55 protein-coding genes, 1 tRNA gene and 3 pseudogenes (1 of these 59 only partly in view) are annotated in these 55,404 nt (G+C 62.8%); 29 read left to right on the forward strand and 30 right to left on the reverse strand.

Annotated features, from left to right (window positions below; genetic code table 11):
* The first annotated feature begins 88 nt into the window (after positions 1-88).
* The 3 genes from NKH63_RS17150 (at position 89) to NKH63_RS17160 (ending at position 2,439) form a co-directional block, all read left to right on the forward strand.
* Complete coding sequence (locus tag NKH63_RS17150) at positions 89-898, forward strand: transglutaminase-like domain-containing protein (RefSeq protein ID WP_023718185.1); 810 nt, start codon at positions 89-91, stop codon at positions 896-898.
* Between the two features lie 106 nt (positions 899-1,004).
* Entirely contained in the window at positions 1,005-1,967 is a 963-nt protein-coding gene (locus NKH63_RS17155) for a cation diffusion facilitator family transporter (protein WP_352484329.1), read from the forward strand.
* A 67-nt stretch (positions 1,968-2,034) separates the two neighbouring features.
* A complete protein-coding gene (locus NKH63_RS17160; protein ID WP_352484328.1) occupies positions 2,035-2,439 on the forward strand; it encodes a GFA family protein in 405 nt (134 codons plus the stop codon).
* Positions 2,440-2,482: 43 nt separating this feature from the next.
* Here the strand turns inward: NKH63_RS17160 and NKH63_RS17165 are convergent, their stop codons facing one another.
* Entirely contained in the window at positions 2,483-3,745 is a 1,263-nt protein-coding gene (locus NKH63_RS17165; protein ID WP_023718188.1) for a DNA recombination protein RmuC, read from the reverse strand.
* A gap of 103 nt (positions 3,746-3,848) precedes the next feature.
* On the opposite strand from NKH63_RS17165, the gene def reads away from it, so the two are divergent.
* From def to truA, 4 genes are read left to right on the forward strand one after another with little or no spacing between them, the layout of a single operon-like run.
* Positions 3,849-4,379: a peptide deformylase gene (def, locus tag NKH63_RS17170; protein ID WP_023718189.1), complete on the forward strand. Its 531-nt coding sequence runs from the start codon at positions 3,849-3,851 to the stop codon at positions 4,377-4,379.
* A 16-nt stretch (positions 4,380-4,395) separates the two neighbouring features.
* Positions 4,396-5,325 carry a methionyl-tRNA formyltransferase gene (fmt, locus tag NKH63_RS17175; protein ID WP_352548109.1) on the forward strand — a complete coding sequence of 310 codons (930 nt, stop codon included), beginning with the start codon at positions 4,396-4,398 and terminating at the stop codon, positions 5,323-5,325.
* Complete coding sequence (locus NKH63_RS17180; RefSeq protein WP_292662840.1) at positions 5,322-5,831, forward strand: GNAT family N-acetyltransferase; 510 nt, start codon at positions 5,322-5,324, stop codon at positions 5,829-5,831. Before fmt ends, NKH63_RS17180 begins: the two co-directional genes overlap by 4 nt.
* A gap of 18 nt (positions 5,832-5,849) precedes the next feature.
* Positions 5,850-6,605: a tRNA pseudouridine(38-40) synthase TruA gene (gene truA, locus NKH63_RS17185; protein WP_352640283.1), complete on the forward strand. Its 756-nt coding sequence runs from the start codon at positions 5,850-5,852 to the stop codon at positions 6,603-6,605.
* Here truA and NKH63_RS17190 read toward each other — a convergent pair.
* Entirely contained in the window at positions 6,587-7,195 is a 609-nt protein-coding gene (locus NKH63_RS17190) for a hypothetical protein (protein WP_023718193.1), read from the reverse strand. The two genes, truA and NKH63_RS17190, sit on opposite strands and share 19 nt — an antisense overlap.
* A gap of 2 nt (positions 7,196-7,197) precedes the next feature.
* Complete coding sequence (gene dapE / locus NKH63_RS17195; RefSeq protein ID WP_352484327.1) at positions 7,198-8,397, reverse strand: succinyl-diaminopimelate desuccinylase; 1,200 nt, start codon at positions 8,395-8,397, stop codon at positions 7,198-7,200.
* Between the two features lie 129 nt (positions 8,398-8,526).
* Between dapE and NKH63_RS17200 the strand changes: the two are divergent.
* Positions 8,527-9,557: pseudogene (locus NKH63_RS17200) on the forward strand (2-dehydropantoate 2-reductase).
* On the opposite strand, the gene NKH63_RS17205 reads toward NKH63_RS17200, so the two are convergent.
* The 4 genes from NKH63_RS17205 to dapD form a co-directional block, all read right to left on the reverse strand.
* On the reverse strand, positions 9,547-10,647 hold the full coding sequence (locus NKH63_RS17205; protein ID WP_023718195.1) for a GGDEF domain-containing protein: 1,101 nt from the start codon (positions 10,645-10,647) through the stop codon (positions 9,547-9,549). The pseudogene NKH63_RS17200 and the gene NKH63_RS17205 overlap by 11 nt on opposite strands.
* Positions 10,648-10,872: 225 nt before the next feature.
* A complete protein-coding gene (locus NKH63_RS17210) occupies positions 10,873-11,661 on the reverse strand; it encodes a hypothetical protein (protein ID WP_352484325.1) in 789 nt (262 codons plus the stop codon).
* Between the two features lie 21 nt (positions 11,662-11,682).
* Positions 11,683-12,054, reverse strand: coding sequence for a DUF805 domain-containing protein (locus tag NKH63_RS17215; RefSeq protein ID WP_031193743.1), 372 nt, complete (start codon positions 12,052-12,054; stop codon positions 11,683-11,685).
* Between the two features lie 24 nt (positions 12,055-12,078).
* Positions 12,079-12,933, reverse strand: coding sequence for a 2,3,4,5-tetrahydropyridine-2,6-dicarboxylate N-succinyltransferase (gene dapD / locus NKH63_RS17220; RefSeq protein WP_352918201.1), 855 nt, complete (start codon positions 12,931-12,933; stop codon positions 12,079-12,081).
* Positions 12,934-13,078: 145 nt separating this feature from the next.
* On the opposite strand from dapD, the gene NKH63_RS17225 reads away from it, so the two are divergent.
* A complete protein-coding gene (locus NKH63_RS17225; RefSeq protein WP_023718198.1) occupies positions 13,079-13,918 on the forward strand; it encodes an LOG family protein in 840 nt (279 codons plus the stop codon).
* 34 nt (positions 13,919-13,952) lie between these two features.
* On the opposite strand, the gene NKH63_RS17230 is transcribed toward NKH63_RS17225, so the two are convergent.
* Complete coding sequence (locus tag NKH63_RS17230; protein WP_023677476.1) at positions 13,953-14,660, reverse strand: pyrimidine 5'-nucleotidase; 708 nt, start codon at positions 14,658-14,660, stop codon at positions 13,953-13,955.
* 161 nt (positions 14,661-14,821) lie between these two features.
* Here NKH63_RS17230 and NKH63_RS17235 point away from each other — a divergent pair, with 161 nt between their 5' ends.
* Positions 14,822-15,583: a GGDEF domain-containing protein gene (locus NKH63_RS17235; protein ID WP_023718199.1), complete on the forward strand. Its 762-nt coding sequence runs from the start codon at positions 14,822-14,824 to the stop codon at positions 15,581-15,583.
* A gap of 70 nt (positions 15,584-15,653) precedes the next feature.
* Here the strand turns inward: NKH63_RS17235 and NKH63_RS17240 are convergent, their stop codons facing one another.
* Positions 15,654-15,821, reverse strand: a complete 168-nt coding sequence (locus NKH63_RS17240) for a hypothetical protein (protein WP_352640282.1) — start codon at positions 15,819-15,821, stop codon at positions 15,654-15,656.
* Between the two features lie 93 nt (positions 15,822-15,914).
* Here NKH63_RS17240 and NKH63_RS17245 point away from each other — a divergent pair, with 93 nt between their 5' ends.
* Positions 15,915-16,415, forward strand: a complete 501-nt coding sequence (locus tag NKH63_RS17245) for a MarR family winged helix-turn-helix transcriptional regulator (RefSeq protein WP_352918203.1) — start codon at positions 15,915-15,917, stop codon at positions 16,413-16,415.
* Here NKH63_RS17245 and phhA read toward each other — a convergent pair.
* Complete coding sequence (gene phhA / locus NKH63_RS17250) at positions 16,410-17,243, reverse strand: phenylalanine 4-monooxygenase (RefSeq protein ID WP_352918205.1); 834 nt, start codon at positions 17,241-17,243, stop codon at positions 16,410-16,412. The genes NKH63_RS17245 and phhA overlap by 6 nt on opposite strands.
* Before the next feature lie 140 nt (positions 17,244-17,383).
* Here phhA and NKH63_RS17255 point away from each other — a divergent pair, with 140 nt between their 5' ends.
* The 3 genes from NKH63_RS17255 (at position 17,384) to NKH63_RS17265 (ending at position 20,130) form a co-directional block, all read left to right on the forward strand.
* The gene (locus NKH63_RS17255; RefSeq protein ID WP_023718203.1) at positions 17,384-17,860 is read left to right on the forward strand and encodes an Lrp/AsnC family transcriptional regulator; all 477 of its coding nucleotides are present in this window, start codon (positions 17,384-17,386) and stop codon (positions 17,858-17,860) included.
* A 102-nt stretch (positions 17,861-17,962) separates the two neighbouring features.
* Entirely contained in the window at positions 17,963-19,510 is a 1,548-nt protein-coding gene (gene bchE / locus NKH63_RS17260; RefSeq protein WP_352495033.1) for a magnesium-protoporphyrin IX monomethyl ester anaerobic oxidative cyclase, read from the forward strand.
* Between the two features lie 221 nt (positions 19,511-19,731).
* Complete coding sequence (locus NKH63_RS17265; RefSeq protein ID WP_352495032.1) at positions 19,732-20,130, forward strand: RidA family protein; 399 nt, start codon at positions 19,732-19,734, stop codon at positions 20,128-20,130.
* Between the two features lie 132 nt (positions 20,131-20,262).
* On the opposite strand, the gene argB is transcribed toward NKH63_RS17265, so the two are convergent.
* Together argB and NKH63_RS17275 are read right to left on the reverse strand one after the other, a co-directional pair.
* Entirely contained in the window at positions 20,263-21,156 is an 894-nt protein-coding gene (gene argB / locus NKH63_RS17270; protein ID WP_023677482.1) for an acetylglutamate kinase, read from the reverse strand.
* A gap of 96 nt (positions 21,157-21,252) precedes the next feature.
* On the reverse strand, positions 21,253-22,749 hold the full coding sequence (locus NKH63_RS17275; RefSeq protein ID WP_023718206.1) for an amidase: 1,497 nt from the start codon (positions 22,747-22,749) through the stop codon (positions 21,253-21,255).
* Between the two features lie 127 nt (positions 22,750-22,876).
* Here NKH63_RS17275 and NKH63_RS17280 point away from each other — a divergent pair, with 127 nt between their 5' ends.
* The 4 genes from NKH63_RS17280 to msrB all read left to right on the forward strand — a co-directional run bounded on the left by NKH63_RS17280 (position 22,877) and on the right by msrB (position 25,549).
* Positions 22,877-23,416: a sigma-70 family RNA polymerase sigma factor gene (locus NKH63_RS17280; protein WP_352918207.1), complete on the forward strand. Its 540-nt coding sequence runs from the start codon at positions 22,877-22,879 to the stop codon at positions 23,414-23,416.
* Positions 23,413-24,117, forward strand: a complete 705-nt coding sequence (locus NKH63_RS17285; protein ID WP_352918246.1) for an anti-sigma factor — start codon at positions 23,413-23,415, stop codon at positions 24,115-24,117. Before NKH63_RS17280 ends, NKH63_RS17285 begins: the two co-directional genes overlap by 4 nt.
* Positions 24,118-24,319: 202 nt before the next feature.
* Positions 24,320-24,877, forward strand: coding sequence for a fasciclin domain-containing protein (locus NKH63_RS17290; RefSeq protein WP_352918209.1), 558 nt, complete (start codon positions 24,320-24,322; stop codon positions 24,875-24,877).
* A gap of 171 nt (positions 24,878-25,048) precedes the next feature.
* Complete coding sequence (msrB, locus tag NKH63_RS17295; protein WP_352918211.1) at positions 25,049-25,549, forward strand: peptide-methionine (R)-S-oxide reductase MsrB; 501 nt, start codon at positions 25,049-25,051, stop codon at positions 25,547-25,549.
* Between the two features lie 212 nt (positions 25,550-25,761).
* Here msrB and NKH63_RS17300 read toward each other — a convergent pair whose 3' ends face one another.
* Together NKH63_RS17300 and NKH63_RS17305 are read right to left on the reverse strand one after the other, a co-directional pair.
* Entirely contained in the window at positions 25,762-27,315 is a 1,554-nt protein-coding gene (locus NKH63_RS17300) for a DHA2 family efflux MFS transporter permease subunit (RefSeq protein WP_352588947.1), read from the reverse strand.
* A gap of 67 nt (positions 27,316-27,382) precedes the next feature.
* On the reverse strand, positions 27,383-28,561 hold the full coding sequence (locus tag NKH63_RS17305) for an HlyD family secretion protein (protein WP_352539957.1): 1,179 nt from the start codon (positions 28,559-28,561) through the stop codon (positions 27,383-27,385).
* A gap of 143 nt (positions 28,562-28,704) precedes the next feature.
* Between NKH63_RS17305 and NKH63_RS17310 the strand changes: the two genes are divergently transcribed.
* Entirely contained in the window at positions 28,705-29,454 is a 750-nt protein-coding gene (locus tag NKH63_RS17310) for a TetR/AcrR family transcriptional regulator (protein WP_352640278.1), read from the forward strand.
* A 21-nt stretch (positions 29,455-29,475) separates the two neighbouring features.
* On the opposite strand, the gene yihA is transcribed toward NKH63_RS17310, so the two are convergent.
* From yihA to rpmH, 5 genes are all read right to left on the reverse strand, one after another.
* The gene (yihA, locus tag NKH63_RS17315) at positions 29,476-30,135 is read right to left on the reverse strand and encodes a ribosome biogenesis GTP-binding protein YihA/YsxC (RefSeq protein WP_352472343.1); all 660 of its coding nucleotides are present in this window, start codon (positions 30,133-30,135) and stop codon (positions 29,476-29,478) included.
* Positions 30,132-30,770, reverse strand: coding sequence for a CatB-related O-acetyltransferase (locus tag NKH63_RS17320; protein WP_352591267.1), 639 nt, complete (start codon positions 30,768-30,770; stop codon positions 30,132-30,134). Before NKH63_RS17320 ends, yihA begins: the two co-directional genes overlap by 4 nt.
* Before the next feature lie 144 nt (positions 30,771-30,914).
* Entirely contained in the window at positions 30,915-32,738 is a 1,824-nt protein-coding gene (gene yidC / locus NKH63_RS17325; protein ID WP_023718215.1) for a membrane protein insertase YidC, read from the reverse strand.
* A gap of 13 nt (positions 32,739-32,751) precedes the next feature.
* Positions 32,752-33,105, reverse strand: a complete 354-nt coding sequence (rnpA, locus tag NKH63_RS17330; protein ID WP_023718216.1) for a ribonuclease P protein component — start codon at positions 33,103-33,105, stop codon at positions 32,752-32,754.
* A 23-nt stretch (positions 33,106-33,128) separates the two neighbouring features.
* Positions 33,129-33,263, reverse strand: coding sequence for a 50S ribosomal protein L34 (rpmH, locus tag NKH63_RS17335; protein WP_008833937.1), 135 nt, complete (start codon positions 33,261-33,263; stop codon positions 33,129-33,131).
* A 334-nt stretch (positions 33,264-33,597) separates the two neighbouring features.
* Between rpmH and NKH63_RS17340 the strand changes: the two genes are divergently transcribed.
* From NKH63_RS17340 to NKH63_RS17360, 5 genes and pseudogenes are all read left to right on the forward strand, one after another.
* Complete coding sequence (locus tag NKH63_RS17340) at positions 33,598-35,085, forward strand: ATP-binding protein (protein ID WP_352918213.1); 1,488 nt, start codon at positions 33,598-33,600, stop codon at positions 35,083-35,085.
* 325 nt (positions 35,086-35,410) lie between these two features.
* Positions 35,411-35,487 (forward strand) — tRNA-Arg (locus tag NKH63_RS17345).
* Positions 35,488-35,891: 404 nt separating this feature from the next.
* A pseudogene (locus NKH63_RS17350) lies at positions 35,892-36,296 on the forward strand (ankyrin repeat domain-containing protein); the annotation flags it as partial.
* Positions 36,297-36,385: 89 nt separating this feature from the next.
* The gene (locus NKH63_RS17355; protein ID WP_352918215.1) at positions 36,386-36,679 is read left to right on the forward strand and encodes a c-type cytochrome; all 294 of its coding nucleotides are present in this window, start codon (positions 36,386-36,388) and stop codon (positions 36,677-36,679) included.
* A 929-nt stretch (positions 36,680-37,608) separates the two neighbouring features.
* Positions 37,609-37,923 carry an antibiotic biosynthesis monooxygenase gene (locus NKH63_RS17360; RefSeq protein WP_023718222.1) on the forward strand — a complete coding sequence of 105 codons (315 nt, stop codon included), beginning with the start codon at positions 37,609-37,611 and terminating at the stop codon, positions 37,921-37,923.
* 45 nt (positions 37,924-37,968) lie between these two features.
* Here NKH63_RS17360 and NKH63_RS17365 read toward each other — a convergent pair whose 3' ends face one another.
* Together NKH63_RS17365 and NKH63_RS17370 are read right to left on the reverse strand one after the other, a co-directional pair.
* Positions 37,969-39,111 carry an alpha-hydroxy acid oxidase gene (locus tag NKH63_RS17365; protein ID WP_352918217.1) on the reverse strand — a complete coding sequence of 381 codons (1,143 nt, stop codon included), beginning with the start codon at positions 39,109-39,111 and terminating at the stop codon, positions 37,969-37,971.
* A 78-nt stretch (positions 39,112-39,189) separates the two neighbouring features.
* On the reverse strand, positions 39,190-40,212 hold the full coding sequence (locus tag NKH63_RS17370) for a LacI family DNA-binding transcriptional regulator (protein ID WP_352918219.1): 1,023 nt from the start codon (positions 40,210-40,212) through the stop codon (positions 39,190-39,192).
* 537 nt (positions 40,213-40,749) lie between these two features.
* Between NKH63_RS17370 and NKH63_RS17375 the strand changes: the two genes are divergently transcribed.
* From NKH63_RS17375 to NKH63_RS17390, 4 genes are all read left to right on the forward strand, one after another.
* Positions 40,750-41,712, forward strand: coding sequence for a sugar-binding protein (locus NKH63_RS17375; RefSeq protein WP_352484310.1), 963 nt, complete (start codon positions 40,750-40,752; stop codon positions 41,710-41,712).
* 113 nt (positions 41,713-41,825) lie between these two features.
* Positions 41,826-43,370: a sugar ABC transporter ATP-binding protein gene (locus tag NKH63_RS17380; protein WP_023718225.1), complete on the forward strand. Its 1,545-nt coding sequence runs from the start codon at positions 41,826-41,828 to the stop codon at positions 43,368-43,370.
* A gap of 23 nt (positions 43,371-43,393) precedes the next feature.
* The gene (locus NKH63_RS17385; protein WP_352918221.1) at positions 43,394-44,389 is read left to right on the forward strand and encodes an ABC transporter permease; all 996 of its coding nucleotides are present in this window, start codon (positions 43,394-43,396) and stop codon (positions 44,387-44,389) included.
* A 151-nt stretch (positions 44,390-44,540) separates the two neighbouring features.
* The gene (locus NKH63_RS17390) at positions 44,541-45,071 is read left to right on the forward strand and encodes a DUF2231 domain-containing protein (RefSeq protein ID WP_023718227.1); all 531 of its coding nucleotides are present in this window, start codon (positions 44,541-44,543) and stop codon (positions 45,069-45,071) included.
* Between the two features lie 90 nt (positions 45,072-45,161).
* Here the strand turns inward: NKH63_RS17390 and phnN are convergent, their stop codons facing one another.
* From phnN to NKH63_RS17435, 9 genes and pseudogenes are all read right to left on the reverse strand, one after another.
* Entirely contained in the window at positions 45,162-45,791 is a 630-nt protein-coding gene (phnN, locus tag NKH63_RS17395; protein WP_352918223.1) for a phosphonate metabolism protein/1,5-bisphosphokinase (PRPP-forming) PhnN, read from the reverse strand.
* Positions 45,788-46,927 (reverse strand): alpha-D-ribose 1-methylphosphonate 5-triphosphate diphosphatase, encoded by a 1,140-nt coding sequence (locus tag NKH63_RS17400; protein WP_352918229.1) that lies wholly within the window; start codon positions 46,925-46,927, stop codon positions 45,788-45,790. The genes phnN and NKH63_RS17400 overlap by 4 nt, the downstream gene beginning before the upstream one ends.
* An 80-nt stretch (positions 46,928-47,007) precedes the next feature.
* Entirely contained in the window at positions 47,008-47,715 is a 708-nt protein-coding gene (locus NKH63_RS17405) for a DUF1045 domain-containing protein (RefSeq protein ID WP_023718230.1), read from the reverse strand.
* Between the two features lie 152 nt (positions 47,716-47,867).
* Entirely contained in the window at positions 47,868-48,677 is an 810-nt protein-coding gene (gene iolB, locus NKH63_RS17410) for a 5-deoxy-glucuronate isomerase (RefSeq protein ID WP_352484309.1), read from the reverse strand.
* A gap of 2 nt (positions 48,678-48,679) precedes the next feature.
* Positions 48,680-48,898 (reverse strand): DUF3329 domain-containing protein, encoded by a 219-nt coding sequence (locus tag NKH63_RS17415; RefSeq protein WP_352918232.1) that lies wholly within the window; start codon positions 48,896-48,898, stop codon positions 48,680-48,682.
* A 42-nt stretch (positions 48,899-48,940) separates the two neighbouring features.
* Complete coding sequence (gene iolE, locus NKH63_RS17420) at positions 48,941-49,858, reverse strand: myo-inosose-2 dehydratase (RefSeq protein ID WP_352918234.1); 918 nt, start codon at positions 49,856-49,858, stop codon at positions 48,941-48,943.
* A 46-nt stretch (positions 49,859-49,904) separates the two neighbouring features.
* The gene (gene iolD / locus NKH63_RS17425; RefSeq protein ID WP_352918236.1) at positions 49,905-51,749 is read right to left on the reverse strand and encodes a 3D-(3,5/4)-trihydroxycyclohexane-1,2-dione acylhydrolase (decyclizing); all 1,845 of its coding nucleotides are present in this window, start codon (positions 51,747-51,749) and stop codon (positions 49,905-49,907) included.
* A 35-nt stretch (positions 51,750-51,784) separates the two neighbouring features.
* Positions 51,785-53,719, reverse strand: coding sequence for a bifunctional 5-dehydro-2-deoxygluconokinase/5-dehydro-2-deoxyphosphogluconate aldolase (locus NKH63_RS17430; protein WP_352716528.1), 1,935 nt, complete (start codon positions 53,717-53,719; stop codon positions 51,785-51,787).
* Between the two features lie 201 nt (positions 53,720-53,920).
* Positions 53,921-54,647: pseudogene (locus NKH63_RS17435) on the reverse strand (SDR family NAD(P)-dependent oxidoreductase).
* 137 nt (positions 54,648-54,784) lie between these two features.
* On the opposite strand from NKH63_RS17435, the gene NKH63_RS17440 reads away from it, so the two are divergent.
* Positions 54,785-55,404 carry the 5' portion of an AraC family transcriptional regulator gene (locus NKH63_RS17440; protein WP_023718237.1) on the forward strand. 274 nt of this gene lie beyond the right edge of the window, so only the first 620 of its 894 coding nucleotides appear in the window; it begins with the start codon at positions 54,785-54,787; its stop codon lies off the right edge, out of view.

A 55,404-nucleotide genomic window follows, 5' to 3' on the forward strand; every position in this document is an offset into this window, starting at 1 on the left:
AGCGGTCCGTGCGATGGTCCTCTTCGCACTGCAGCATCAGCCCTTGCGTTTCGCCGGCTGATGATCGCGCAGTCCGGTCAGGACGACAATGCGGATCCACATCGGTTGCCAGATGAGCTTCGACTTCCCGCAGGAAACACCGCTGATCGCGATGCTCAACGTCCATTATTCGCGCGCATCCGATCTCGAGCGGCCGGACTTCCTGACGTCGAACCCGCCGGTGCCGATCGAAAGCTATCGCGACAGTTTCGGCAATTGGTGCAACCGTCTCGTTGCGCCGGCCGGGCGCTTTGCGTTCGGCACGGACGCGGTCATCCGCGACCCCGGCTCCTTCGAGACGCGCGAGCTGACGGCATGGCAGCATGAGGTGCGCGATCTGCCGTCGGAGACGCTGCTGTTCCTGCTGCCCAGCCGCTATTGCGAGAGCGACGTGCTGGCGAACGAAGCCTGGCGGCTGTTCGGCAATACGCCGCTCGGCATCCCGCGCGTCCAGGCGGTCTGCGACTTCGTCCATAACCATATCGTCTTCAACTATTTCAATGCACGGCCGACACGCACCGCAGCCGAAGCCTATCGCGAGCAGAGTGGTGTGTGCCGCGACTTTGCCCACCTCGCAGTCGCCTTCTGCCGCGCCCTGAACATCCCGACCCGCTACTGCACCGGTTATATCAGCGATATCGGCCTGCCAAAGCCGTGGTCGGACATGGATTTCGCCGCCTGGATGGAGGTTTATCTCGGCGGCCGCTGGCACGCGTTCGACCCGCGCAACAACGCGCCGCGCATCGGCCGCATCCTGATTGCCTCCGGACGCGATGCCGCCGATGTCCCACTCACCCACATTTTTGGACCGGGCGCGCTGGCTGGCTTCAAGGTCTGGACGGAGGAGGTCATCGAATAGCCTCTCGCGCTGCCCTTTTGAACAACTCGACACTTCGGGCGTTGTTCGAGCTGTGGAGCGTGGGCGTGCTCCGCTAATCTCGGTGCATCAACCAAGGCAGCACACCATGGCGGCGCATGGCGGGTCGAAAAAAGTGATCTATGCGGCGCTCGCCGGCAATCTTGCGATCGCCCTGACCAAATTCGCCGCTGCCTTGTTCACGGGCAGCTCGGCAATGCTCTCGGAAGGCGTCCACTCGCTCGTCGATACCGGCAATGGCAGCCTGCTGCTTTACGGCATGCACCGCGCCGCCCGGCCGGCCGATCGGACGCATCCGCTAGGCCATGGTCGCGAGCTGTATTTCTGGAGCTTCATCGTCGCGCTCCTCGTCTTTGCACTGGGCGCCGGCATATCGTTCTACGAAGGCGTGACGCACATCATGGCGCCGGAGCCGATTGCCAACGCAAAGGTGAACTACGCTGTACTTGGCCTTTCCTTCCTGTTCGAAGGCACCTCCTGGCTGGTGGCGCTGAACGAGTTCCGCCACCAAAAAGGCAGCCACGGCTGGCTCGAGGCGGTGCAGCTCAGCAAGGACCCGAGTGTCTACACCGTACTCTTCGAGGACAGCGCGGCACTTCTCGGCCTCGTTGTCGCCTTCGCCGGCATATTGGCGGCGGAACTGCTGGACATGCCGAAGCTCGACGGCGCCGCGTCGATCGGCATCGCGCTGATCCTGGGCGCGACCGCGATCTTCCTGGCCCGCGAAAGCAAGAGCCTGCTGCTCGGCGAGCCGGCCTCGCCCGAGGTGCAAATGAAAGTGCTGGCCATTGTCCAGCAGGACCCGGCGGTGCGGCGGGCAAATGGCGTACTGACGCTCCATATGGGGCCTCAGGAGATCGTCGCCGCTCTGAGCATCGAGTTCGAGGACCACTTGTCGGCGCCCGAGATAGAGACCTGCGTCGAACGCCTCGAGACACGGCTGAAGGCGGAGATGCCGGAGGTCACGCGCCTGTTCGTCAAGCCGCAGACCACCGGCACCTGGGAACGGCGGAGCAAGGCCTTGGCGGCGTCCGGAGGGGAGCCGGCCTGAGGAAAATGGCTGCGCCATCGGGCAGTCCCGGTTATGATTGCGCGCAAAAGCTCCAGGAGGAACGAAGATGAAAATCGACGGCGGGTGTCATTGCGGCGCCATTACTTACGAGGCCGAGGTCGATCCGGAAAAGACCACCATTTGTCACTGCATCGATTGTCAGAAGCTAACCGGAACGGCCTTTCGCGTCACCGTGCCGGCGTCCGAGGACAATTACACGATCACCAAGGGCGCGCCGAAAATCTACATCAAGACCGGTTCGAGTGGTGCCAAGCGCGCTCAGGCATTTTGCGGTGAGTGCGGCTCGCATCTCTACGCCACGTCGGCGGGCGCGGGACCGAAGGTTTACGGCATCAGGGTCGGCACGGCATGGCAGCGCGATCAACTGGTGCCGAGAAAGCAGATCTGGCATCGCTCGGCGCTGCATTGGCTGCCGGAATTCGAAGGCACAACCATCATCGAGGAGCAGTAGCGCCAGACCGGGCGAAGCCTCGGCTCCGGTTCCGGCGTAGCTCTCAATCGTCGCCTTCGACGACCCTTAGCCTCAGCTGCCCGGTTTTCGAATCGGCAACACGCGCGCTGCTTTCCGCTTTTGCTCCGCTGCCATTCGACCCAGCGGTGTCCTCCGCCGGCTGCACGCCAAACTCCAGCGCCTCGATCTTTTGTCCGCGCCTGGTCACCTTCGATGTCGAGACGAGGATGTCCTCGATATCCTTGGCCGATTGACCGAAATGCGTCTGCAATTTGCGCACCCGCTCGTCGAGCCGAGAGACGTCTTCCATCAGCCGGATGACCTCGCCCTGGATCAGGTGCGCCTGCTCGCGCATACGGGCATCCTTGAGGATCGCCTGGATGACCTGGATCGACAGCATCAAAAGCGATGGCGAGACGATGACGATCCGCGATCGATGCGCCTTTTGGACAACGGCCTCGAAATTCTCGTGGATTTCGGCGAACACCGATTCCGAGGGCACGAACATGAAGGCAGTGTCCTGCGTCTCGCCCTGGATCAGGTATTTTTCGGAAATATCCCGGACATGCACCTCGATGTCGCGGCGGAAAGCCTGAGCGGCGGACTTCTGCAGGTCGGCGCCTTCGGCGGCACGGATGGCATTCCAGGCCTCGAGTGGAAACTTTGCATCGATGGCAAGCGACGGTGCGCCGTTCGGCATCTTCACCAGGCAGTCGGGCCGGCTGCCATTCGACAAGGTCGCCTGGAATTCATAGGCGCCGTGGGGCAATCCGTCGGCGACGATGGCTTCCATACGCGACTGGCCGAAGGCGCCGCGCGTCTGCTTGTTGGAAAGGATCGCCTGCAATTGCACGACCTGGCCGGCCAGCGACTGGATGTTGCCTTGCGCGATATCGATGACCGCCAGCCGCTCCTGCAGCTTGGCGAGGCTCTCATGCGTCGATCTCGTCTGCTCGGTCATGGTCTGGCCGAGGCGGCCGGTCATGGCGTCGAGGCGCTGGCCGATCGACTGGGTCAGTTCGGCCTGACGTGCCCCGAACACTTCGGCGATAGCGCCCATACGGCCCTGCATTTCCGCCTGGCTTGCCAAGATGCCGGCCATCCGCACCTCGGCGTCGCGGGCGTGGTCGGCGGCTTCGGCGGCCGCCATTGCACGCGCCTTGGCCGATCGCCAGAGCGCAATGACGAGCGCCACGAACAGGCCGAGGAACAGCATTGCGCCGAAACCCAGAGCATGGCCGAGCGTGATCGTGGTGGCGCCGAGGCGGGCGACAGGTTCGGACAGGATGGTGGCCAGATCGTTCATGCCGACAGCATAGATGATTCGGTCTGGCGGCACAGATCAAAACGTGAACGACCAGAAGGCGTCCCGGTTGACGCTTTTCCTGCGAGGTCTTAGGTGAGACGCCATGTCGATCAAGCCGCTTATCATCCTCCCCGATCCCGTCCTGCGTCAGGTTTCAAAACCGGTCGAGCGTGTCGACGGTGATTTGCGTAAACTGGCCGGCGACATGCTGGACACCATGTATGACGCGCCCGGCATCGGCCTCGCGGCGATCCAGGTCGGCGAACCCTTGCGCTTGCTGGTGATCGACCTCGCCAAGGAGGACGAGACGCCGGCACCGCACGTCTTCATCAATCCCGAAATCCTCGACAGCTCCGACCAGCGTTCGGTCTACGAGGAAGGCTGCCTGTCGATCCCGGATTACTATGCCGAGGTCGAGCGTCCGGCAGCGGTGCGGGTGAAGTATCTCGATCGCGACGGCAAGCTGCAGGAGATCGAGGCCGAGGGGCTGATGGCGACCTGCCTGCAGCATGAGATCGACCACCTAAACGGCGTGCTGTTCATCGACCACATCTCCAAGCTGAAGCGCGACATGGTGGTCAAGAAATTCAAGAAGCTCGCCAGGGACAAGGCGCCGGGCAAGATGGTGGGATAGGGGTCGACGAATGCCCCTGCGTGTCATCTTCATGGGTACGCCCGAATTCTCCGTGCAGACGCTGCGAGCGATCGCCGGGGCAGGGCATGAATTGGCAGCCGTCTACACGCAGCCGCCGCGCGCCGCAGGCCGGCGCGGGCTCGAGCTGACGCCGTCGCCGGTGCAGCGTGAGGCGGAGCGGCTTGGCATCGAGGTGCGGTCGCCGGTGTCGCTGAAGAGCGAGGCGGAGCAGCAGGCGTTCCGCACCTTGCGCGCCGATGTCGCCGTGGTCGTCGCCTACGGGCTGCTTCTGCCCAAACCTATTCTCGAGGCGCCGCGGCTCGGTTGCCTCAATGGCCACGCATCACTATTGCCGCGCTGGCGCGGCGCTGCCCCTATCCAGCGCGCCATCATGGCCGGCGATACCGAGACGGGCATGATGGTGATGCGGATGGAGGAAGGCCTCGACACCGGGCCTGTGGCAATGGTTGAAAAATGCGCCATTGGACCCGACATGACGGCCGGCGATCTGCACGACCGGCTGATGATCCTGGGTGCTGCGCTGATGGTGCAAGCGCTCGAACGGCTCGAGCGGAATACGCTGACATTTACCACACAGGCGGAGGTGGGGGTGACCTACGCCAAGAAAATCGATAAATCGGAGACTCGCATAGACTGGCTGCGACCTGCCGGCGACGTGCACAACCAGATTCGCGGCCTGTCGCCCTTTCCCGGTGCATGGTGCGAGGCCGAAATCGGCGGCCGCATGGAACGGCTGAAACTGCTTCGCTCGACGCTCTCGCAAGGCGCCGGCGAACCGGGAGGAATTCTCGATGACCGGCTGACGGTTGCCTGCGGGTCAGGCGCGATCAGGCTGGTCGAAGTTCAACGTGCGGGCGGAAGGCCCATTGCCGCGCAGGAGTTTCTGCGCGGGGCCAAGCTCGAAAAAGGGATGAAATTGTCATGAGCATGATGTCCATACGCGCGGCGACGCCGCGGGACCGCGAGGCGATCCGCCTTGTCGAAGAACACGCATTCGGCCAGCAGGCGGAGGCCGGACTGGTCGACGCGCTGGTCACCGGCGGTGATGCCGTCGTCGAACTGGTGGCGGACGAAGACGGGCAAGTGGTCGGCCATATCCTGTTTTCACGGCTCTTCGTGCAGAATGGCGGCAAGAGCTTCCCGGCAGTCGCGCTGGCGCCGCTGGCAGTCGAGCCGTCGTTCCACGGCACCGGCATCGGCGGTGCCCTGGTCCGCGAGGCTCATATCCGCCTGAAAGCCGCCGGCGAGACGCTCGCTGTGGTGCTCGGCGATCCGGCCTACTATGGCCGCTTCGGCTACAGCCGCGCCCGTGCAGCGAAATTCGAGAGCGACTACCAAGGCGAGGCTTTGCAGGCGCTTGCCTGGGGCGAGGCGCCGGAGACCGGCAGGCTGGTCTACGCCTCGGCCTTCGGCTCAGCCCTCGCCGCCTGATTTCGCCTCGATCCGGGAATGCCGCGTTTTCGCCTCGACATCGAATATGACGGCAGTCTCTTTGCCGGCTGGCAACGCCAGGCCAATCAGCCTTCGGTGCAGCAGGCGATCGAGCAGGCGATCGAGAAGTTCTGCGGCGAGCAGGTCTCTCTGCGCGCCGCCGGCCGCACCGATGCCGGTGTCCATGCGACCGCTCAGGTGGCGCATGTCGATCTGGTCAAGGCATGGCCCGGCGACAAGGTGCGCGACGCCGTCAACGCGCATCTGCAAGCGGCCAAGGCGCACATCGCCATCCTGAAGGCCGCCGTCGTGCCGGATGGCTTCGATGCGCGTTTCTCGGCGATCGGCCGCCACTATCTCTACCGTATCGTCAACCGCCGCGCGCCAGCAGCGCTCGACAAGGGCAAGATCTGGTGGGTACCGAAGCAGCTCGATGCCGCCGCCATGCACGAAGCGGCAAAAGTGCTGCTTGGCCGGCATGATTTCACCACCTTCCGCTCGACCCAGTGCCAAGCCACCAGCCCGGTCCGCACGCTCGACCGGCTGGATGTCAGCCGGGCGGGCGATTTCATCGAAGTCCGTGCTTCGGCGCGGTCATTCCTGCACAACCAGGTGCGCTCGATGGTCGGCTCGCTCAAACGTGTCGGCGAAGGCGGCTGGACCATTGCCGACCTCAAGGCCGCGCTCGAGGCGCGCGACCGTGCGGCCTGCGGTCAGGTGGCGCCGCCCGACGGGCTGTTTCTAGTCGGCGTCGATTATCCGACGCCTGGCTGATCCGGCACGCTGATACCGAGCAGCGCCTGCAGGCCGAACAGGACGATCAGCGACGCCACGAACATGCCGGCAAAAACAGCGCTGCCGACAGCCGCACCCCTGCCGATGGCAACGTTGGTCATCCGCCAGGTCAATACCATTGACAGCGCGAACAGCAGCAGCGACACCAGCCCGGAGACTTCGTTGGCCGATGTCAGGAAAAGCCGGATCAACGCCGATGGCAGCATCATCCAGGCGATGATCGCCGAGGCCCAGTTGCTGGCGACGACATAATGGACGAAACGGCTGCCGACGCCGACCCGCGGCGCGACCAGGGCCAGGCCGATGAGCGGCAGCACCCAGGCGCCGATATCGACGGTGGCCAGCCGGATCAACATGCTGAAACGGCCGACGAATGCGTCGGGATCGCCGATCTCGTTGGCAATGCCGACCCAGCCGACGATCAATGCCGGCGCCGCGACGACGATGGCAAAAAAGGAGTTCCAGAAACCGTCCGCCGAAAGGTCGAGCAGGCGAAATCCGTCGGCCTTGCCGAGCATCAGCCGCCAGGCGCCGGCAAGCGAAGCATAGGTTTCATCCGCTGAAAGCATCACTAGGATATGTCCTGCGCAAACCAGTCTTCAACGAAGCGCAGATAAATCTGCGTCAGCGTCTCGAGATCGGCAATCGCCACACGTTCGTCGACCATGTGCATGGTCTTGCCGACCAGGCCGAATTCGACCACCGGACAATAATCCTTGATAAAGCGGGCATCGGAGGTGCCGCCGGAGGTGGAGAGCGCCGGCTTCCTGCCGGTCACCGCTTTGACCGAACCGCCAAGCGTCTCGATTAGCCTGTCGTCGCGTGTCAGGAAAACATGGCTCGGCCCGTCGCGCCAGACGATCTCGTAGTCGACCGGCGTCTTCTTGCCGGCGCGGTATTTCTTGCGTTTCGCCGCCCGGTCGAGGCGGTTGTGGATCTCGGCCTGGATCGTCTCGGCGGTCCATGTGTCGTTGAAGCGGATATTGAAGGTAGCTGCTGCCTTCGCCGGGATGACGTTGGTGGCGGGATTGCCGACATCGATGGAGGTCACCTCAAGATTCGTCGGCTGGAAATCCCTTGTTCCGTTGTCGAAGACGGGGTGCAGCAAGGCGTCGACCAGCGTCACCAGGCCGCGCACCGGATTGTCGGCTAGCTGCGGATAGGCGGCGTGGCCCTGGCGGCCGTTGACGACGACCGTGCCCGATAGCGAGCCGCGCCGGCCGATCTTGATCATATCGCCAAGCGCGTCGGGATTGGTAGGCTCGCCGACGATCGAGGCATCCCATTTCTCGCCTTTGGCGGCCGCCCATTCGAGCAGCTTCGTCGTGCCGTTGATCGCCGGGCCTTCCTCATCGCCGGTTATCAGCAGCGAGACCGACCCCTTCGGGCCGCCCTTCTGCTCGACATGTCGCGCCACCGCCGCGACGAAACAAGCAATGCCGCCCTTCATGTCGACGGCGCCGCGGCCGAACATCTCGCCATTGGCGATCTCGGCGCCAAAGGGCGGGTGCGTCCAGGCTGCCTCGTCGCCCACCGGCACCACGTCGGTATGGCCGGCAAACATCAGATGCGGGCCATTGCCGGAACGCCGCGCGTAAAGGTTCTCGATGTCCGGTGTGCCGGCTTCGGAAAACACCGGTCGCTCGACCGCAAAGCCGAGCGGCTTCAACATCGCCTCCAGCGCGCGCAGCGCACCGCCTTCGGCGGGCGTCACGGAAGCACAGCGGATGAGTGCAGCGAGATTTCTAACCGGATCGGTAGGCAGCATCATGGGCAAAAGCGATAGTCGAAAGCGCAAGGTCTGTCACGGCCAGACGTGAGGGCCAGCCATGCCGCCGACATTATGGTTTTCATGTCGTATAATTGCGGCAAGGTCTCTCGACCAGAACAGGGCCATCGCATGGTCACGCGTGGCAAGACGATCGTAATCGCCGGTGCCGGCAGTATCGGCTGCTACGCCGGCGGCTGCCTGATACTTGCCGGGCGAAAGGTGGTTCTGCTGGCGCGACCGCGCGTCGAGAAGGCCCTGCAAGAAGCTGGATTGCGCATCACCGACCCTGACGGCCGCGACCGTTCTGTCAAACCGGACGCATTGTCGGTCACCGCCGATCCGGCGGTAGCATTCTCCGATGCCGATGTCATTTTGGTAACGGTCAAGAGCGGCGCGACGCAAGACATGGCCGGGCTGATTGCCGCCCATGCCCGACCGGACGTGGTGATACTCAGCCTGCAGAACGGCGTCGACAATGCCGATAAATTGCGAGCCATCTCACCGCCCAGCCGGTGCTCGCGGGCATGGTGCCGTTCAACGTGGTCCAATCGCCGGAGGGCGAATTGCCGCTTCGCCTGCACCGCGCCAGCGGCGGCAAAGTGATGATCGAACAGGGCTCGGCGGGCCTTGACGAACTGCTTGATGTCGAGGGGTTTGCCGTCGCGACGCATGGTGACATCGACGCGGTGTTATGGGACAAGCTGCTGCTCAACCTCAACAACGCGCTGGTGGCGCTTTCCGGTCTGCCGCTGGCGGCAGAGCTTGCCGATCGCCGCTGGCGGCTGATCCTGGCCGGTCAGATCGACGAAGCATTGGCGGCAATGACGGCGACAGGCATCGAACCCGCTCGCATCGCCGGCCTGCGTCCCGCACTGCTGCCGAAAGTGCTTCGCCTGCCCGACGGGCTGTTCAAGTTCTTGGCGCGGCGGATGCTTGCCATCGATCCGGCCGCGCGTTCGTCGATGTGGGATGACCTGCGGCGCCGCCGGTCGACGGAGATCGGCGAACTGCAAGGCGCGGTCCTGCGTTTGGCCGAAAAGGCCGGCACGCCGGCGCCTTTGCTGAAGCATGTCACTGCACTGGTGCGTGCGGCCGAGCAGGAGAGGCGCGGATCGCCTTGCTTGCCGCCGGAAGCTGTCGCTGCGACCGTCAGATCGTAGCCCGCACAGGCGCCCAATAACGGCCCTTGCCGGTGCGCTTGGCTTCGTAGAGTGCATGGTCGGAACAGGTGAGCAGGATTTCCGGATCGCCGCCGTCGGCGGGTGCAAAGGCGCTGCCGACGCTCAAGCCGACATGGATGGCGGAACCGACCCCGAGGTCGAAAGGCACCGAGACCTTTTCGATGGCCCGCTTTGCCAGATAGGTGGCCTCGATCTCCGAGGTTGCGGGCAAAAGGATGACGAATTCGTCGCCGCCGATACGGAAGACCACGTCCCCCGGCCGGAAGCCGCGCTTCAATCGTTCGGCCACCTTGCGCAGCAGCACGTCGCCGACCGCATGACCAAAACGGTCGTTGACCTGTTTGAAGCCGTCGAGGTCCATGCTGAGCACGGCAAACGGCTTGCCGCCATTGGCGGCCGGCGCCGCAAGGTCGCGGCACATGTCGCGCAATTTCTCCTGCAGGAAGATGCGGTTTGGCAGGCCGGTCAGCGCGTCCTTGATCGCCAGGTCGCGATTGTCCAGCTCGGCGCGGATCATGCGGGCGTTGATTGCGTGGTTCTGAAGCAGCACGATGATGACGCCGGCCACATAGAACGGCGTTTGAATTCCGACGATCGGCATTCCGGGCGCTGCGGAAAACAATGCACCGACCACGTAAGGCAGGCTTACGGCCAACATGACGAATATGGCGAAGCGCGGGGTGGCCGCATTGCGTGACGACACCACGCCAACGACACCTGCGACATTCAAGGCGGCAAGTACGGAAAGCGCCATATTCCCGCTGGCAACACAGCCATAGCAGCCGAGGCCGAAAACGACCGACCATACACCGCTGGCTGCCATCAGGCCCGCCAGCGGCCCTTTCGAGCCGCGCCTGCGGGCCTGCTCGCATTCCCGCATCAGCAGAACGCGGACGACGAAAAGCATCAGGTCGGCTGCGATCCAGGCGTAGGGCCACCAATCCTTCGTGGCAAGTGCGGCGCTGACCGCAACCACCAGAACGCTGATGGTGCCGAACAAGACTGCGAATTTGCGGTCGAAAGTGGTGTCGAGAAGCCGGGCGCGGACGGCTTCCGGTTCCAATCTCATCGGCGAAGAGAACCAGGCAAACAGGCGAGCGGCGGCGCTCCACGTTTTGCGCGGCTCCTTGGTGGTCAGGGATAGGTCGCTTGCCAGTCGAGCGCTCCGTGCCGGTCGACACAGTTTTCGCCGGCATGCTGGGCCAGGGTGATTAACATTCGCTTAGAGCGTCCGGCGCAAAACCGGAACTCCCCGCTCTGCCGCTCTAGCGGATCTGCCGCCGGCTCGCGGGTCTTAGCTTGCCGGCCCCGGTCGTCTGCGGACTGCAGGCCGACGCGGCGGACCCGGCTCGGGATCGGTTTTCTTCGCATGTGCCGGCTGCCCATGAGGGGTTTCGATCAGCGTGATCTTCTGCCAGATCTTTCGCGACAGGTTCGACGCCAGGTTCTCGATGTCATTGACGCCATCGATGACCACGGCGTCATTGACCGACTGGGCAAACAGCGCGGCGATCTTGCCGGTGATCGACAACATTTCGGAGCAATAGTCGAGATAGCGGGCAAGGTCGGCGGCGTTGGTGATGCGGGCTGGCGAATGTGCAGTCGGCTTGAAACTGGCTGAAAGTGCTGCCGGATCCTTGGTCAGCTGGTGCATGTCGATGACGTGGATGAGCGACCGCAGCCCGTGGAGTTGGCGGAACACCCGCTTGCGCTTGATCCGCTCCTCGGAGCGGATCAGGGCCAGGAAGCCCAGCACGGCGAGGATGATCATGTTGAGGGAGGCTTCGATGCCTTGCACCGACTGGAAGGCATCGTGGTTTCCCGAGATGCGGCCGAGCGGCAGGATTGTGCCGACGAACAGGAACATCAGCGCTCCGACGACGAAAGCGGCGATGATGAGGCCGCGCAGCCACCAGATCGGCGCCTCCAGCGCCTTGGCTGCCTTTGCCAGATCGCGCGACAGCGACACGAGCTCGGCGGCGACGCCGCGCAGGCCTGCATCGGGAAAGCGCTCGGCGACGCGCTCTTCCAGCCGTTCGGCGGTTTCGAGGATCAGTTTCGAATCAAGCGAGCGGTAGCGCATGACGAAATGTCCGATTGGCGCTCAGGGTTCGGCCGGTGCGTTGGTGCGCTTGCCGTAGCGGTTGGGGCCTGGGTCACTTTTGAAAAAAGCCAGGATAAAAAGCAGGACGAAGCCGATAATGAGAGAGATCAATGCGTAATAGGCAGGCTTGCCGAAATCATGGAACCGCTTCGCCGTTAGCGCAAAGGTCGACCATGTCGAGACGAACACAGCGATCCATAAGGCGAGCGCCCAATACTGGCTCGCGGCAGTGCCTAACGGCGTTCGCGCGAACTGGTAGAGCAGAAAGAGTTGAACGATGACCGGCAAGAGGCCAGCCAAAACATAAGCGCTCGGATTCACCCGCCCAGAAAGGCTGAAGAAAAGCCATAGGAATTGAGGTTTGTCAGTCAACCCGGTGCATCCGTTCTCGGGAGATCAATCGCGCAGCAATTCGTTGATCGAGGTCTTGGAACGGGTTCTTGCGTCGACCCGCTTGACGATGACGGCGCAGTAGAGGTTGGGGCCGGGCTCGTTGTTTGGAAAAGGCTTGCCCGGCAGTGAGCCGGCGACGACGACGGAATTGGCCGGCACTTCGCCGTAGAAGATCTCGCCGGTGGCGCGGTCGACGATCTTGGTCGATTGGCCGATGAAGACACCCATGCCGAGCACTGAGCCCTCGCGAACAATGCAGCCCTCGACCACTTCGGAACGGGCGCCGATGAAGCAATTGTCCTCGATGATGGTTGGGCCGGCCTGCATCGGCTCCAGCACGCCGCCGATACCGACGCCGCCCGACAGATGCACATTCTTGCCGATCTGGGCACAGGAGCCGACCGACGCCCAGGTGTCGACCATGGTGCCGCTATCGACATAGGCGCCGACATTGACGAAGGACGGCATCAGCACGGCGCCCGGCGCGACATAGGCAGAGCGGCGCACGATCGACGACGGCACGGCGCGGAAGCCGGCCTTCTCGAAATCGACGGCGCTCCAGCCGTCGAACTTCGAAGGCACCTTGTCCCACCATACCGCCTGACCGGGACCACCCTTGATGATCTCCATCGGGTTGAGCCGGAAGGACAGCAGCACCGCTTTCTTCAGCCACTGGTTGACGTGCCATTTGCCGTCGGCCTGCCGCTCGGCGACGCGGGCGACGCCCCGGTCGAGCAGGTCGAGCGCCGATTGGATGGCCTCGCGCGTCTCGCCGCGGGTTGCGGTCGAAATGGTGTCGCGTTCCTCGAAGGCGTTCTCGATGATCTTCTCGAGACTCGCGAGATCGGGCTTCGACATGAATTCGCTCCATTACCAAGCTGTTAAGGGCCGGCGCCTTAACCTGTTTGAAAGTCACGCGGACCCTATGTGAAGGCTTGGGGAGGGTCAATCGCGGCAGCGTCACGGGACGGCGCAAGTGAATGATTGGACGGGTAAAGCAAATATGACTCCCATGGAAAAGGCGGGGTGGACGCCGCTACCGCATTCGGACGAGGATCTGGAGCGGTCGAAAAGCGTGCCGGACACGCCGCAAACGCGCGCGGAGACATATCGGCTGGCCTGGAACGACCCCGATTTCATGACGCGGCGCGAGTTGCGCGCGGTCAGGCTGCAGCTCGAACTGCTGAAACCGGAGATGATCCTGGCCGAGCGCGGCATCCAATCGACCGTCATCCTGTTCGGCGGCGCGCGCATCCCCGAGCCCGGCGGTGAAGCCTGGGCGGCCAAGAACGAGACGCAGAAGAAGAATCTCGAGCAAAACAGCAAATACTATGAGGAGGCGCGCAAATTCGCCCGCCTCTGCTCGCAGCAGTCGGCCACTTCGTACTATCGCGAATTCGTCGTGGTGACCGGCGGCGGGCCTGGCGTCATGGAGGCCGGCAATCGCGGCGCCGACGATGTAGGCGCGCCGTCGATCGGTCTCAACATCGTGCTGCCGCACGAGCAGGCGCCAAACGCCTACGTGACGCCGGAACTCTGCTTCAACTTCCACTATTTCGCGGTCCGCAAGATGCATTTCGTCATGCGTGCCAAGGCCGTTGCGGTGTTTCCCGGCGGCTTCGGTACGATGGACGAGTTCTTCGAGACGCTGACCCTGATCCAGACCGGCCGCATGGAACGGGTGCCGGTCATCCTGTTCGGCAAGGCTTTCTGGGCACGGGCGATCGACCTCGATTTCCTCGCCGAGCAAGGTACGATCACCCCCGGCGACCAGGACATCATCGATTTCGTCGACACCGCCGACGAGGCCTGGGGGATCGTCAGCCGCTTCTATAAGCTCTGATATGCAAGCAAGAATTTGAAGCGCGCCGACTGCCTCAAGCGGGGACTTCGACGATCGCCGTGAGAAAGCCGGCGAGATCGTCGGTGACGAAGTCCACGTCGTCCTCGTTGGCCGGGTCGCGTTCCCAGATTTCCGAGAAGGTCGGCTCGAAATTGCGCGGCACCACCAGCACCGTGGTCATGCCCAGCGATTTCGGCACCGACAGGTTGCGGGCGAGGTCTTCGAACATCACCGCATTTTGCCCGGTGACGGCGTGGAGTTCGGCAAATTTCTCGTAGGATTGTCGCGCCGGCTTGGGGTTCAGCCCGGCTGCGACGATATCGAAAATGTCGTCGAAATGCTCGAGAATGCCCAGCTGCCGCGCGGTGCGTTCGGCATGCCGGCGATCGCCATTGGTGAAGATGAATTTGCGGCCGGGAAGCTGGCGTATGGCGGTGCCGAGGACGGGATCTGGCACCAGCCAGGAATAATCGATGTCGTGGACCTTCTCGAGAAAGTCGTCGGGGTCGATGCCGTGGCGCGTCATCAACCCGTTCAGTGTCGTGCCGTATTCCCGGTAGAGCTCCTTCTGCAGCTTGCGTGCTTCCTCGCGCGGCAGCGTCAGCAATTCTCCGACATAGGCGGTCATCTTCACATCGATCTGCGAGAACAGATTGGAATGGTGCGGATAGAGCGTGTTGTCGAGATCGAACACCCAGTCGGTGACATGGGCAAAGCGGGCGGGGTCGGGAAGCGTGGTCATACCGTCCTTATGGCACGAAACGATCTTTCTAACAGGAGGTTTATCCACAACCTATGCGCGCCCTGGGTGGTGAAAATGGTGCCGTGATTAAAATCTTAAGCATCGCCGAAAGGTGACATTCAGCGCTTGCTGGCACCAAGACGGACCAGTGGGAGCAAGCGATGAATCGCATATTTCTAAAGTCTGCCGCCATCGCTTTCGCCTCCGTCGCCGTCTCACTTTTGCTGACGCTGATCGTCGTGCCGGCAATGGGTTTTCCGATCAATCGCACCATCTGGTTGACGTCTACCGTATGCCCGCTGGCTCTTGCCTGGGGCGCCGGCGCCTATACGGTCTGGCAGGGCGAAAGGTTGAAGACCGCGCATCGCGAACTCGCCCGCGCCCATGCCCAGCTCGCGGCCGCCCACAGGCGCTTGGCGGAAAAGGCGAGCCGCGACGACATGACCGGCATGCTCAACCGCGAAAGTTTCTTTGCCGCCCTCGACGGCTCTCGGCGTAAATCCGATCGCGGGGCATTGCTGATCGTCGATGCCGACCATTTCAAGACCATCAACGACAGCTACGGCCATCTGATCGGCGACGAGGCGCTGCTCCTGATCGCAAGTGCGATAGAGCGTGGCGTGCGCAGCGGCGATGTCCTTGGCCGCATCGGCGGTGAGGAATTCTGCGCCTTTCTGATCGGCGCCACCGAACACGAAGCCAGGCGCGTCGCCGAGCGCATCCGCCGTGAAGTAGAGCGTATCCGTTTCCGGCCCGTCGACGAACGAACCGTTCCGCTGACGGTCAGTATCGGCGGGACCACCTGCGGCGAGGACGCCGCAGTGTCGGAGCTGATGCGCGCCGCCGACCAGCGGCTCTACGAGGCCAAGCATCGCGGCCGCAACCTGTCGATCATCGATCGTGACATTTCCGAAGCGGCGTGAGCTCAACCCTAAGCCTTGTGCTGGAAAAATTCTACCCTATCAGAATTCAACCGCGCCGCGGCCAGTGCTGTCAAAATCCGAAGATGGCGATGCGGAACAGCAGGGCAGCGGCCGCCAGCGCGACCAGTGCAATACCAAGGCCAATGGGAGAACCCCAGCTATACCATTCCATCGCCAGCTTGGCGTATTTGAATTCTTCGGCCGGTGTGAGTGGGCCGCGCGTCTGGTTCTGGTTCATTGTCCACTCCTTGCGTGCTGCGACAGGCCGTGCCTTGCGCCCGACGCAGCATATTACTATAATAGCCGTAATGTTAGGCAAATTGATAGTTAGATGATCGAAGTAAATTCGTCAAGCATGAATCGGGCCGACATGAAGACGGCCATCAGCCTCGCCATTATGGGCTGGCAGGACGCGACGCAGGCTTATGACGAGGCAGTAGGCGATAGGCTTGAGCTGAGTACGGCGGAACGCCATTGCCTGGCGCTGCTCTATGGCGGCCCGCAATCGGCTGGCGAGGTCGCGGCCGCAACAGGGTTGACGCCGGCCGCAGTCACCGCGCTGATCGACCGGCTGGAGGCGCGCGGCCTGCTGACACGAACGCGCAGCCTCGAGGACAGGCGCAAGGTGGTCATAGAGGCGACGGAACTCACGCGAGAACTATCGGCGCGCTATTATGGTGCGATCGCGCAGGAGGGAGAATGGGTAATCGCCACATTTAGCGACACCGAACTGGCCACGATCCTTCGCTTCGTCACCGCATCGCTCGACCTTCAGCGCGAACAGCTTGCCCGGCTGAAAGCCGAGGCCCTGGAAACAGCCGACAGCCTATAGGCTCGCCGGGTCGAGCGCCGGCTCGCCTTTGCGGCGCGCCACGATCGCCGCAAGATCGGCGGTCTCGAAAGCATCACGCAGCACGTCGAAAGACGGCAGCACAAAATAGGCACGCTGGAACTTGTCGATCTCGTAGCCGGTGCGCATTACGGTTTCCAGGTCGAAGGCGACATCGTGCGCGTCGCCGCCTTCGACCGCGAACTGAAGCTCGGTGAAGGATGACATCAGCCCGGCGCCGAACGCCTTCAGCGGCTGGCCCGGCTCGCGTATCAGCCCGTATTCGACGGTGTACCAGTAAAGCCTGGTGATCATCTCGTCGCCGCCGAGCGCAATCACGCTGTCGGCCCTCTTGCCATACATCTGCATGAAGTCCGCAAAGATCGGCTGCGTCAGGATCGGCACGTGACCGAAGAAATCGTGGAACATGTCGGGCTCGACAATGTAGTCGAGCTCCTTTTGGGTTCGCAGCCAGTTGGTGACCGGGAAGCGGCGGTTGGCGAGGTGGTCGAAGAACGGCTGGGCCGGAATGAGCCCCGGCACCGCGACGATCTCCCAGCCGGTGAGCTTGCGCAGCTTCTCGCTGACCTCACCGAAATCCGGGATCTTGTCGAGAAGGCCGAGCGCCGCAACGCCATCGAGATAGGAATGGTGGGCGAGCTTCCTGGTCAGCTTCGTCTGGCGGTCGCATAGCGTGCGCCACACCGCCTGTTCTTCGTCGCTATAATTGTAGCCCTGCGCCACGGTGAAATCGGCACGGCAGACCGAATAATCGCCGCGAAGGCCTCGCGCCGCGCATTCGCGGGCGTAGTCGGCAACGTTCATCGTCATGGCTTGCTCTCCCTGGAAATCATGATCAGCGGATCGTCGGAAATTCTAGCCGGATGGCGTGAGGCAAATCAGCTTTGATGGTGGCTCAAATGCGGGGTCGGAGGTAAAAGACTCCACGATCGAGCTTTGGGAGAGTGAAAATGCCTCAGTTTGACGAATTCGAGATCAAGATGCTCGACAGCCTGCAGCGCGACGGGCGCAAGCCGGTATCCGAACTGGCGCAGGAGATCGGCCTGTCGACGACACCTTGCGCGCGGCGCTTCGAGGCGCTTCAGCAGGCGGGCATCATCAAGGGCTTCGCCGCGGTGCTCAGCCGTCGCGCCGTTGGGCTGATGGTCGAGGTGTTCATCCAGGTGCGCCTGACCAGCCACAGCGACGGCTCGCCCGAAAGCTTCATCGCCGCCGTCCAGCGGATGGACGAGGTGTCCTCATGCTGGACCATGACCGGCGATCATGATTTCCTGTTGCATGTGATGGTGCCGTCGGTCGATGAGCTCAATGCCTTCGTCATGCACCGGCTGATGCGGCTCGAAGGCGTGCGCGACGTCCACACCCAGCTTGTGCTGCAGAACATCAAGGGGCCGGGCCATGTCCCGCTTGCACATCTCAGACGGTAGGCATTTCTGCGGAAAAGCTGCACACAAACTGCTGAAGCGAGCCAATCTCCAGCGCTAGATCGCCGACTACGACATGCGGACCGCCATTGCATAAGGTCCGCCATGAAAATCGTCCTGATCAACCCGCCACATACGGCCATCGGCAGCCGTGTGCCGGACGACCATCTGCCGCCGCTCGGTTTGCTGGCACTGGGCGGTCCGCTGATCGACGCGGGACATCAAGTGCGACTTGTGGACGCCGAATTCGGGCCGATGCCGCTTGCCACGCTGGTCCGGGACGCCTTGAGCGATCATCCCGACTGTATTCTGATCGGCCATTCCGGCTCGACCTCTGCGCATCCGACAGCCCTACTGATCGCCGGCATGGTCAAACACATCGATCCGGCGACAATCCTGATTTATGGCGGCGTGTTTCCGACCTATCACTGGCGCGACATACTGGCCGAAACGGAGGCCTTCGACTTCATCGTTCGTGGCGAGGGGGAGGCGACCATCGTCGCGCTGGTCGAAGCGCTTGAAAAACGCAAGCCGCTGTCGGATGTGGCGGGCATCGCCTTTCGCGACGATTTGCGCCGGCCTTTTGCCACCAACCCGGCAAGGACGATCGCCAATCTCGACGACTACCGCATCGGCTGGGAACTGATCGATATCACTCGCTATAGCTATTGGGGAGGCAAGCGTGCGGTGGTCATGCAGTTCTCGCGAGGCTGTCCGCATCTGTGCAACTATTGCGGCCAGCGGGGGTTCTGGACGCGCTGGCGGCACCGCGACCCCGTGAAGTTCGCGCGGGAGATTGCCTGGCTATACCGCGAGCACCGCGTCGAGCTGATCAACCTTGCCGACGAGAACCCGACCTCGTCCAAAAAAGCCTGGCGCGCCTTTCTCGATGCGATGATCGCCGAGAATGTGCCGGTGCTGATCGTCGGCTCCACCCGCGCCGACGACATCGTCCGCGACGCCGGCAGCCTGCATCTCTATCGCAAGGCCGGCGTCATCCGCTGGCTGCTTGGCATGGAAAATACCGACGAGCAGACGCTCCAGTTGATCCGCAAGGGCGGCAGCACCTCATCCGACCGCGAGGCGATACGGCTGCTGCGCCTCAACGGCATCTTGTCGATGGCGACCTGGGTGGCCGGTTTCGAGGACGAAAGTTTCCGCGACCTCTGGCGCGGCTTCCGCCAGCTGATCGCTTATGACCCCGACCAGATCCAGGCGCTCTATGTGACGCCGCACCGCTGGACGCCGTTCTTCAGGATTGCCAGGGATCGCAAGGTGATCCAGCTGGACGCCCGCCTGTGGGACTACAAGCACCAGGTGCTGCAGATGACCCGCCTCAAGCCGTGGATGTTGTTCTTCGCCGTCAAGCTGATCGAACTGGCCGTGCAGTCGCGGCCCAAGGCCTTGGCGCGCATCCTGTTCCACAAGGATCCGGAGCAACGGCATTCGATGCGCTGGTACACCAAAATGGGCCGCCGCGTCTGGTTCCGCGAAGTCTGGGGCTTTCTGGTTCGCGACCGCCGCCTGAAGAATGGCCCGACGCTCGCCGAATTCTGGGGCGCGCCGCAGGACGAGGAAGAGGAATCGATGGTGGTCGCGCACCCGGCGCGCAGGCTGACACCGCCTGCGACCACGATTTCGTCGCGCGCCTGACCGGCTCGTGCAATCTTTTAACAAGCATACGCAACGTATGTATATTGACATACGGAATGTATGTACCCACTTCGGGATACGGGACGGATATCAGCGACCGCCCCGGAAAATGGAACGCAGCGATCCAAAACCCCGAAGTCTTGCGGGCGGCTCTCACCTTCTCGGAGAAGCCACATCGCGATGGTCGGGACCGGCCTGCCTTGTCTGATTGGAGTGAAACAATGACCAAACGCGATGCGATCTTCCCTGCCGGTCGGCAGGCCCTCTACGAAGTCAATCGCTATTCGGCGGCGATCCGCTCAGGCGGCTTTCTGTTCGTCTCGGGCCAAGTCGGCAGCCGCGAGGACGGATCGCCGGAGCCAGCCTTCGAAAAGCAGGTCCAGCTTGCCTTCGACAATCTCGCGGCGGTGCTGAAGGCCGCCGGTTGCACGTTTGACGACATTGTTGACGTGACCACGTTCCACACCGACCCGGCCAAACAGTGGGAGGCGATTGACGCCGTTCGACTTAGGGCGATCGGTGAACCGCCCTACCCGAACTGGACCGCGGTGGGGGTGAATTGGCTGGCGGGCTTCGATTTTGAGATAAAGGTCATCGCGCGCCTTCCTCAGCCCGGATGATCGATTGGCGGCGAGCGACGAAGGCGGAGACTACCTAGTCGACCGTTCGCCCGCCCGCCTGTCTTGACAAGCGCTGCGATGGTGATCGGATGGTCTTCCGGTCTGTCGCGGCGTTGAACAGACTGAGGCCACTCACGGCACGATCAGCGTGCCGGCGCCGTGTTCGGTGAACAGCTCGAGCAGCACCGCATGCGGCGTCTTGCCGTTGAGGATGACGACGCCAGCGACGCCGCGCTCGATTGCCTCGATGCAGGTTTCAACCTTGGGGATCATGCCGCCCGAGACCGTTCCGTCCTTGATCAGGGCCTTGGCCTCGGCCACGGTCAACTCGTCGATCAGCTTCTTATCCTTGTCGAGCACGCCGGGCACGTCGGTGAGAAACAGCAGGCGCGTCGCCTGGCAGGCGCCGGCGATGGCGCCGGCAAAAGTGTCGGCGTTGATGTTGTAGGTATGGCCGTCGCGGCCGGGCGCCACCGGCGCCAGCACCGGGATCATTTCGGACCGCGCCAGGAGGTCGAGCAATGTGCGGTCGACCTCGACCGGTTCACCGACGAAGCCCAGGTCGAGCACCCGCTCGATGTTGGAATCAGGATCGATCATGGTCTTGCGCGCCTTTTCGGCAAACACCATGTTGCCGTCCTTGCCGCACAGGCCGATCGCCCACTCGCCCTCGGCATTGATCAGCGCGACGATTTCCTTGTTGATCGACCCGGCCAGCACCATCTCGACAATCTCGACGGTCTTCTGGTCGGTGACACGCAAGCCGCCCTCGAATTTGGATTCGATGCCCATCTTGCTGAGCATGGCGCCGATCTGCGGCCCACCGCCATGCACGACGATCGGGTTGACGCCGGATTGCTTGAGCAGTGCGATGTCGCGGGCGAAGGCTTTGCCGAGCGCGATGTCGCCCATCGCGTGGCCGCCATATTTCACCACGACCGTCTTGTTCTCGTAGCGCTGCATATAGGGCAGCGCCCTTGAAAGCAGCGCGGCCTGCATTTCGGCGGTGGCGGCGACATCCGTCATCGGCGTGGTTCCCAGCTTGGCATGAACGGCGGCGTCTTAGCGGGAATTGGACGAGGGGGCAAACGGCTTTGCTGTCACGATCGATCAAATCACCGCCTATGCCGGCACCTGCAGCGGCGCCCGCCGGCCCAGCCATCCCGAGATCTTTTCCATCTGCGCGGCGAACGACAAAAGCGTCTCCTCGTCACCGGGGCGGCCGGCGGCCTGGACGCCTAGCGGCAGGCCGGCATCGGTCACGTAAACCGGAAGCGTGATCGACGGTTGCCCGCTGACGTTCTGGATCGCCGGCCAGTGGGTGAACCAAAGGCTCTTGTCCATCAGCTGGCCGAATAGCGGCTTGAACTTCAGCAGGCCGGCGAGGCGCAGTCTGTCCAGGACATTCTCGATGAATTCGTCGGCGCCTTTCGGGTCCATGGTGCCGCAGGCGAGCGGCGGGTGCGCGATGACAGGCATCAGCACTGCATCATAGTGCGCGGTTTCGGTGATAAGGCGGCGCGAGGTTGCGTGCAGCCGCTGCAGGCCGGCATAGATTTCGCCGGCCGAGAGGATTTCACCGAACCGGCTCATCACGCGCGTGGCGCGTTCGATATCGCCTGAGATGGAGCGGCCGACGCGCAAGGCCTCGCCACGCATCGTGCCGGCCACCGCCGCGGCGACGGTTCTGGCGAAATCGGCGATGAAATCGCGGTCGATATAGGGCAGGTCGATCTCCTCGACGCTGTGCCCGCCTTCGCGCGCCAGCCCAATCGCCGCATCCAGAGCTTTCAAGGTTTCTTCCGAAATCGGCAGGCCGAGCGGCGATTTTCGGTAGAAGGCGAGCTTGAGCTTGCCCGGATCGCGCCCGGCGGCCGCAGTGAAACTGCCGTTCGGCGAGGGTGCCGCGTAGGGCGACAGCGGTTCGGGCCCGTGGGTCAGGTCGAGCAGCAGGGCCGTATCGCGCACCGAGCGGGCCAACGCATGGTCGACGACAAAGCCGTACCAGCTTTCAGTGACGAGCGGCGTCAAGGGCACGCGGCCGCGCGAGGTTTTCAACCCGACCAGCCCGGTACAGGCCGCAGGCACCCTGATCGAGCCGCCGCCATCCGAGGCGTGCGCCACCGGCACGACGCCGGCCGCGACCAGCGCAGCCGCGCCGCCCGAGGAACCGCCGGTCGTGTGAGCGGTGTCCCATGGATTGCGGGTGACGCCGTAAGCCACCGACTCGGTCACCAGCCTCAGCCCGTGTTCGGGTGCGGTACTGGTGGCGATCGGGACCAGGCCGGCGGCCAGATAGCGTTCCGTCATGACCGAGTTAAAATCGGGGGTGTAGGCTGGGATGCGGCTGCCGCCATGCGTCGGCACGCCCTTCATGGCAATGCCGAGGTCCTTCAGCGCAAAGGGCACTCCGGCAAGCGGCAGCTTGTGGTCGACGGTTTTCGCTCGCGCCCGCGCCGCCTCAAAAAGCGGTTCGGCGATGGCGTTGATCTCCGGCTGGGTGGCCTCGGCCCGGGCGATCGCCGCATCGACGAGATCTTGCGGTGTGATCTCTCCCTTGTGCACGAGTGCGGCCTGGCCGGTTGCGTCATGCTCCCACAGAACCCGCTCGATCGACATGGTCGCCCTCCCGCTCATGGCAAGCTAGCGGGCGGCGATTTCCTTGGCAATCGACGCTGGCGCTGCCGGTGCGGCCAGACCATTTCAGTCGTTGCAAATACATTGCAATCGCCTAATTTGGCGGCCGATGACGCCGCAGGACATCAGCAACCTGATTGTCCGGACCTCGACGAAGGACCGGGCCGCGTTCGATCTGCTCTACCGGCAGACCAGCGCGAAACTTTTCGGCGTCTGCCTTCGTGTATTGAAGGATCGGGGAGATGCAGAAGAGGCGCTTCAAGAGGTCTTCGTCAAGATATGGACGAAGGCGGACCGTTTCGCCGTTTCGGATCTGAGCCCGATCTCCTGGCTGGTGGCCATTGCGCGCAATCATGCGATCGATCGGATCAGGGCGCGGCGAGAGCCTGCCGCCTATATCGATGCCGCGCTCGACGTGGCCGATCCGGCGCCGGGGCCGGAGGCCATGGCCGTGGCGGGCGGTGAGTCCGGACGCATCTACCATTGTCTCGAGGAATTGGAGAAGGACCGGGCGGCGGCCGTCCGGGGCGCCTATCTGGATGGCAAAAGCTATGCGGAGCTGGCGGAGCGCTATGGCGTACCGCTGAACACGATGCGGACCTGGCTGCGGCGCAGCCTGTTGAAACTGAGAGAATGCCTGGAAAGATGACGCTGGCTGACGACAATGGACCGGAACGTGGGGGCGACGACCTGTTCGCCGCCGAATACGTTCTTGGCGTTCTGGCCGCCGATGAACGCGAGATCGCGTCGCGCCGCATCGATGCGGACGCCGCCTTCGCGCGCCTTGTGGATGCCTGGGAGGCGCATCTTTCGCCGATGGCCGCCACCTATCCGGAGACAGAGCCTCCGATCAGGGTCAAGGAAGCATTGGACCGCCGGCTGTTCGCTGCAGAGCCGCGCGCCGGCCTCTGGTCGAGCCTTGGCTTCTGGCGCGGTCTTGCCGCCGCCGCCATTGCGGCGCTGGCAATCTATATTGCCTTGCCTTACGTCAATCCACCGGTCGTCGAGCCGCAAACCCGGCTTGTCGCCTCGTTGGCAGCCGAAGGCAGCGATGTCAAATATCTCGTCGTCTACGACGCCGTCCGTCACGATGTCGGCCTTTCCCACGTCTCCGGCGAGCGGACCGCCGGCAAGGACTTCGAGCTGTGGATGATCGAAGGCAAGAACGCGCCGGTGTCGATGGGCGTCATCCCGGCCGGTGCGACCGCGCATCTGGCCATCCCGCCCGCCGTCCGGGAGAAATTGGCGCAAGGCGCCGTGCTTGCGGTCAGCGTCGAGCCTGCCGGCGGTTCGCCGACCGGCCAGCCGACTGGACCGGTGGTCGCAGCGGGCGATCTGAAGAGCATCTGACCGATTCTTGCTTCGGAAGAAGACCTGAAATCTATCTCTCACGAACCAAAATCATGCAAAGCTTGTCGGCGGTGACCGATTAGCACATGGAAAATTGAAGCGACACAATATTTCTTACGTGAGGACGAAACTCCGGCATTTCTGTTGCGTATCTTCTTGCGTTCCCGAACGAGGGGAACGATAACCCAAGGAGATTGAAATCATGCCTAAATTCGCCACCCTTTTGCTTGCCGGCAAGGTTGCGATTTCTGCGATCGCCACCACTGCCTATGCCCAAAATCCGATGGTCGGCGGCGCCGCCATGTATGCCCAGAAAAACATCGTCGAAAATGCTGTCAACTCGAAGGACCACACGACGCTGGTCGCTGCCGTCAAGGCAGGCGGACTGGTCGATAGGCTGCAAAGCGCTGGCCCCTTCACCGTGTTCGCGCCGACCAACGAGGCCTTTGCGGCACTTCCAGCCGGCACGGTGGAGACGCTGCTCAAGCCTGAAAACAAGGACAAGCTCGTCAAGATCCTGACTTGCCATGTCATCGGCGCCAAGGCGATGGCCGCCGACGTCGCCAAGATGGTCAAGGATGACGGTGGCACCCACAAGGTCAAGACGGTCGGTGGTTGCGAACTGTCGCTCAAGACCGACGGCGGCAAGGTCACCGTGACCGACGAGAACGGCAATGTCGCTAATGTGACGATCGCCGATGTCGAGCAGTCCAACGGCGTCATCCACGTCGTCGACAAGGTTCTCCTGCCGAAGATGTAACAAACGCACGCTGCCGGCGAAGATATCGCTAAGGGCCTCCCTGCGCACACTCCGCGCCGTTCACGCAAGTGGATAGGCGCGGAGTCCCGCTTTGAGGACAGCGATCGTCACCGGCTTTTGATTTCCGTCTGGCGGTCGAATTTGGCACAAGCAGTAACAGGAGGAATGGGCATGAACCGTCGCGAGCTTCTTTTGAGTGGTGCGGCAGCCATTGGCGTTGTCGCAGGCGCCACCGCGCTGCGCATGGGCGGAGCCCAGGATGCACGCGCGGCCGAGACTTTCGAGGTTACCAAGACCGAGGCCGAGTGGCGCGCCATCCTGTCCGACGCGGCCTTCAATGTGCTGCGCAAGGAGGGCACGGAATACCCGGGCACCAGTCCGCTGCTCAACGAGCACCGCAAAGGCATCTTCGCTTGCGCCGGCTGCGACCTGCTGGTCTATTCGTCAGAGACCAAGTTCGATTCCGGCACCGGCTGGCCGAGCTTCTGGCAGGAAATCCCCAACGCGATCGGCAAGACCGTGGACAGGTCGTTGGGCATGACCCGCACCGAGGTCCATTGTCGCCGCTGCGGTGGCCATCTCGGCCACGTCTTCGACGACGGTCCGCCGCCGACCGGGTTGCGGCATTGCATCAACGGTGTCGCCTTGACCTTCAAGCCGGCGACGGCCTGAGGATGGCTGCGCCCCTGACTTTGTCGGAGAGCGCTAGAGCATCGGACCCAAAAGTGCGAAGCGGTTTTGGGAAAATCCGATGCTCAAACAAAAAGTTGGAGCGGTGGAGTGTCCGCCGCTCCAAGACTTCGTAATGGTTGATTTTGCGCATGACCCCGAAATCGCTTTTCGGGATCATGCGCGAGGGCGCCAGGCGGGGGATCCAGCGCGCCTCAATGGCCTCCGCCACCGCCGCCCTGAGCGGCTGGCTTGCGGATCACCAGGGTGAAGAGCCCAAGCGTCGCGAACAAAACCGTCAGCATGAAGAATACGTCCATGAACGACAGCAGCGACGCCTGCTGCTGGACCATGCCTGACAGTTTGGAGATGGCCGCCTTGGAGGCGTCGAGCCCGGCGGTCTGCTCGAAGTTGAGCGTCATGTTCTGCAGCTTCTGCTGCGCAGCGGCACTTCCCCATTGCACGTGCTCGGAGAGCCTGGCGTAATGGAAGGCATTGCGGTCGATCAGCACGGTGTTGATGACTGCCAGGCCGACGGCGCCGCCGAGATTGCGGGTCAGGTTGAACAGGCCAGACGCATTCTTCAGCCGCTCCGGCGGCAAGGTTCCGAGCGCAATGTTGTTGATCGGCACCATGCAAAGCATCATCGAGCAGCCGCGCAGGATCTGCGGGATCAGCAGTTCATAGAAATCCCAGTCGGCGGTGAGATGCGTCATCCACCAGGTCCCCGTGGCGAAGCCGAAGAAGCCGATCATCATCATGATGCGCGGGTCCATCTTGTTCGACAGGATGCCGGAGATCGGCGCAGTGAAGAACATGGCCAGGCCGCTGACGAACAGCGCCTCGCCGATCATCATCGAATCGTAGCCGCGGATCCGCCCCAGGAACACCGGATAAAGATAGGTCAGACCGTAGAGGCCGATGCCGACGACGAAGGAGAACAGCGAGCCGAAGGCAAAATTGATATTGCTGAAAGCCCTCAGATCGACAATCGGCTCCTCGGCGGTGAACACGCGCCAGAAGAACAGCACCGCGCCGAAGGTCATGATGACGGCGCAGATGAACACCGCCTGATCCTGCAGCCAGTCGTTGTTGGGACCTTCCTCCAGCACATATTCCATGCAGCCCAGGAAGGCCGCCATGCCGGCAAGCCCCCACCAGTCGAACTTGCTGAACAGCTTGAGATTGGGTTTGTCGAAGTCGATCAGCGACCAGGCGGCCGTCGTCACCAGAATGCCGGGCACGACGTTGACCAGGAACAGCCAGTGCCAGGACATGGCATGGCTGATATAGCCGCCGACGGTCGGGCCGATGGTTGGCGCCAGCGTCGCCACCAGGCCGATCATCGGCGAGACGATGGCGCGACGCGACGGCGGGAAGATGGTGAAGGCGGCTGCAAAGACGCTCGGGATCATGCCGCCGCCGATGAAGCCCTGCACGGCGCGGTAGACGATCATCTGGTCGATATTGGTTGCGGTCGCCGCCAGCGCGCTGGCCGCGGTGAAACCTGCCGCCGAGATTGTGAACAGCACCCGCGTCGACAGCATCCGGCTGAGGAAGCCCGACAGCGGGATCATCACCACCTCGGCAATCAGATACGCCGTCTGCACCCACGGAATCTCGTCCGAACTGGCGCTCAGGCCCGCCTGGATCTCGGCCAGCGAGGCCGAGACGATCTGGATGTCCAGGATCGCCATGAACATGCCGAACACCATTGCCAGGAAGGCGATGACGCGGCGTGTCGAGATGTGGTCAACCGGCGCCGGCATGGCTGGCGTCGGCGCCGATCCTGCAGTTAGGGTTGCGGTCGCCATGACCTTTGCTCCCGGTTCCGCTTTACTTCGATGCCGAAGGCGCCGTGCGGCTGTCGACGGCGACGACGACGCTCAGGCCGGCGCGCAGCTTGCCCGTCTTCAGCACATCCGCGGGCACGTCGATGCGAACCGGAACGCGCTGCACCACCTTGGTGAAATTGCCTGTGGCGTTTTCCGGCGGCAGCAGCGAGAACACTGCTCCCGAAGCCGGGGCCAGCGACGACACGGTACCCTCGATGTCCTGACCGTCGATCGCGTCGACCGACACTCTGACCTTTTCACCAGGCACCAGCCGGGCAAGCTGGGTCTCCTTGAAGTTGGCGACGATGTAGAGCTTGTCCATTGGCACGATGACGGCGAGCTTCTGTCCGGGGCTGATCAGGTCGCCCTGCTCGACCGAGCGGTTGCCGACCACGCCGTCATAGGGTGCGCGCAGCACGGTGAAGGACAGATCCCGCACCGCCTTGTCGTGGGCAAGCTGCAGCGAGCCCAGCGTACTTGCCGATTCCGCCCGCTGCGCCTGGAGCACGCCGATATTCGCCTGAGCCGCCGCGATCTGCGCGTCGGCGCCGGCTAGTGCGGCATTGGCTTGCTCGACCGCCGTCTGGGCATCGTCCAACTGGGCCTGGGTACCGACGCGGGTCTTGAGCAACTGGGCGGCACGAACCTGAGCTCGCTTGGCATTATCGGCCGCGGCCTGGTCGGCGGTCTTCTGCGCCTGCGCCTGCTTGAGCGAGGCGCGCGCCGCCTCGGTCTGGGCATCGATGCGGTCGAGCGTCTTGCTCAACGTGGCGATCTGCGCCTCGGCCTGGGCAACGGCTATCTTGTAGTCACCGTCATCGACGATCAGCAGCGGGTCGCCGGCCTTCACCTGCTGGTTCTCGGTCACTTTGACCTGATCGACATAACCCGAGATTTTTGGCGAGATGAACGCGGTGTCGGCCTGGACATAGGCATCGTCGGTCGTGATCATGAAGCGCCCGTCGGTCCAGTAATCATAGCCATACCAGGCGCCGGCGCCCAGCAGGGCCAGGCCGATGATGGGCAGCAACATCGAGCGCATCGACCGCTTCTTCTTGGCGGGAGCCAGCGGGGTGACGTCGGCGGGCTTGAGAGGGGTTTCCGGCGCTTCGATCGCAGGCTGGACCTTGGCACTGGGGAAGGGGCGGACTTCGGCACTGGTGGGCGCGTTCGAGGACATGATATCTCTCTAAATTAACTGGCGCTGAATTTTGTCAGACTGAACCGTTCGGTTCGATCTCGACGTTGACTTAGCGCTTAAAGAGGACCATATCAAGAGCAATCGAACCGGATGGTTCGAATTATTTTACGAGGTGTGACATTATGGCCGAAGTCCCCAAGGCCGCTCCTTTGCCTGGTTCAGGCTCATTGCCCAGCGCTGGCAAGGACCAGTGCGATCTGCTGGACAGTCTGCCGCGCGGCCGCCCGGCCGCGGGTCAAGACCCGGTCAAGCGCAGCCAGATCATCGACGGTGCGCGCCGTGTCTTCATCGAAAAGGGCTTCGAAGCCGCGTCGATGAACGACATTACGCGCGAGGCCGGCGTGTCCAAGGGCACCATCTATGTCTACTTCGCCAACAAGGAAGAGCTCTTCGAAGCGCTGATCGAGGAAGAGCGCGGCACGATTTTCAAGAACATGTATGAGGTGCTCGACCAGATCGGCGACCTTCGCCAGACGTTGGTGAAGTTCGGCATCGTGCTGTCCATGAAGATCACTTCGGCGAGGGTCATCCTGGCGCAGCGGACGGTGATCGGCGCGTCGGAACGCATCCCGGAGCTTGGTGCCCGGTTCTACGAACGCGGCCCGAAGCGTGGCCATGACAGGGTCGTCGTTTTCCTCAACATGGCTATCGAACGCGGCCTGCTGAAGATCGACGACGTCGAGCTTGCCGCCTATCAGTTCACCGAGCTGTGTCTGGCCGGTCTTTTCCGCCAGTGCATTTTCGCCTATCGCACCAAGGCGCCAAGTGTGGCCGAGATCGAACACATCGTCAGGTCGGGCGTCGATGTGTTCCTGAAGGCCTACGGCACCGAACAGCTTGCAGAGCAGGAACGGGCCTCCAGCCCCGCCTGACAGGCTGCCAGGGTCGGTGGCCTATCCGCCATTGGCGGCGAGCACGATCGCCGCACGCAGTTCCTCGAGACCCTCGCTCTTTTCCGACGACGTGGCGAGCACGAAGGGGAAGGCCGCCGGTCGTTTCTTGATCTTCTGGAGCGTTTCCTCGACCAGTCGCGGTACCCCCGCCGCCTTGATCTTGTCGGTCTTGGTCAGCACGATCTGATACGACACCGCCGCCTTGTCGAGCAGCGACAGCACCTCGTCGTCCTTGGCCTTGATGCCATGGCGGGCGTCGATCAGCACGTAGACGCGCTTCAGCGTCACCCGGCCCTTCAGGTAGTCGAACACGAGCTTCGTCCACTCGTCGACCTTTTCCTTCGGCGCCGTGGCGTAGCCATAGCCCGGCATATCGACCAGTGCCATCGGCGGCAGATCGGCGCCTTCTCCCGAAAATCCGCCCGGCACGAAATAGTTGAGCTCTTGCGTCCGGCCCGGCGTGTTGGAGGTGCGCGCCAGCCCCTTCTGGTTGACCAGCGCGTTGATCAGCGACGATTTGCCGACATTGGAGCGGCCGGCAAAGGCGATCTCGGGTGGACCCTCCGGCGGCAGGAATTTCATCGCCGGCACGCCGCGGATGAAGATCCAGGCTCGCGTGAACAATTCGATGCCGATCGTGGTCTTGTTCAACGCGTTCAAACCGCTGCCTCCAGAAGAAAAATGTTGCTGCCACGAATGGCATCGAGATTGCGGCTGATCTTTTCCACCGGCCAGTGCCACCACGCCAGCGCCAGCAGCCGCCGGATGGTCCTGTCATCGAAGCGCATCTTCACCACCTTGGCCGGATTGCCGGCGACGATCGCATAGGCCGGCACATCGTGCGTCACCACCGACTTTGCCGCCACAATGGCGCCGTCGCCGATCTTGACGCCCGGCAGCATCACCGCTTCCATGCCGATCCAGACGTCGTTGCCGACGATTGTGTCGCCACGCACCTCCTTCGACCATGTCGCCGGGTCGAAGCCTTCTTCCCAGCCGTGGCCAAAGATATTGAACGGATAGGTCGAAAAGCCGGACATGGCGTGATTGGCGCCGTTCATGATGAAACGCGCGCCCTCGGCGAGGGCGCAGAACTTGCCGATGACCAGCCTGTCGCCGATGAACGGATAATGATGCAGCACGCATTTTTCGGCGAATTTGTCAGGTCCGTCAGGGTCGTCATAATAGGTGAAGTCGCCGATCTCGATATTAGGCGCCGTCACCAGCGGTTTCAGAAAGCCGACGCGTGTGTGCAACGGGATCGGATGCTTGATCGATGGATTGGGTCCGGTCATATCGAGCTCCGTCGAGCACCTGCCAGGCAGGTCAAAATAGCGCGATCCGTCCCGCAGTACCAATCGCTTAATCCAGGCCGGCAGCTTGTGCAAAAAGCCCCGGACGAACCGGGGCTTTCTGGTTTCGCATTATCGGAGCGCCGGCTATTCCGCCGGCGACGGTTTCTTGCGGAACAGCGCGACCAGATTGTCCCACAATTCGATCTTGGCGCCCTGCCGCTTCATGATCACGCCCTGCTGCAGGATCGACAACGTGTTGTTCCAGGCCCAGTAGATGACGAGGCCGGCCGGAAAACCCGCCATCATGAAGGTGAAGATCACAGGCATCCAGGTGAAGATTGCCGCCTGCGTCGGGTCCGGCGGCGTCGGGTTCATGCGCATCTGCAGGAACATCGTCACGCCCATGATCAGAGGCCAGACGCCGATCATCAGCATGTGCGGCAAGGTGATCGGGATCAGCCCGAACAGGTTGAAGATCGATGTCGGATCCGGCGCCGCCAGATCCTGGATCCAGCCGAAGAACGGCGCGTGCCGCATCTCGATGGTGATGTAGAGCACCTTGTAGAGCGAGAAGAACACCGGGATCTGCAACGCCACCGGCCAGCAACCGGCGAGCGGATTGATTTTCTCGGTCTTGTACAGCTCCATCATCGCCTGCTGCTGCTTCATCTTGTCGTCCGCGTATTTCTCGCGGATCTCGAGCATCTTGGGCTGCACCTTCTTCATGTTCGCCATCGACGCATAGGACTTGTTGGCGAGCGGGAAGAACAGCGCTTTGACGATGACGGTGGTGGCGAGGATCGCCAGGCCGAAATTGCCGAAGAATTTGTAAAGCGTGTCGATCAGCCAGAACATCGGCTTGGTGATGAAATAGAACCAGCCCCAGTCGATCAGCAGGTCGAACTGGCGAATATGACGGTCCTTTTCATAAGCGTTGATCGTCGAAACTTCCTTGGCGCCGGCGAATATCTCGGACTCCACGGTCGTCGATTGCCCGGGAGCGACCGTGACGGGATCGGACAGGAAATCGGACTGGTAGCTGTGCGGATGGGGCCCGCTTTTGAACTCGAAATAAGAGAATTTGGGCTGAAATTCGCGGCCGCTAGGCGGCACCAGGGTCACCGCCCAATACTTATCGGTGATGCCCAGCCAGCCGTCGGTCGACTTGCCTGGCTTGTATTCCTTGTCCGATTCGACGCTGGAGTATTTGTATTCCTGCAGGCCCTCGCTTCCGGTAACGCCGATCAGGCCCTCGTGCAGCACATAGGTGCTGGCGATGGCCGGCTTGTCGAAACGCGTAACGCGGCCATAGTTCGACAACGTCGCCGGCGCCGAGCCGCCGTTCTGAACCGTGTCGGATACGGTGAACATATATTGGCTGTCGACGGAGAAGGTGCGCTTGAAGGTCAGGCCCTTGTCGTTGGTAAAGGTCAGCGTGACCGGCGTCGCCGGTGTGAGCGTCGCCTTGCCGTCGGTCTGCCAGACCGTGTCGGGGCCGGGCAGCGTGCCCACATCCGGCGCGCCAGAAAAGCCGATCTCGGCGAAATAGCCGTTCGGCAGGGACGCCGGGTTGAGCAACGCGATCTCGGGCGAGGTCTTGTCGACCGTCTCCCTGTAATGCTTGAGCCGGAGGTCATCGAGGCGCGCACCGGTGAGGTTGATCGAACCTTCGAGGCTCGGCGTGTCGATCTTGACGCGGCTGGTCGAGGCAATCGCCTGGTCGCGGCCGGCCGGCGTCACCGCGTCGCCGCCAGGCGCGCTCGGAATGGCGCCGGGCTGTACCGGTGTTTCGCTGGCGCCCGGACTGGTGCCTTCGGCGGCCTTCTTCTGCTCCGCCACGCGCTGCTCTTCGATGCGGGCGGCTTCGCGCTGCATCTCGCTGCGCGGCATCACATAGAAATATTGCCAAAGCGCCAGGATCAGCACCGACAGTGCGATGGTGATGAAGAAGTTGCGGTTGTTTTCCATCGAAGCCCTTGGCCTATCGTGTTCCACGCAATCTGCGGGAGAGTTCGGCCTTCAACTGGCCAAACGGAGTGGTAAGCACGTCTTCGCGCCCGACGATGACATAATCATTGCCCGGCGCCATGTCATCCGCGGCATGCGTGCGCACGGCCTCTCTCAGCCGCCGCCGGATGCGGTTGCGAACGACGGCGTTGCCGACCTTCCTGGTGACGGTATAGCCGACGCGCGGCGCTTCGCAGTCGCCGCGGCCCAGAACCTCGACGAGGAAAAGCCGTCCGCGGCGCTTTTCGCCGCGGCGGACAGCCAGGAATTCCGCGCGCTTCAGAAGCCGCTTGGGATGGGGACCCGTTGGCTTGCCGGTTGCGGGCAACGATCTTGTCTCTCGCTTGGTGCTCAGGCGCTGAGACGCTTGCGGCCGCGGTTGCGGCGGGCTGCGACGACGCCGCGGCCACCCTTGGTGGCCATGCGGGCACGGAAGCCGTGCCTGCGTTTGCGGACGAGTTTGGACGGCTGGTAAGTACGCTTCATTTGTTTAAATACCGCGGGGTGCGGCCCTTCTTGATTCTGTCACTTTGTAACAGGAGCTTTGCCGGGCCGGTTTTGGCGCGATCGAAACCGCGCCGGGACGAATGGCCCGAGCGTGAGCGGGCTTATAGAAAGAAGGGTTTTGGAAGTCAATCCAGCGCGTCGGGCCGGCGTTGTCGGACCGGCAGGGAAGTCTTGCGGCCCTTTGTTCGGCTTCGACCAAGGATGAATTTGGCAAAAAAGCCGCAATCGCCTAATCTCACCCGATCAAGCGATCGTGAAGACAAGCAGTCCTTAAGACAAGCAGCCGTGATGACAGGCAGCCGTGACGACGAGCATGAGTGAAGTCCCAGCAACCGACGAAAGCATCGCCGAGGCGAAGGCCGCCACCCGCAGGGTGCCCTTGGCGCGCGGCCTGTCGACCAAGTTGCTGCTGCTCACCATCGTCTTCGTGCTCTTGGCTGAAATCCTCATCTTCGTGCCCTGGATCGCCAGTTACCGGCTGAGTTGGCTGAAGGAGAGGCTGAGTACTGCCGCTGCTGTTTCCATCGTCCTGGTGCAGGGCGAACCTGCCTCGCTGTCGCGTGCCGCCCAGAACGACGTGCTGATGGCGATCGGCGCCAAGGCGATCGCCGTGCGCGACGGCGGCGTCTCGCGGCTGCTGGTCGTGGCCGAAATGCCGCCGCAGGTGGACGAGCATATCGATATCGCCAATGTCGGCATGATCAAGGGCATGACCGGCGCGCTGGACACGCTGTTTTTCGGCGGCAAGAGGATGCTGCGCGTTTTCGGACCGGTCGGCGACAGCGACAAGGAGTTCGAGCTGATCATGCCCGACCACCGCCTGCGCAATGCCATGCTGATCTATTCGCGCAACGTCGCCTTCGTCTCGCTGCTGATTTCGCTGTTCACCGCCATGCTGGTCTACGCCGCGATAGACCTGATCATGATCGGCCCGATCAGGGCGATGACGCGCTCGATGCTGTCCTTTTCCGAGGCGCCCGACGATCCCGGTCGCATCATTCACCCCGCCGCCCGGGCCGACGAGATCGGCGTCGCCGAACGCGAGCTGTCGCAGATGCAGGAGCGGCTGCAAAAGATGCTGACCGAGCAGAAGCACCTGGCCGATCTCGGCCTGGCCGTGTCGAAGATCAACCACGACATGCGCAACATCCTTGCCTCGGCGCAGCTGATGTCGGACCGCCTGCGCCAGGTAAAGGACCCGACTGTTCAGGCCTTCGCGCCAAAACTGCTGCGCGCGCTCGATCGCGCCGTGTCCTATTCGGAAGGCGTGCTGTCCTATGGCCGCACCCAGGAGCCGCCGCCGTCGCGTCGCAGGCTGCGGCTGCGCCAGTTGGTCGAGGACGTCCAGGGCCTGCTCGACATCGAATGCGGCATCGAATTCGTCAACGCCGTCGATCCGGTGCTCGAGGTCGACGCCGATTCCGATCAGCTGTTCCGCGTGCTCACCAATCTTAGCCGCAACGCCGTGCAGGCGATGGCGGCGGACACCGAGAGCGCCGTAGTGCGCCGCCTGACCATATCGGCCGAGCGCATCGGCAGCGTCAGCCGCATCGTCGTCACCGACACCGGCCCCGGCCTGCCGCCGAAGGCGCGCGAAAACCTGTTCGCGGCGTTTCGCGGCTCGGCCCGCAGCGGCGGCACCGGCCTTGGCCTGGCGATCGCCCATGAATTGATCCGCGCCCATGGCGGCACGGTGGAGCTGGTCGAAAGCATCGGCGGCCGCACCACATTCGCCGTCACCATTCCCGACCAGCCGGTCCGGCTCGACCAAGCCCGCAACGGCCTGCGCCGCCCGGCGTAACGAACCGTTTCGTTACGGACCGTTTCAATTCGCAAATGGTTGGTCCGGGACTAAGAGTCATCGGCTCGGCCGCCGTGCAACGGCTTGTTTCGTTACGGACCGTTCCGATTGGCAAATGACCGATCCAAGACGACGACCTATCGGCTCGGCCGCCGCGTGACGCGATCTTACCTTCGCCGGCCGGCGCATGACGGCAAAACGTGACGGCAAAACTTTTGGCCAGGATCGGCTTGCTTTTCGCAAATTCAGTCGCTAGGGAACAGCTCACATTCGCGGCCGGTCGCCAGGATCGGATCGCGGGGCTATGCAAAGCATGGCCTGTTGCGCGCCCGTAGCTCAGCTGGATAGAGCACCAGACTACGAATCTGGGGGTCAGGAGTTCGAATCTCTTCGGGCGCGCCATTTGTAATGTACATCCCAATCCACCGGCATCGATGGACCGCTTAGCCGCTCATCATTGCCATCGTGGTGGCGCTTTAGCGGTTACCGGCAAATCTGCGGGATTCCCGGCGCTGAGAAACGACTTCTCCTGGGGGATGAGCCACGGCTGGTCGGCTGATGTTTAGGACCGCCTTGCATGCAGGCGACTGCATGCGCTGCCGCCGCCCGCCACGGCGGCGGCGAACTCGATCACACGTGCGTTGCCGCTATCGAGCATTCGTACTAACCTCTGCCCTTCTTGAAATCGTGCCGGGTCCTCAGGCTTGCCTTGGGAGATGCTAATGCGCGGGTTCTTGCCTTTCATTCTGTTGGTGCTTCTACACATTCCGATTGTATCGCATGCCGCCTCCATCCACGACGCCGCCATGAAGGGCGATGTCGCCGGGATCACGGCAGCTCTCGACGCTGGTGCCGGCGTCGATGAGAGCGACGGGGGCGCGACACCACTCTATCTTGCGGTTAGGGGCGGGCATTTTGCGGCGGCAAAACTGCTCATGGAACGCGGTGCCGACGTTAACGCCGCCCCGACGCCGCTTTTGGGGCCTGCGCTCATGCCGGCTTTGGCAAAACGCAGGATCGACCTGATCAATCTGTTGCTGGATGGGGGCGCAAATCCAAATTCGAAGCGCAGCCGCGAAAACGCTATCCACATCGCGGTGAATCTCGGTTGTTTCGACTGCGTGAAGGCACTCGTCGAGGCCGGCGCGGACGTGAATGCGAAGACAAAGGACGGCAAGACGCCGCTCCATCTGGCAAAATTCAAGAGGCAACGCGAAGTCGCTGACTATCTCATGTCGCACGGCGTCGTCTTGCCAACACCAGCTCCGATCTCGATGAAGGCCGAACCTACTTCACCAGCGTGTGTGCCGGTTGCCACAATGCCGCGCCACAGGGAGCGATCAAAGCGGGACCCAACTTGTGGAGCGTCGTCGGCCGCGACAAGGCGTCCGTGGCAAAAATGCGTTACTCCGACGCTTTGCTCGACTGGGAGGGTGTATGGACGTACGAGGATCTGAACAGATATCTCTTCGGACCCATGCTCACCACGCCGGGCGTTTACATGGAGACGCCTGGTGTTCCGGACGAGACCGAACGGGTCGACCTGATCGCCTACTTGCGCACACTCAGCGACAAGCCGATCCCGCTGCCCTGAACGTTAGCCCCAGGAGGGCCGCGGCCGGATTGCGCCCAACGCCGATGAGCGCTCGAATTCTGCATGGAGGTCACTTCGCTTCCCCTTGACGAATGACCGGTTGGATCCGATTTTGGCTGTTCAGGGGTGGCAAGGGACAGTTTATGGCGCGCAAGGCGGACCTTCGGCTCCGAGCGGTGATCTGAGAAATCGATAGGCGCAGCAATAACATACGAGTTCCCAGTTTCATCCTCTTCGGGCGCGCCATGAATCCAATGCACGGCCCGCCTCATGGGGCCTCTCGGGCGCGGTGAGCTCATAGCCGCCCGACTATGACCGTGACCGGCGCCGGTGGTCGGAGGGTCGCGAGGGCTGAGCGCCATCCCTGCCAAAAGAGGGGATGGTCTGCTGATGCCGACTCAGTCGGCCTGCTTGATCTCCGGACCCGGTTCAGTCGGCGGCGCTGGCGTGCAATCCTGGCCGGTGCATTCCTGCACGGGATCTTTCGCCGGCGGGAGACAGTTTTGGCCTTCACAATGAACGGGCGGCTGCACTGTTGCGGCTTTGTTGTTCGGCGGCACAGGCCGATCCTCAGCGCGAACGGTAGGCATTCCAAGGTCGATCATGGCCGTGCACAAGAGCGCAATCCGAAGCAAATTCATTTCCGCCTCCGCAACTGACAGCCAGATGCAGACTACACGTTTGACCTGCGGCCAACATCCTGTCACCCGCGAACGGCGTTAACAGCGCGTTTCATTGCTGGCCAGCAGGGCGCGCGATTGAGATCGAGTGTCGTCCTCTTCCTAACAAACATCGCCAGGAACAGGCGTTCGGCGTGAGATGGCTGAAGCCAACCTTCCGATTTTCCGATACGCTCGTTTGAGGGTTTGAGGTGCCTTAGGGCTTTCGCGCATTCGAGGTTCTTCAGGTCTTTCACGGGGGGAACATACATGATGGCATTCAACAGCGTCCGCTTCCAGGTCAAGCCGGGAAGTGAAGACGAATTCGTCGAACTGTTCAGCAGCGCTCCGCGCAATTTCGAGGGATTGCGAAAAATGGCTCTCATCAAATCCGGAGATGGCGCCTTCTTTTCGATTGGAGAGTGGGACACTTTCCAGCACATGGTCGATGCTCGGCCCAAAATGCTAGGCAATCTTGATCGGTTCCGGCATACGTTGCAGCAGCTTGAAGGCGGATATACGGATGCTGTTTCCGGCGAGGCCGTCTTCGAAACGGACGGCAGGAGCGGCGGCAGGTCGGTGTAGTGTTCGCATTTCGACAAAGCTTATGCCGTGCGCATCTCCCGCCACTCACCTAAACCGCACATTCCCCCTGGAAAGCTCGGCCACCGACCTGCATCCCATCAGCCGCATGCCGCGTTCGATTTCGGTTCTCATCAGGCCGAGCGCCCGTTCGACGCCGGCCTGTCCGGCGGCTGCCAGCGGGAACAGATAATACCGCCCGACGCCGACGGCCTTGGCACCCAACGACAGGGCTTTCAGCACATGCGTGCCGCGCTGGACGCCGCTGTCGATGATCACGTCTATCTTGTCGCCCACCGCGTCGACGATCTCCGACAGCTGGTCGAACGGGCTGCGCGAGCCGTCCAGCTGCCTGCCGCCATGATTTGACAGAACGATGCCGGTGCAGCCGATGTCGACCGCCTTGCTGGCATCGGCAACGCTCATGATCCCCTTCAGGCAGAACTGGCCGTTCCAGAAGCGGACCATGTCTTCGACGTCCTTCCAATCCAGCGATGGATCGAGGATCTCCGTGAAATAGCGGCTGATGGAAAGCGCTCCGCCGCCGAGATCGATATGGCCGTCCAATTGCGGCAGGCTGAACTTGTCGTGCGTCAAATAGTCGATGGCCCATCTCGGCTTGATCGCGAACTGCATCATGCCGCCGAGCGTAAGCCGAAAGGGGATGGAAAAGCCGGTCCGCAGGTCACGCTCGCGGTTTCCGCCGGTGACGCTGTCGACGGTCAGCATCATCACCTCGACGCCGGACGTCTTGGCGCGCTCCATCATGGCGCGGTTCAGGCCGCGATCCCTATGGAAATAGAACTGATAGACCTGCGGCGTCCGGTGCTTGCGGACTTCCTCCAGGCTGACCGTCCCAAGCGACGAGACGCCAAACATCGTCCCGAACTTCTCCGCCGCCGCGGCGACGGCGCGCTCGCCGCTATGGTGAAACAGCCGCTGGAGAGCCGTCGGCGAACAATAGACCGGCATCGCCAGTTTCTGGCCCATGACGGTGACCGACATGTCGATCTGCCCGACACCGGCAAGCACGTTTGGGACGAGGTCGCAGTCCTCGAACGCAGCCGTGTTGCGCCGCAGCGTCGTCTCGTCGTCCGCGCCGCCATCGATATAGTCGAAGATCGGTCCTGGCAGGCGCTGTCTGGCCAGCCTGCGAAAGTCCTGAAAATTATAGCAGCTTTGCAACCTCATAGGGCTCAATCGGATCTATGCGGGGCGCGATGTCAAGCCTATGCAATTGTCGATCGCCGACTATTCCGCCGCCTCGCGTCAGCCCGCCACCGCGCCAACCGACTCCCGCTCCACCAGCGGGCATTCGAGCTTGGTGATGGGATGGCGGCCACGACCGGGAGGGGCGGGGACTTCCAGCTGCTCGATCGCCCATTGCCCCATCGCCATATGCGGCAGGATCGACGTCGTCAGCGGCGGGAACAGATGGCGCGCGATCTCCTCGTCGTCATAGCCGACCACCGAAATATCCTGGGGGATGTTCAGGCGGGCCTCCTTCAGCGCCTCGTAGCAGCCGATCGCGGTGCGGTCGTTCTGGCAGAAGATGGCGGTCGGCCGGTCTTTCAGCGCCAGTAGCTTGATGGTCGCGGCATAGCCGGCGCTCGCCGACCAATCGCCTTCGACGACCAAGGCCGGGTCGAACGGGATGTCGGCTGTCGCCAGCGCCCGGCGGTAGCCCTTCAGCCGGTCCTGCGCCGCCTGCATCCATGGCTCGCCGGTGATGGTGGCGATACGGCGATGGCCATGGCTGATCAGGTGCCGGGTCGAGCTCTGGCCGCCGGCGATCTCGCTCGGCACCACGGCGGGGAAGGCATAGTCGGCGGTGTAGCAGTTGAGCAGGATGACCGGAATGTCGAGGCCGTAGAGATACTCCGGCGCGACGATCTCGCGGGTGAAGATGGTCATGTAGATCAGCGCCGAAATGCCCTGCTTGGTCAGCGCCGCGATGGCCCGGGGCTCCATCACCTCGTCGCCCATGGTCTGCGCCACCAAAAGTACATTGCCAGCGTTCCACGAGGCTTGCCGCGCCCCTTCAATGGCGACGACCGCCTCCGGGCTGGTCGCCAATTGGTCGACGGCGAAGCCGATCACGCCATCCAGCCCGTCAAAAGCGGCAACCGGGGCTCGCAGGGCGGAAAACACCGGCGGCGCATAACTGAGGGCCCGCGCCGCCTCTATCACCCGCTCACGAGTTTGCTGCGATAGCCTGATGCCCGGCGTGTTGTTGAGGACGAACGAAACCGTCGCCTGCGAACAACCGGCGGCCCTGGCGATGTCGGTCATGGTAACGCGGCCTCTGGGGTTTTTCCCGGACGGTTTGCGCCGCCTTGTACCCTCAAGGACGGGATCGCGTAGTGGTTCGTTCATGTCATTCGTCCCTCAAATCTCGCATTTGTAAGGTAAAGCGATGCTAATAGATATAAGTGCCGTCTTAAGTGATTTAGTCGCGAATCCGACGTGACAGCGCATTGGGAGGCTCCTTTCTTGTGAGAATCCCGATTAAACTAATACTCTTTACTAATATCCGGCGGCCCTATAACGTCAATCCATCATGCTCGGACGAACATCGGACCCGCGCATGTTCGGAACGTAAGCCAGCCTAGTGGCGGACAGTTCCCGTCAACCGAAGCTCGCCTGCCGTTTCGAGGAAATGTCAGACAAATCGGACTATTTACGAACGACGAATGAGTCTCTAAAGTCGACGATCGCGGCTGGAATGGCGTCGTTCTTCGCTGCCGGAACCCTGAGGAGGAGGGCGTCCAAGCCGCGCCGGCACGTTCATCATCAGCGAAAATTACTGAGTCAAATGGGAGGTTGAATATGAAATCTGCGATACGAAATGCGTCCGTCGCCGCTGCGGCCCTGCTGCTCGGCCTGTCCGTGAGCGCAATTGCGCGGGCCGACGACAAGCCGACACTGGCCTTCGTCGTCAACGGCGCTTCCGATTTCTGGAAGGCTGCCGAAGCCGGGGTCAAGAAGGCTCAAGGCGAATTGCCCAATTACAATCTAGAACTCAAATATCCGGAGCAGTCCTCGGTCGCCATCCAGCAGCGCCTGATGGACGATCTGGTGACGGCCGGTGTTAAGGCGATCATGGTCTCGGCCGTCGATCCCAAGACGTCGACCGACGGGCTGAACAAGATCGCCTCGGAAACGGCGTTGTTCACCACCGACAGCGATGCACCGCAGACCAAGCGTGTCGCCTATATCGGCTCGTCCAATGTCGATGCCGGCAAGCAGGCGGCAGAGATTGCCAAGAAGGCGATGCCAGATGGCGGCAAATGCCTCGGCTTCGTCGGCCTGCTCGGCGCCGACAATGCCAAGGAACGCATCCAGGGCATGAAGGACGGCCTCGCCGGCACCAAGATCGAACTGGTGGACGTGCGTGGCGACGATATCGACCAGGCCCGCGCTAAGAAGAACGTCGAGGACGCGCTGGTCGCCAGCCCCGACGTCACCTGCATGGTCGGCTTCTATTCCTACAACACGCCGCGTATCTATGAGGCGCTGCGCGATGCCGGCAAGCTCGGCCAGATCACCGTCGTTGGCTTCGACGACGATCCGATCACGCTGGGCGGCGTCAAGGAAGGCACCGTCGCCGCCACCGTCGTGCAGCAGCCCTTCGAATGGGCCTATCAGGGCATGAAGCTGATGGCCGCCTATCTCGAAGGCAACAAGTCGGGCGTTCCCGCCGATGGACTGATCATCATCCCGACCAAGATCATCGGCAAGGACGATGTCGACGCCTACGCCGCCAGCCTCAAGGCGATGTCTGGAAACTGAGCAAACTAGGTTGCGCCGGCTCAAGGTTCGCCTTGTGCGGGCGTTCTATTGACGGGCCTCGCGAGGCCCGTCAGTCTGAGTCCAAAACGGCTCACCGGCTGCTGTCAGGCGTGATGAATTATTCCGACCCATCCATCGTTGCATCCACGGACGCTCCGTTCCTGAGCCTCAACGGTGTGCGCAAGACCTATCCCGGCGTTGTCGCGCTGGACGGGTTCTCGATCGAGGTCAGGCCCGGCGAGGTCATCGGCCTGGTCGGCGAAAACGGCGCCGGCAAATCGACGCTGATGAAGATCCTCGGCGGCGTCACCAGGCCGGACACCGGCACCATCATTGTCGATGGCGCCGCCCATGACGGGCTGACTGTCGAGGCCAGCATCGGTTCGGGCATCGCCTTCGTCCACCAGGAACTCAACCTGTTCGAAAACCTCGACGTTGCCGCCAATATCTTCTTCGGCCGCGAACCGCTGCGCGCCGGCCCGCTCAAGCTGGTCGACCGCGCCAGGCTGCGAGCGCTGGCGGCGCCGCTGCTCAAACGCGTGGGCGCCAATTTCTCGGCCGATACGCCGGTATCGGCGCTGTCGCTGGCCCAGCAGCAAATGGTCGAGATCGCCAAGGCGCTGTCGATCAAGGCAAGGCTGGTTATCCTCGACGAGCCGACCTCGAGCCTGCCGATCGCCGAAACCGACAAGCTGCTTGGTGTCATCAAGGCGCTGAAGGCAGACGGCATCAGCGTCATTTTCATCTCACACCGCCTGCACGAGGTCGAGCGCGTCGCCGACCGCGTCGTCGTGCTCAGGGACGGCATGCTCGCCGGAACTTTGCCGAAGAGCGCCATCAATCACGACCAGATGGTCAAGCTGATGATCGGCCGCATGCTCAAGGAGAGGGAGAAGGCCGCAGAATCGGCGCGCCCGCCGGGCTCTGTCGCGCTGTCGGTCAAGGCCATTCGCACCGCCGCCTATCCCGACCGGCCCGTCGACCTCGACGTCAGGCATGGCGAGATCCTCGGCCTTGCCGGTCTCGTCGGCTCCGGTCGGACGGAGCTGGCGCGCGTGCTGTTCGGCATCGACAAGAGCTTTGGCGGCTCGTTCCAACTTGACGGAAAAGATCTGGTTCTTGGTTCGGCCGCGGACGCAGTGGCCAACGGTATTTTCCTCGTCCCGGAAGACCGCAAGCTGACCGGCATCCTGCTCGATCTGTCGATTGCCCAGAACATCTCGCTGCCCAATCTGCCGGCGCATTCGCGGCGCTCGCTGGTCTCGGCCAGCGCCGAGGCCGCCACCGCCGAGAAACAGAAGACCGATCTGGGCATCAGGGCGCCCTCCGTGCAGACGCGTACCGGCACGCTGTCGGGCGGCAACCAGCAAAAGGTCGTGCTGGCCAAATGGCTGGCGATGAAGCCGAAGGTGATGATCCTCGACGAGCCGACACGCGGCATCGACATTGGCGCCAAGGCCGAGATCTACGGGCTGATGCGGGCGCTGGCCGATGCCGGCGTCGCCGTGCTGATGATCTCCAGCGACATGGAGGAGGTGATCGGTGTTTCCGACCGCATCGCCGTCATGCATGAAGGCCAGATCTCCGGCATTCTCGACAAGGAACGGTTCAGCCAGGAAAACGTGCTGCTGCTGGCGGTCGGCAAGCAGCCGAAATAGTTCGCCGGCATTGGGAGACGACGATGAGCAAGAAAGATCTCGGCCTGCTGATCCTGATCCTGGCGGTCGGCGCGGTGGTAGCGATCATCAACCCGCGCTTCCTGCTGCCGATCAATCTCGCCAACACCTCGAACCTGATCGGGTTGTTCGGCATCCTGTCGATCGGCCAGGCTTTCGTCATCATCACCGGCGGCATCGAATTGTCGGTCGGCTCGGTGGTTGCGCTGCTCGGCGTGCTGTTCATCGACTTCATCGCCACGCGCGGCATGGTCTGGCCGGTCGCCCTGCCGCTGATCCTGGTGCTCGGCGGCATCATCGGGCTGGCGCATGGCTGGCTGATCACCCGGCTCAAATTGCAGCCTTTCGTGGTGACCTTGTGCGGCCTGCTGATCTATCGCGGCGTGGCGCGCTTCTATACCGCCGACGGCACCGCCGGCTTTGCCTTCGGACAGAACTTCCCGGAACTCGAGTTCCTGACGGCGGGGCGGTCCTGGGGCGTGCCGAACAGTTTCATCGCGCTGATCGTCATCGCCGTCGTCATGTGGGTGGTGCTGCACCGTTCGGTGTTCGGGCGATATCTCTACGCCATCGGCAAGAACGAGGAAGCGGCGAAATATTCCGGCATCCGCACCGGCCGCATCGTCATGGCCGCCTATGTCATCTGCGGCGTGCTGACGGCGCTGTCGGCTATCTATTTCGCCATGTACACACGCTCGATCTCGCCGGCGAGCCACGGCCAGTTCTACGAGCTCTACGCCATCGCGGCAGCGGTGCTCGGCGGCTTCTCGCTGCGCGGCGGCGAAGGCTCGCTGATCGGCGTCCTGCTCGGCACGGTGCTGCTGCAGGAGTTGCAGAACCTCGTCAACCTGCTCGGTATCCCGTCCTCGCTCAACTTCGCCGTGATGGGCGGGGTGATCCTCATCGGCGTTCTGGTCGACCAGCAATGGGGCGTGTTCAGGGCGCGGCGGCGGATGCTGGAAGCCACCCGCAAGGGCGTGGCGGGTGCTGCCGCGGAATGACGCAAAAATAGCTGGATGAAATACGCCGACTGCCATTGGCAGGCATGAAAAGGTCAGCCTGAGCTTCGCGACAGCAGTTCAGGTTAATCTCTATTTGGAACGAAACCCGTATCTGAGCGTTTATTTAAGCTTTGCTACGCGGAGGCGTCCCATGCCCATGAATCCAGTAAGTACCGCAAAGATAGGAACTCACCCCCTCCACCCGATGCTGATACCTTTTCCTGTCGCGTTTCTTGTCGGTGCCTTTGTCACCGACCTGGTTTTCTGGGGGACTGCCGACGCCTTCTGGGCACGGGCATCGATGTGGCTGATCGGGGCAGCTATCGTAATGGCGCTTCTCGCTGCGACAGCTGGTTTTATCGACTTCCTCAACGAGCCGCGCATTCGCGCCTTGTCCGACGCCTGGTACCACATGCTGGGCAACTTGACCGCGGTCGTTGTGGCTCTGATCAATTTCTACCTTCGCTATGCCCAAGGCGCCGAGGCCGCGGTCCGACCGTGGGGCGCGCTGTTGTCGTTCATAGTGGTCTGCATACTGCTGTTCACCGGCTGGAAGGGCTGGGAGATGGTCTATCGGCATCACGTTGCAGTTCTGGATACACCGGCGGATGCACCAGCGAAGCCTTCGACAACCACTAGCACGGATACTCATCACGCTGGTCGGGACCGGCACGCCGCATGAGGCCATGATCCCGAACAGTGGATACTGGTTTCCAAAAAGATATGGGTTAGACAAGTAGCGCCCATCCCGAATGCATCGGATGGGCGCGCCTTAGATGAGGCCCGACATGTCGGAGAAGGCCATGGCCTTGCGCAGCACCTCGGTGAAGCGCTCGCCGGCGGCTTCACGAGGGCCGCTATTGTCGATGGAGGTGACGCCCGGTCCGGACAGCGCCACATTGGCGCTGCGCGCCAGCCGTGCCAGCACTTCGCCGCGCGACTCGCGCCCGCGCAAGGCCAGCCGCTCGGCCAGGATCTCCGGTGCAGCCGTGATCTCGACGATAGCCAGATTGGCGTAGCGGTCCCGCAGCCTCGGGATGATCGCGCGCGAGACGTTGGCGATCGCGACACGGCCGTTGGAGACTGACCAGTCGACTTCGGCCGGGATGCCATAGCGCAGGCCATGCGCCTCCCAGGAAATCGCGAAGGCGCCATCCGTTTCGGCCTCGACGAAGGCAGCGTCGGCTAGCGTATCGTGATCCTCGGTGGCCGCATCGCTCGGCCGGGTGATCACCCGGCGAACGAACTCCAGTCGGCTCTCGTCGGCAAACATGGCGCGCGCATAGCCGATCACCGTGTCCTTGCCGGCACCGCTCGGTCCGACGACGGCGACGAAGACGCCGTCGCGGATTGGAAATCCCGCGGCGGACAATTCACGCTCGACCGATGCCGACACCATCATGCGACCCGCCGTCCCTGCCGCCACACCGTGCGGACAACCGGGACGTGATCGTCGACGCGCACGCGAACCAGATCGGCGCGCCGGCCGGGCTCGATGACACCGCGATCGGTGAGGCCGACCGCCTCGGCCGGGTTCTTCGACACCATCGCCACTGCCTGAGGCAACGAGATGCCCTCGACCACGTCGCCGAGGAAAAAGGCCGACTGGATCAGGCTGAACGGAATGTAGTCCGATGACAGGATATCGAGCAGGCCGTCGCCGGCCAGTGTGCGGGCCGAGACATTGCCCGAATGCGAAGCGCCGCGCATGACGTTCGGCGCGCCCATCAAAACGCCGAGCCCTGCCTCTTTCGAAGCCCGAGCCGCCTCCTCGGTGGTCGGGAACTCGGCGACACGGACGCCTTGCTCGATCGCTTCATCGACATGGCTGACGGTTGCGTCGTCATGGCTGGCGAGCACGATACCGCGCTCTTTGCACGCAGCGGCGATGAAGCTGCGGTTCGGGCTCGAGTTCTTCGCCGATTCCGCCATCCGCTTTTCGCAGAATTTCTGGAAATCGCGATCGGTCAGCTTCAGCTTGCGCTGGTAGTAATACGCATAGGTTTCGAGATCGACGAATTGCCGCTGTCCCGGCGCGTGGTCCATCAGCGACGCCAGCCTGACCCGCTCGTCGCCGTCGAAATTGGCGAAGGCTGTGAGGCAGTCCGGCGCCGAAACCTCGCAGCGCAGATGGATGAAATGGTCGGCCCTGAGCCGGTCCTGCTGGACGCTGTCCTCAATCGCCTCGGCCAGCTTGCGTATGTCGGCGGCCGTCAGGTCGGCGTCCTCGTCCATACCGACGCGCAAGGCGTCGAGCACGGTGGTGATGCCGGCGGTCGCCACCTGCGCGTCGTGGGCGAGCACCGCGGCGATCGGGTTCCAACGCACTTTCGGCCGTGGCGCGTAGTGGCCTTCGAGATGGTCGGTGTGGAGCTCGACCAGGCCAGGGATGATGAAGTCGCCGCCCATGTCCTCGCCGCTGCGGCCAGCGCCGGGAGCAATGTCGGCGATCACGCCGTCGCGCAGCACGATCGACCCTTCGACGATCTGGTCGGCAAGCACGATGCGGGCGTTGTCAAGAACGGTCTCGGCGGTCATTTCAGGCAGTCCTCGGAGCATTTTGCAGCCAACTGAAAATGGATTGGCGTCGCACAATGCGGTTAAAGCAAATAGTCATCTCAGGCAGTTCTTCTGGCCGGGCGGCGCCCGAGCGCGTGATGGGACAGCACCATGAACGGCGCACCCGGCTCAGTTTCGACAAACAGCGTCAGCGCGTCCACCGGCACCGGCCGTTGCAGCACGTCCGCAAACAGGCTGTCGATTGCTAGGCGAAGACGAGGGCTTTCCTGTGACGACACCCGGCCGGACAGGGTCATATGGAAACGAAACGTCTCGAAGACATAGGGGTAGCCCCATTGGCAGAGATTGCGGAACTCATCGGGCTTCAGCGAGTCGGGGCTGCGGCGTTCAATCTCCGCGTCTGTCAGCGGCGCGCGAAAGCGGTCGAAGCCGCGCACCACATCATCGGCGAAACGGTTGAGCCCCGGCAGCGGTGCTTCCGGCACGAGCGCGAAAAAGCTGTCGATCTGGCTGACGACGAGACGCGGGACCGTCACCACCGGCGTCGCCTCGGCAAAATCATCGAGTGCGGCGCGAAGCGAGGCCTCCGTCTCGTTTGAAGCCAGCCGGAAGGGCGCCTTCAGCGTCGCATGAAAGCCGTAGCGGCGCGCCGAGGCGGTATGGAAGGCAACTTCCGCTGCCGACAACTCGCCCACCGCCTCGACCGGCCTCGTGGCGGCACCGAAGGGATCACGGCCGAGCCAATTGGCGGCGATCCGCGCCAGCGGTTCGTCCTGCAGGGGGGTGAAATAGATCGCGTAGCGCATCGAAGTTCCTCGTCAGCCCCGCTGCCATAGGCGATTTGCATGACGAAATGACGAAGCTTTGCAGCGTTTTCGGTAACAAAACGACACAGCCTGGTCATTAGCCGACGATTTTTTCGGCTTGGACCAGCGGTTGAGAAGCGAAGGGGAAACGGTCAGGCCATCAGCCATTCGTGCTCGGGCGCGTTGTGGAATTTCCACGTCCGCTTCGGTCCGGCCATGACGTTGAGATAATAGAGATCATAGCCGTGGCAGGCGGCGCAGGGGTGATAACCCTTGGGTACCAGCACGACGTCGCCGTCCTCGATCGCCATCGCCTCGTCGAGCGAACGAGAGCCGTTCTGGTCGGCATCGGTGTAGACGCGCTGGAAAGCAAAGCCCTGCGGCGGGTTGAGGCGGTGGTAATAGGTCTCTTCGAGATAGGATTCGGCCGGCAGATTGTCCTGGTCGTGCTTGTGCGGCGGATAGCTCGATGTGTGGCCGCCGGGCGTGATGACCTCGACCACCAGCAGGGAATCGGCCGGCTCGCCCTCCGGCAGGACGTTGGTGACGTAGCGCGTGTTGGTGCCTTTGCCGCGGGTCTCCTGGCCGAGATCCTTCGGCGCAATGATGCGGACCGGCAGACCGCCGCCAAGCCCCGGCGCCGAGCACACGGCGAGTTCGAGATCGGTATCGGCGCTCACCGACCACTCCGAGCCCTGCGGCACATAGACCGACCACGGCTTGCCCTCGAACGGCGACATGCGTTCGCCGAGCAGGCCGAGATCCTTGCCGCCGGCCTTGACCTTGCCCTTGCCGGTGACGAATACCAGGCAGACCTCACGATCCGCGGTTTGCCCGGAAGCGGTGTCGCCGGGCCTCAGCCGATGCAGATCGAAGCCGACATAGGTCCAGCCGGCGTTTTGCGGCGTCACATGGGCGATGCGGCCGTGGCCCTTATTGGCTTTGACGAGCAGCTTCGACATGGTCATTCCTTCGGTTTGGCGTTTGCCGATGGCTTGTCTTCGTCGGCCGGTTTGTAGAGGTAGAAAAACTGCCAGACCGCATAGCCGGCGAAGCCGAGCGCGATCACGCCCCAGAACGGCGTGCCGGTGGCGAATTCGATCGCCGACCAGACCAGGCAGACCGCGACAATGGCAACGCGCCGCCACAAAGGCCGGAAAAACGGGTGCTCGGAGTCTTTCATCGGATAAACGCCGGCATCGGGTCAGCCCTTCCTCGCGAACTCTCAAGCATTGGGAAAGCCCTGTGTCTCCACCGTATAGCCGGCCGCCGTCATCACCCGCATCAATTCCTTGTAGCCGACCTGTGCCATCTTGAGTGGCGGGTTCTTCTTCGGATCCTGCTCGGCCTCGACCACGAACCAGCCTTCATAGCCGTGGTTGGCGAGCCTCTGGACGATGGCGCCAAAATCCAGCGATCCATCTCCCGGCACGGTGAAGGCACCAAGTGCTACCGCGTCGAGGAAGGATTGCTTGTTGCGATCCAGCTTTTGGATCACCTGCATGCGTACGTCCTTGACATGCACGTGGTTGATGCGCCGGTGGTGGTTGTCTATCGCGCGCAGCACATCGCCGCCGGCAAAGGCCAGGTGACCGGCATCGAGCAGCAGCGGAATGCCCTCTCCCGAATAGCGCATGAAAGCGTCGAGCTCCGGCTCGGTCTCGATCACCGCCGCCATATGATGATGGTAGGAGAGCGGCATGCCTTGCCCGGCACACCATTCGCCGAACTCGGTTAGCCGCCTAGCGTAGGCTTTCATCTCATCGTCCGACAGCCTCGGCTTGATGGCAAGCGGTTTCGAGCGGTCGCCCTGGATGGAACGGCCGACTTCACCATAGACGATGCAGGGCGCATTCACCGCCTTGAACAGGTCGATCATCGGCTGGATACGAACCTTGTTCTTCGCCATGTCTTCGTCGACCAGCGTCCCGGAGAACCAGCCGCCGCACAGCGTCACGTCGGCCTCTTTCAGGATCGGCAGCATGATCTCCGGATCGCTGGGAAAGCGGCGGCCCATTTCCATGCCGGTAAAGCCAGCCGAGCGCGACTGGCGCAGGCACTCCTCCAGCGACACATCATCGCTGAGTTCGGCAAGATCGTCGTTCCACCATGCAATCGGGGACATGCCCAGTTTGGCTTTCAAGTCGTCACTCCAATTTCTGACATTCGAGGCGGCGTTGGCGGGCGCGTTAAAACCGCCGCCCGCTCAGCGCTTCCTCATATTTCTTGCGCGCCGCGTTCACTTGCGGCCGTGCCGAGACTTCCGGCACTGCGACATCCCACCAGCTTCCACCGGCCTCGGTCGAAGCCAGCGGGTCGGTGTCGATGACCAGCACGGTCGTTCGCGTATTCTTCTTCGCTTGCGCCAGGGCCGTTTCCAGCCCGGCGATCGACGCCACTTTTTCGGCAATCGCACCCATGCTTGCAGCATGCGCGGCGAAGTCGATCTCGGGCAAGGTCTCGTGACGAGCGTCCTTCAGCAAATTGTTGAAGTTGGCGCCGCCGGTCGCCATCTGCAGCCGGTTGATGCAGCCATAGCCGCGGTTGTCGAGCAGCACGATGGTCAGCTTGAGGCCGAGCATCACCGACGTAGCGACCTCGGAATTGAGCATCAGGTAGGAGCCGTCGCCGATCATCACCACAACCTCCTCGTCGGGCTTGGCCATCTTGACGCCAAGCCCGCCGGCGATTTCGTAGCCCATGGTCGAGAAGCCGTATTCGGCATGATAGGAGCCGGGCGCGCCCGCCTGCCATAGCTTGTGCAATTCGCCGGGCAAGCCGCCGGCGGCATGGAGCAGTACCACGCCGGAGCCCATGGCGCGCTGTACGGCGCCGATCACCTGCGCGTCGGACGGATAGGCGGCATTGGTCGACGCCGTCACCTTGCCGGCATCCGCCTGCCAGTCCTTCTTGCCGCTGATCGCATTGTCGGTCCAGCCAGAAGGAGCTTTCCAGCCTTTCAGCGCCGCACCGAGTTCGGCGAGCCCTTCAGCCGCATCGGCGACCAGCGGCAGCGCCTGGTGCTTTCCGGCATCGAAAGGCTGGACGTTGAGCCCGATCATGGTCTTGCCGGAATTCTTGAACAACGCCCAGGAGCCAGTGGTGAAATCCTGCAGCCTGGTGCCGACGGCAAGCACGACGTCGGCCTCTTCGGCCAGCCTGTTGGCAGCCGAAGTGCCGGTAACGCCGACCGCCGCCATGTTCAGCGGATGATCGTCGGGCAGCGAGGATTTGCCGCCTTGCGTCTCGCACACCGGAATGCCAGCGTCTTGCGCCAGCTTCGCCAATTCATCCGACGCTTGCGAATAGAGCACGCCACCGCCGGCAATCACCAATGGCTTCTTCGCGCTCTTCAGCGCCGCCACTGCAGCTGCTAACTCTTGGCGGTCCGGGCGCGCTCGCCGCTGGGTCCAGAGCCGCTCGGCAAAGAAACTCTCGGGATAATCATAGGCCTCGGCCTGCACGTCCTGGCACAGCGCCAGCGTTACCGGGCCACACTCAGCCGGATCGGTCAGCACCTGCATGGCGCGGTTGAGCGCCGGCATGATCTGCTCCGGCCGGGTGATGCGGTCGAAATAGCGCGACACCGGCCGGAGGCAGTCATTGACCGTCGCCGTACCGTCGGAAAAATCCTCGGCTTGCTGCAGGACGGGATCGGGAATGCGATTGGCGAAGACGTCGCCGGGCAGAAACAGGACAGGCAACCTGTTTACATGCGCAAGTGCTGCCGCCGTCACCATATTCAGCGCGCCAGGGCCGATCGAACTGGTCGCCGCCATGAAGCGGCGGCGGAAATTGGCCTTGGCATAGGCGATCGCCGCATGCGCCATCGCTTGCTCGTTATGGGCACGGAACGTCGGCAATTCGTCGCGGACCTGGTAGAGCGCCTCGCCGACGCCGGCGACATTGCCGTGGCCGAAGATTGCCCAGACGCCGCCGAAGATCGGCACTTTCTTGCCGTCGACCTCGGCCATCTGTTGGGCAAGAAAGCGGGTCAGCGCCTGCGCCATCGTCAGGCGGATTGTCTTGGTCATGTCGTTTTCCTCCGCAGTCCTTATGCCGCGCCTTCTTATGCTGCTTTGCGGCCGCGCACGGCAAGCCATGCCTCGGTCAGCCTCTCGAAGCGCGACGCCATGTCGGCAACCGCCTCATCGTCCGACATCTTGCCGGCAAGCCATTGTTCGGCCGCGTTGATGAAGATGGTACGGCCGACAGCGAAACCCTTGACGATGGGCGCCTTGGCGGTGGCGGCGAAGGCCGCTTCCAATTCGTCCTGCGGTGCTTCCAAACCCAGCAGTACAATCCCGCGGCACCACGGATCGTTCTTCAGGATCACCGCCTCGATCTTTGCCCATGCGCCGGTCGATGCCTGCGGTTCGAGCTTCCACCAGTCGGGCTTGATGCCGAGTGCGTAGAGTTCCTCAAGCGCCCGCGGGATGGTCATGTCGTCGAGCTTGCCGTGCTTGCCGGCGATGATCTCGACCAGAAGTTCTCTCCCCACTTTCCGCGCGGCCTCGAACAAAGCGCGCAGTTTCTGCTGCTGTTCGCTCTTCAGCGCCGCGGGATCGTCGGGATGATAGAAGCACAGGCATTTGATGCAGTGGTCGACCGGCCATTCGGTCAGTTGCGAGCCTATGTCTTGCGAGAACTCGAAGCGAAGCGGCCGCGAACCCGGCAACTCGACCGGCCGGCCGAGCCAGGCGAAGGAATGGTGGGCGAATTCGAACATCGCCTCGCGCCCGTATTTTTCGTCGAGCAGCATGCCATAGCCGCCGCGGCCAGCCGCGACCTTTGCCGCAGCCTTGACCGTCAGCACCTTGAAAGCCGGGATTCGCGACGGATCGGCGCCGGCCTTTGCCGCGACGTCCTCCAGCTGGACGCGGTGGTCGCAGGCGAACGCCATCAGAGAGGGGATGTCGCGCCGGCGCGTGGTCGCCCAATGGATGTGGTTGATCGCCTCGTCCTTGCGCAGCGCCAGATGCTTGCTGCCGTTTTTCAGGAAGAACTGCAATTCCTCGAAAGTCGGGTATTCAGGTGCGCAGAGCAGCCGCGATACGGCAAAGGCGCCGCAGGCATTGGCCCAGGTCGCGGCCGTCGCCAGGCTTTCCTCGCCGAGCCAGCCGCGCAGGAAGCCCGACATGAAAGCGTCGCCGGCGCCGAGCACATTGTAGACCTCGATCGGAAACCCCTTGCCGACGATACCGTCCTCGAGATCGTCGCTGATCGGCCCGTCATAGACGATGCAGCCCATGGCACCGCGCTTCAGCACTATGGTCGCCGTCGACAGCGAGCGGATGGTTTTCAGCGCGCTCAGGCAATCGTCTGCGCCGGAGGCGATCATGATCTCCTCTTCGGTGCCGACGATGAGATCGCAGTCGGGCAGCACCGTCTTCAACTGCGCCGAGACGCGGTCGGATTTCACATAGCGCTCGAAGCCTTCGGCATGGCCGGCGAGGCCCCACAGGTTAGGGCGGTAGTCGATGTCGAACACCACCTTGCCGCCCTTGGCCTTCATGACACGGATCGCCTTGCGTTGCGCGGCGTCGCTGTTGGGCCGTGAAAAATGCGTGCCGGTGACGACGACCGCGCGTGCTGAAGCAATGAAGGCCTCATCGATATCGTCTTCCGAAAGCGCCATGTCGGCGCAATCGCTGCGATAGAAGATCATCGGCGAGACGCCCTCATCCTCGACCGACAGCAGCACCAGGGCGGTCAGCCGCTCCGGATCGGTCTTGAGGCCTTGGACCGAAACGCCCTCGCGGGTCAGCTGCTCGCGGATGAAGCGGCCCATCTGCTCATTGCCGACGCGGGTGAGCAACGCCGAGCGCAGGCCGAGCCTGGCAGTGCCGACCGCGATATTGGCTGGACAGCCGCCGACCGACTTGGCAAGCGAAGTAATGTCCTCGAGGCGCGAGCCGATCTGCTGGCCATAGAGATCGACGGAAGCGCGGCCGATCGTGATGATGTCGAGCGGCGCATGTCTCGCTTCCACGGCTTCGCCCATTCGAACCTCCCATCGGCTTTGTTGTCTTGGGTAACACGCGCGAGCGGCAGCGTGGCGCCGGCAATATGAAATAATAATTCCAATCCATAGTCAATATGGAACGAGCATTCCCAAGGCCGAAAAGTGCTCTGCAAAGGCCGGCGCGGTGAGAAACTTTGAAGTCAGACGAACGTCAAGCGTCTGCCGCTGAAACCAGCTGATTTACCAAGGAAGCGGGCCGTCATCGTTGAAGTACCCGGCGGTCGGGCCATTGGCGTCCAGGGTCGCCAGGTGAATGACGATCTCGGCTGCCTGCTGCACCGTGCGCTGACCTTTATACCCGTTGAGATCGGTGGCGGTAGCCGGGCGCCGCGGCGTTGACCTTGATGCCCTGGAGCGCGAGCTCCCTGGCGAAGCCCACGGTGATGGCGTTCAAGGCTGTCTTGGAGCTGCCGTAGCCCATCATATTGACGGCGTGATTCGCGGTGGCGGGATCGAGCGCCCGGCCGATGGACCCGGTGGAGCTGCTCACCATCACGATACGGGCAGCAGGTGCTGCCAGCAGCAGCGGCAGGAATGCCTGTGTCACGCGGATCGGGCCGAAGACATTGACGTCGTAGGTGGCCTGGATGTCGGCGATCCGCTGCTGGCTCGGCGGCAGGTCGTAATTGATGGCGACGCCGGCGTTGTTCACCAGCACGTCGAGGCAGGGGCTGGCCTGCCCGAGCGCCTTGGCTGCCGCCTTCACACTGTCATCCCTCGTGACGTCCAGCTCAAGCCACTCTGCGTCGAGGCCTTCCGCGCACAATGCCTGCGCCGCCGCCATGCCGCGTTCGGCGCTCCTGGCGCCGAGCCAGACCTTGAAGCCCATGGTCGCCAGTCGCCGGGCGATTTCGCGGCCTATACCCTTGTTGGCGCCGGTCACCAGCGCGGTCTTCGAAGTCGTCATTTCGGTGTCTCCATTTTTCTTGTGGAAGACCCACAAATGGCGCGAGGCAGCGGGCGCCGCGCGCCGGAAATTCTCAGGCTCTTGCCTAATCCTCTCACGCTGTTGCGCGGCCAGCGTGAATGCGCGATGCTGGCGCAATGAACGAGGCGCTGCAGGAGTTGATCGAGATCGCCGGCCGCCATGCGCGCGGGCGACGAACAAGAACGGCGGTTCCCCGCGTTTCGATCGGCTGCAGCGAAGTCGCCACGGCACCATTGCCGGGTGTGTGGGGGTCGGGGATCTTATTCGTATTGCAGGGCGCAAAGACGGTCCTGATCGGCTCCCGGGCTCTTCGTTACAAGCCGGCCAGCTATTTCATCTACACTGTCGAGACGCCCACTATCAGCCAGATAGTCGAAGCCAGCGCGGCGCGTCCTTATCTGGCCATTGGCTTGACCCTTGACCTGCAAGCCGTCGCCGCGCTCCTCGTCGAGCACGCGCCAGCCCTCGGTGGCGACAGTTTCTTCTCCACCACTCCCGTTGATGACGATCTGCTCGACGCGTTGCGTCGAATGATGCGGTTGCTTGACCGGCCAGCGGAGATTCCCGTGCTCGCGACCATGCTCGAGCGGGAGATGCTGTTTCGGCTCCTGCAAGGCCCCCAGGGCGGAAAGCTTCGTGAACTTGCGCGCGCCGATGGCCATCTGTCCCGGATCGGCAGGGCGATCGCCTGGATCCGTTCGCACCCCCATCAGCCGGTCCGGGTCGGCGATCTGGC

Origin of the sequence: Mesorhizobium sp. M0960 (assembly GCF_040319055.1) — a bacterium.
In the GTDB taxonomy this organism is placed as follows: domain Bacteria; phylum Pseudomonadota; class Alphaproteobacteria; order Rhizobiales; family Rhizobiaceae; genus Mesorhizobium.

What these genes read in the sequence shown, in the direction of transcription:
- NKH63_RS17340 (WP_352918213.1), top strand. Translation starts at nt 33,598, where the DNA reads ATGAGTGAAGTCCCAGCAACCGACGAAAGCATCGCCGAGGCGAAGGCC.
- NKH63_RS17240 (WP_352640282.1), bottom strand. Translation starts at nt 15,821, where the DNA reads ATGAACCAGAACCAGACGCGCGGCCCACTCACACCGGCCGAAGAATTC.
- NKH63_RS17210 (WP_352484325.1), bottom strand. Translation starts at nt 11,661, where the DNA reads ATGCGCTACCGCTCGCTTGATTCGAAACTGATCCTCGAAACCGCCGAA.
- NKH63_RS17245 (WP_352918203.1), top strand. Translation starts at nt 15,915, where the DNA reads ATGATCGAAGTAAATTCGTCAAGCATGAATCGGGCCGACATGAAGACG.
- NKH63_RS17390 (WP_023718227.1), top strand. Translation starts at nt 44,541, where the DNA reads ATGCCCATGAATCCAGTAAGTACCGCAAAGATAGGAACTCACCCCCTC.
- NKH63_RS17400 (WP_352918229.1), bottom strand. Translation starts at nt 46,927, where the DNA reads ATGACCGCCGAGACCGTTCTTGACAACGCCCGCATCGTGCTTGCCGAC.
- NKH63_RS17385 (WP_352918221.1), top strand. Translation starts at nt 43,394, where the DNA reads ATGAGCAAGAAAGATCTCGGCCTGCTGATCCTGATCCTGGCGGTCGGC.
- NKH63_RS17255 (WP_023718203.1), top strand. Translation starts at nt 17,384, where the DNA reads ATGCCTCAGTTTGACGAATTCGAGATCAAGATGCTCGACAGCCTGCAG.
- argB (WP_023677482.1), bottom strand. Translation starts at nt 21,156, where the DNA reads ATGACGGATGTCGCCGCCACCGCCGAAATGCAGGCCGCGCTGCTTTCA.
- NKH63_RS17430 (WP_352716528.1), bottom strand. Translation starts at nt 53,719, where the DNA reads ATGGGCGAAGCCGTGGAAGCGAGACATGCGCCGCTCGACATCATCACG.
- iolB (WP_352484309.1), bottom strand. Translation starts at nt 48,677, where the DNA reads ATGTCGAAGCTGCTCGTCAAAGCCAATAAGGGCCACGGCCGCATCGCC.
- NKH63_RS17160 (WP_352484328.1), top strand. Translation starts at nt 2,035, where the DNA reads ATGAAAATCGACGGCGGGTGTCATTGCGGCGCCATTACTTACGAGGCC.
- truA (WP_352640283.1), top strand. Translation starts at nt 5,850, where the DNA reads ATGCCGCGTTTTCGCCTCGACATCGAATATGACGGCAGTCTCTTTGCC.
- NKH63_RS17305 (WP_352539957.1), bottom strand. Translation starts at nt 28,561, where the DNA reads ATGTCCTCGAACGCGCCCACCAGTGCCGAAGTCCGCCCCTTCCCCAGT.
- NKH63_RS17415 (WP_352918232.1), bottom strand. Translation starts at nt 48,898, where the DNA reads ATGAAAGACTCCGAGCACCCGTTTTTCCGGCCTTTGTGGCGGCGCGTT.
- NKH63_RS17275 (WP_023718206.1), bottom strand. Translation starts at nt 22,749, where the DNA reads ATGTCGATCGAGCGGGTTCTGTGGGAGCATGACGCAACCGGCCAGGCC.
- NKH63_RS17165 (WP_023718188.1), bottom strand. Translation starts at nt 3,745, where the DNA reads ATGAACGATCTGGCCACCATCCTGTCCGAACCTGTCGCCCGCCTCGGC.
- yidC (WP_023718215.1), bottom strand. Translation starts at nt 32,738, where the DNA reads ATGGAAAACAACCGCAACTTCTTCATCACCATCGCACTGTCGGTGCTG.
- NKH63_RS17280 (WP_352918207.1), top strand. Translation starts at nt 22,877, where the DNA reads ATGACGCCGCAGGACATCAGCAACCTGATTGTCCGGACCTCGACGAAG.
- NKH63_RS17225 (WP_023718198.1), top strand. Translation starts at nt 13,079, where the DNA reads ATGACTCCCATGGAAAAGGCGGGGTGGACGCCGCTACCGCATTCGGAC.
- phhA (WP_352918205.1), bottom strand. Translation starts at nt 17,243, where the DNA reads ATGACGATGAACGTTGCCGACTACGCCCGCGAATGCGCGGCGCGAGGC.
- bchE (WP_352495033.1), top strand. Translation starts at nt 17,963, where the DNA reads ATGAAAATCGTCCTGATCAACCCGCCACATACGGCCATCGGCAGCCGT.
- NKH63_RS17320 (WP_352591267.1), bottom strand. Translation starts at nt 30,770, where the DNA reads ATGACCGGACCCAATCCATCGATCAAGCATCCGATCCCGTTGCACACA.
- NKH63_RS17265 (WP_352495032.1), top strand. Translation starts at nt 19,732, where the DNA reads ATGACCAAACGCGATGCGATCTTCCCTGCCGGTCGGCAGGCCCTCTAC.
- NKH63_RS17370 (WP_352918219.1), bottom strand. Translation starts at nt 40,212, where the DNA reads ATGACCGACATCGCCAGGGCCGCCGGTTGTTCGCAGGCGACGGTTTCG.
- NKH63_RS17375 (WP_352484310.1), top strand. Translation starts at nt 40,750, where the DNA reads ATGAAATCTGCGATACGAAATGCGTCCGTCGCCGCTGCGGCCCTGCTG.
- NKH63_RS17310 (WP_352640278.1), top strand. Translation starts at nt 28,705, where the DNA reads ATGGCCGAAGTCCCCAAGGCCGCTCCTTTGCCTGGTTCAGGCTCATTG.
- NKH63_RS17360 (WP_023718222.1), top strand. Translation starts at nt 37,609, where the DNA reads ATGATGGCATTCAACAGCGTCCGCTTCCAGGTCAAGCCGGGAAGTGAA.
- rpmH (WP_008833937.1), bottom strand. Translation starts at nt 33,263, where the DNA reads ATGAAGCGTACTTACCAGCCGTCCAAACTCGTCCGCAAACGCAGGCAC.
- iolD (WP_352918236.1), bottom strand. Translation starts at nt 51,749, where the DNA reads ATGACCAAGACAATCCGCCTGACGATGGCGCAGGCGCTGACCCGCTTT.
- phnN (WP_352918223.1), bottom strand. Translation starts at nt 45,791, where the DNA reads ATGATGGTGTCGGCATCGGTCGAGCGTGAATTGTCCGCCGCGGGATTT.
- NKH63_RS17155 (WP_352484329.1), top strand. Translation starts at nt 1,005, where the DNA reads ATGGCGGCGCATGGCGGGTCGAAAAAAGTGATCTATGCGGCGCTCGCC.
- dapD (WP_352918201.1), bottom strand. Translation starts at nt 12,933, where the DNA reads ATGTCGAAGCCCGATCTCGCGAGTCTCGAGAAGATCATCGAGAACGCC.
- NKH63_RS17180 (WP_292662840.1), top strand. Translation starts at nt 5,322, where the DNA reads ATGAGCATGATGTCCATACGCGCGGCGACGCCGCGGGACCGCGAGGCG.
- dapE (WP_352484327.1), bottom strand. Translation starts at nt 8,397, where the DNA reads ATGATGCTGCCTACCGATCCGGTTAGAAATCTCGCTGCACTCATCCGC.
- NKH63_RS17285 (WP_352918246.1), top strand. Translation starts at nt 23,413, where the DNA reads ATGACGCTGGCTGACGACAATGGACCGGAACGTGGGGGCGACGACCTG.
- NKH63_RS17190 (WP_023718193.1), bottom strand. Translation starts at nt 7,195, where the DNA reads ATGCTTTCAGCGGATGAAACCTATGCTTCGCTTGCCGGCGCCTGGCGG.
- NKH63_RS17300 (WP_352588947.1), bottom strand. Translation starts at nt 27,315, where the DNA reads ATGCCGGCGCCGGTTGACCACATCTCGACACGCCGCGTCATCGCCTTC.
- NKH63_RS17380 (WP_023718225.1), top strand. Translation starts at nt 41,826, where the DNA reads ATGAATTATTCCGACCCATCCATCGTTGCATCCACGGACGCTCCGTTC.
- NKH63_RS17290 (WP_352918209.1), top strand. Translation starts at nt 24,320, where the DNA reads ATGCCTAAATTCGCCACCCTTTTGCTTGCCGGCAAGGTTGCGATTTCT.
- msrB (WP_352918211.1), top strand. Translation starts at nt 25,049, where the DNA reads ATGAACCGTCGCGAGCTTCTTTTGAGTGGTGCGGCAGCCATTGGCGTT.
- NKH63_RS17405 (WP_023718230.1), bottom strand. Translation starts at nt 47,715, where the DNA reads ATGCGCTACGCGATCTATTTCACCCCCCTGCAGGACGAACCGCTGGCG.
- def (WP_023718189.1), top strand. Translation starts at nt 3,849, where the DNA reads ATGTCGATCAAGCCGCTTATCATCCTCCCCGATCCCGTCCTGCGTCAG.
- NKH63_RS17230 (WP_023677476.1), bottom strand. Translation starts at nt 14,660, where the DNA reads ATGACCACGCTTCCCGACCCCGCCCGCTTTGCCCATGTCACCGACTGG.
- NKH63_RS17365 (WP_352918217.1), bottom strand. Translation starts at nt 39,111, where the DNA reads ATGAGGTTGCAAAGCTGCTATAATTTTCAGGACTTTCGCAGGCTGGCC.
- NKH63_RS17235 (WP_023718199.1), top strand. Translation starts at nt 14,822, where the DNA reads ATGAATCGCATATTTCTAAAGTCTGCCGCCATCGCTTTCGCCTCCGTC.
- NKH63_RS17150 (WP_023718185.1), top strand. Translation starts at nt 89, where the DNA reads ATGCGGATCCACATCGGTTGCCAGATGAGCTTCGACTTCCCGCAGGAA.
- NKH63_RS17205 (WP_023718195.1), bottom strand. Translation starts at nt 10,647, where the DNA reads ATGAGATTGGAACCGGAAGCCGTCCGCGCCCGGCTTCTCGACACCACT.